Origin of the sequence: Marinobacterium sedimentorum, assembly GCF_024267675.1 — a bacterium.
GTDB lineage: Bacteria > Pseudomonadota > Gammaproteobacteria > Pseudomonadales > Balneatricaceae > Marinobacterium_A > Marinobacterium_A sedimentorum.
In genome coordinates this window covers 227447-284659 of the sequence record NZ_JALDYX010000001.1, presented here as the reverse complement: position 1 = coordinate 284659, position 57213 = coordinate 227447, and the positions used below count along the sequence as shown (strand labels likewise).

At 61.0% G+C, this 57213-nt stretch carries 49 protein-coding genes (2 of these 49 only partly in view); 23 read left to right on the top strand and 26 right to left on the bottom strand.

Annotated elements, in window-relative coordinates; all coding sequences use genetic code 11:
- From nuoJ to MRS74_RS01265, 11 genes are all read left to right on the top strand, one after another.
- On the top strand, positions 1 to 144 hold the final stretch of the coding sequence (nuoJ, locus tag MRS74_RS01315; RefSeq protein ID WP_254578465.1) for an NADH-quinone oxidoreductase subunit J. It extends 366 nt beyond the left edge of the window; only the last 144 of its 510 coding nucleotides appear in the window; the start codon falls outside the window, past its left edge; its stop codon occupies positions 142 to 144.
- Positions 145 to 465: an NADH-quinone oxidoreductase subunit NuoK gene (gene nuoK, locus MRS74_RS01310; protein ID WP_254578464.1), complete on the top strand. Its 321-nt coding sequence runs from the start codon at positions 145 to 147 to the stop codon at positions 463 to 465.
- Positions 466 to 531: 66 nt separating this feature from the next.
- Entirely contained in the window at positions 532 to 2343 is a 1812-nt protein-coding gene (gene nuoL / locus MRS74_RS01305) for an NADH-quinone oxidoreductase subunit L (RefSeq protein WP_254578463.1), read from the top strand.
- On the top strand, positions 2340 to 3860 hold the full coding sequence (locus MRS74_RS01300) for a complex I subunit 4 family protein (protein ID WP_254578462.1): 1521 nt from the start codon (positions 2340 to 2342) through the stop codon (positions 3858 to 3860). The genes nuoL and MRS74_RS01300 overlap by 4 nt, the downstream gene beginning before the upstream one ends.
- A complete protein-coding gene (locus MRS74_RS01295) occupies positions 3857 to 5323 on the top strand; it encodes an NADH-quinone oxidoreductase subunit N (protein WP_254578461.1) in 1467 nt (488 codons plus the stop codon). Before MRS74_RS01300 ends, MRS74_RS01295 begins: the two co-directional genes overlap by 4 nt.
- A gap of 66 nt (positions 5324 to 5389) precedes the next feature.
- Positions 5390 to 5851, top strand: a complete 462-nt coding sequence (locus tag MRS74_RS01290; protein WP_254578460.1) for a hypothetical protein — start codon at positions 5390 to 5392, stop codon at positions 5849 to 5851.
- A gap of 653 nt (positions 5852 to 6504) precedes the next feature.
- Complete coding sequence (gene eat / locus MRS74_RS01285; protein WP_254578459.1) at positions 6505 to 7938, top strand: ethanolamine permease; 1434 nt, start codon at positions 6505 to 6507, stop codon at positions 7936 to 7938.
- 90 nt (positions 7939 to 8028) lie between these two features.
- On the top strand, positions 8029 to 9408 hold the full coding sequence (locus MRS74_RS01280; protein WP_254578458.1) for a glutamine synthetase family protein: 1380 nt from the start codon (positions 8029 to 8031) through the stop codon (positions 9406 to 9408).
- 62 nt (positions 9409 to 9470) lie between these two features.
- Entirely contained in the window at positions 9471 to 10862 is a 1392-nt protein-coding gene (locus MRS74_RS01275; RefSeq protein ID WP_254578457.1) for an aldehyde dehydrogenase family protein, read from the top strand.
- A gap of 67 nt (positions 10863 to 10929) precedes the next feature.
- Positions 10930 to 12099: an iron-containing alcohol dehydrogenase gene (locus MRS74_RS01270; protein WP_254578456.1), complete on the top strand. Its 1170-nt coding sequence runs from the start codon at positions 10930 to 10932 to the stop codon at positions 12097 to 12099.
- Between the two features lie 200 nt (positions 12100 to 12299).
- The gene (locus tag MRS74_RS01265; RefSeq protein ID WP_254578455.1) at positions 12300 to 13004 is read left to right on the top strand and encodes a glutamine amidotransferase-related protein; all 705 of its coding nucleotides are present in this window, start codon (positions 12300 to 12302) and stop codon (positions 13002 to 13004) included.
- Positions 13005 to 13100: 96 nt separating this feature from the next.
- On the opposite strand, the gene MRS74_RS01260 is transcribed toward MRS74_RS01265, so the two are convergent.
- A complete protein-coding gene (locus MRS74_RS01260; RefSeq protein WP_254578454.1) occupies positions 13101 to 14048 on the bottom strand; it encodes a LysR family transcriptional regulator in 948 nt (315 codons plus the stop codon).
- A 664-nt stretch (positions 14049 to 14712) separates the two neighbouring features.
- Here MRS74_RS01260 and leuA point away from each other — a divergent pair.
- Complete coding sequence (leuA, locus tag MRS74_RS01255) at positions 14713 to 16395, top strand: 2-isopropylmalate synthase (protein WP_254578453.1); 1683 nt, start codon at positions 14713 to 14715, stop codon at positions 16393 to 16395.
- A gap of 88 nt (positions 16396 to 16483) precedes the next feature.
- Here leuA and MRS74_RS01250 read toward each other — a convergent pair whose 3' ends face one another.
- The 3 genes from MRS74_RS01250 to MRS74_RS01240 form a co-directional block, all read right to left on the bottom strand.
- Positions 16484 to 16999, bottom strand: a complete 516-nt coding sequence (locus MRS74_RS01250) for a disulfide bond formation protein B (protein ID WP_254578452.1) — start codon at positions 16997 to 16999, stop codon at positions 16484 to 16486.
- Positions 17000 to 17162: 163 nt separating this feature from the next.
- Positions 17163 to 18074, bottom strand: a complete 912-nt coding sequence (locus MRS74_RS01245) for a DMT family transporter (RefSeq protein WP_254578451.1) — start codon at positions 18072 to 18074, stop codon at positions 17163 to 17165.
- Between the two features lie 56 nt (positions 18075 to 18130).
- Complete coding sequence (locus MRS74_RS01240; RefSeq protein ID WP_254578450.1) at positions 18131 to 19018, bottom strand: DMT family transporter; 888 nt, start codon at positions 19016 to 19018, stop codon at positions 18131 to 18133.
- Positions 19019 to 19623: 605 nt separating this feature from the next.
- Between MRS74_RS01240 and MRS74_RS01235 the strand changes: the two genes are divergently transcribed.
- The 4 genes from MRS74_RS01235 to MRS74_RS01220 all read left to right on the top strand — a co-directional run bounded on the left by MRS74_RS01235 (position 19624) and on the right by MRS74_RS01220 (position 24323).
- Complete coding sequence (locus MRS74_RS01235) at positions 19624 to 20580, top strand: HlyD family secretion protein (RefSeq protein ID WP_254578449.1); 957 nt, start codon at positions 19624 to 19626, stop codon at positions 20578 to 20580.
- Between the two features lie 8 nt (positions 20581 to 20588).
- Positions 20589 to 21563, top strand: a complete 975-nt coding sequence (locus MRS74_RS01230; RefSeq protein ID WP_254578448.1) for an ABC transporter ATP-binding protein — start codon at positions 20589 to 20591, stop codon at positions 21561 to 21563.
- Positions 21563 to 22660 carry an ABC transporter permease gene (locus MRS74_RS01225; protein WP_254578447.1) on the top strand — a complete coding sequence of 366 codons (1098 nt, stop codon included), beginning with the start codon at positions 21563 to 21565 and terminating at the stop codon, positions 22658 to 22660. The genes MRS74_RS01230 and MRS74_RS01225 overlap by 1 nt, the downstream gene beginning before the upstream one ends.
- A gap of 118 nt (positions 22661 to 22778) precedes the next feature.
- Complete coding sequence (locus MRS74_RS01220) at positions 22779 to 24323, top strand: carbon-nitrogen hydrolase family protein (RefSeq protein ID WP_254578446.1); 1545 nt, start codon at positions 22779 to 22781, stop codon at positions 24321 to 24323.
- Between the two features lie 94 nt (positions 24324 to 24417).
- Here the strand turns inward: MRS74_RS01220 and MRS74_RS01215 are convergent, their stop codons facing one another.
- The 8 genes from MRS74_RS01215 to MRS74_RS01180 form a co-directional block, all read right to left on the bottom strand.
- Complete coding sequence (locus MRS74_RS01215) at positions 24418 to 25083, bottom strand: 2OG-Fe(II) oxygenase (RefSeq protein ID WP_254578445.1); 666 nt, start codon at positions 25081 to 25083, stop codon at positions 24418 to 24420.
- 127 nt (positions 25084 to 25210) lie between these two features.
- Positions 25211 to 26587 (bottom strand): ATP-dependent RNA helicase DbpA, encoded by a 1377-nt coding sequence (dbpA, locus tag MRS74_RS01210; RefSeq protein ID WP_254578444.1) that lies wholly within the window; start codon positions 26585 to 26587, stop codon positions 25211 to 25213.
- Between the two features lie 105 nt (positions 26588 to 26692).
- Positions 26693 to 27538, bottom strand: a complete 846-nt coding sequence (locus MRS74_RS01205; protein ID WP_254578443.1) for an NAD-dependent protein deacetylase — start codon at positions 27536 to 27538, stop codon at positions 26693 to 26695.
- Between the two features lie 98 nt (positions 27539 to 27636).
- Positions 27637 to 28131, bottom strand: coding sequence for a hypothetical protein (locus tag MRS74_RS01200; RefSeq protein ID WP_254578442.1), 495 nt, complete (start codon positions 28129 to 28131; stop codon positions 27637 to 27639).
- Between the two features lie 231 nt (positions 28132 to 28362).
- Positions 28363 to 30543, bottom strand: coding sequence for a malate synthase G (locus tag MRS74_RS01195; protein WP_254578441.1), 2181 nt, complete (start codon positions 30541 to 30543; stop codon positions 28363 to 28365).
- 194 nt (positions 30544 to 30737) lie between these two features.
- Positions 30738 to 31109, bottom strand: a complete 372-nt coding sequence (locus tag MRS74_RS01190; RefSeq protein ID WP_254578440.1) for a DUF4870 family protein — start codon at positions 31107 to 31109, stop codon at positions 30738 to 30740.
- Positions 31110 to 31153: 44 nt separating this feature from the next.
- Complete coding sequence (locus MRS74_RS01185; protein ID WP_254578439.1) at positions 31154 to 31558, bottom strand: acyl-CoA thioesterase; 405 nt, start codon at positions 31556 to 31558, stop codon at positions 31154 to 31156.
- Positions 31551 to 34853 carry a mechanosensitive ion channel domain-containing protein gene (locus tag MRS74_RS01180; protein WP_254578438.1) on the bottom strand — a complete coding sequence of 1101 codons (3303 nt, stop codon included), beginning with the start codon at positions 34851 to 34853 and terminating at the stop codon, positions 31551 to 31553. The genes MRS74_RS01185 and MRS74_RS01180 overlap by 8 nt, the downstream gene beginning before the upstream one ends.
- A gap of 65 nt (positions 34854 to 34918) precedes the next feature.
- On the opposite strand from MRS74_RS01180, the gene MRS74_RS01175 reads away from it, so the two are divergent.
- Positions 34919 to 35896 (top strand): alpha/beta hydrolase, encoded by a 978-nt coding sequence (locus MRS74_RS01175; RefSeq protein WP_254578437.1) that lies wholly within the window; start codon positions 34919 to 34921, stop codon positions 35894 to 35896.
- Between the two features lie 73 nt (positions 35897 to 35969).
- On the opposite strand, the gene serA is transcribed toward MRS74_RS01175, so the two are convergent.
- From serA to MRS74_RS01160, 3 genes are all read right to left on the bottom strand, one after another.
- The gene (serA, locus tag MRS74_RS01170; protein ID WP_254578436.1) at positions 35970 to 37202 is read right to left on the bottom strand and encodes a phosphoglycerate dehydrogenase; all 1233 of its coding nucleotides are present in this window, start codon (positions 37200 to 37202) and stop codon (positions 35970 to 35972) included.
- Positions 37203 to 37408: 206 nt separating this feature from the next.
- Positions 37409 to 37690: a pyrimidine/purine nucleoside phosphorylase gene (gene ppnP, locus MRS74_RS01165; RefSeq protein WP_254578435.1), complete on the bottom strand. Its 282-nt coding sequence runs from the start codon at positions 37688 to 37690 to the stop codon at positions 37409 to 37411.
- 110 nt (positions 37691 to 37800) lie between these two features.
- Positions 37801 to 38697: a LysR family transcriptional regulator gene (locus MRS74_RS01160; RefSeq protein ID WP_254578434.1), complete on the bottom strand. Its 897-nt coding sequence runs from the start codon at positions 38695 to 38697 to the stop codon at positions 37801 to 37803.
- Between the two features lie 99 nt (positions 38698 to 38796).
- On the opposite strand from MRS74_RS01160, the gene MRS74_RS01155 reads away from it, so the two are divergent.
- The 3 genes from MRS74_RS01155 to MRS74_RS01145 all read left to right on the top strand — a co-directional run bounded on the left by MRS74_RS01155 (position 38797) and on the right by MRS74_RS01145 (position 41638).
- Positions 38797 to 40005 carry an MFS transporter gene (locus MRS74_RS01155; RefSeq protein WP_254578433.1) on the top strand — a complete coding sequence of 403 codons (1209 nt, stop codon included), beginning with the start codon at positions 38797 to 38799 and terminating at the stop codon, positions 40003 to 40005.
- Positions 40006 to 40090: 85 nt separating this feature from the next.
- The gene (locus MRS74_RS01150) at positions 40091 to 40753 is read left to right on the top strand and encodes a fumarylacetoacetate hydrolase family protein (protein WP_254578432.1); all 663 of its coding nucleotides are present in this window, start codon (positions 40091 to 40093) and stop codon (positions 40751 to 40753) included.
- A gap of 141 nt (positions 40754 to 40894) precedes the next feature.
- Positions 40895 to 41638: an SDR family NAD(P)-dependent oxidoreductase gene (locus MRS74_RS01145; protein ID WP_254578431.1), complete on the top strand. Its 744-nt coding sequence runs from the start codon at positions 40895 to 40897 to the stop codon at positions 41636 to 41638.
- 137 nt (positions 41639 to 41775) lie between these two features.
- Here MRS74_RS01145 and MRS74_RS01140 read toward each other — a convergent pair whose 3' ends face one another.
- Complete coding sequence (locus MRS74_RS01140) at positions 41776 to 43653, bottom strand: di-heme-cytochrome C peroxidase (RefSeq protein WP_254578430.1); 1878 nt, start codon at positions 43651 to 43653, stop codon at positions 41776 to 41778.
- A gap of 157 nt (positions 43654 to 43810) precedes the next feature.
- Positions 43811 to 44644, bottom strand: a complete 834-nt coding sequence (locus MRS74_RS01135) for a pirin family protein (RefSeq protein ID WP_254578429.1) — start codon at positions 44642 to 44644, stop codon at positions 43811 to 43813.
- A gap of 144 nt (positions 44645 to 44788) precedes the next feature.
- On the opposite strand from MRS74_RS01135, the gene MRS74_RS01130 reads away from it, so the two are divergent.
- Positions 44789 to 45202, top strand: coding sequence for a CopD family protein (locus MRS74_RS01130; RefSeq protein ID WP_254578428.1), 414 nt, complete (start codon positions 44789 to 44791; stop codon positions 45200 to 45202).
- 51 nt (positions 45203 to 45253) lie between these two features.
- On the opposite strand, the gene MRS74_RS01125 is transcribed toward MRS74_RS01130, so the two are convergent.
- The 8 genes from MRS74_RS01125 to MRS74_RS01090 form a co-directional block, all read right to left on the bottom strand.
- Positions 45254 to 45889, bottom strand: a complete 636-nt coding sequence (locus tag MRS74_RS01125; protein ID WP_254578427.1) for a ubiquinone biosynthesis accessory factor UbiJ — start codon at positions 45887 to 45889, stop codon at positions 45254 to 45256.
- Positions 45890 to 46019: 130 nt separating this feature from the next.
- Complete coding sequence (gene ubiE, locus MRS74_RS01120) at positions 46020 to 46778, bottom strand: bifunctional demethylmenaquinone methyltransferase/2-methoxy-6-polyprenyl-1,4-benzoquinol methylase UbiE (protein ID WP_254578426.1); 759 nt, start codon at positions 46776 to 46778, stop codon at positions 46020 to 46022.
- Positions 46779 to 46878: 100 nt separating this feature from the next.
- Entirely contained in the window at positions 46879 to 47256 is a 378-nt protein-coding gene (locus MRS74_RS01115; RefSeq protein ID WP_254578425.1) for a gamma-butyrobetaine hydroxylase family protein, read from the bottom strand.
- Positions 47257 to 47337: 81 nt separating this feature from the next.
- Entirely contained in the window at positions 47338 to 48669 is a 1332-nt protein-coding gene (gene hslU / locus MRS74_RS01110) for an ATP-dependent protease ATPase subunit HslU (protein ID WP_254578424.1), read from the bottom strand.
- A gap of 22 nt (positions 48670 to 48691) precedes the next feature.
- Positions 48692 to 49222, bottom strand: a complete 531-nt coding sequence (hslV, locus tag MRS74_RS01105) for an ATP-dependent protease subunit HslV (protein WP_254578423.1) — start codon at positions 49220 to 49222, stop codon at positions 48692 to 48694.
- A gap of 297 nt (positions 49223 to 49519) precedes the next feature.
- Complete coding sequence (locus tag MRS74_RS01100) at positions 49520 to 50197, bottom strand: SPOR domain-containing protein (protein ID WP_254578422.1); 678 nt, start codon at positions 50195 to 50197, stop codon at positions 49520 to 49522.
- Positions 50198 to 50201: 4 nt separating this feature from the next.
- Positions 50202 to 51962: an arginine--tRNA ligase gene (argS, locus tag MRS74_RS01095; protein ID WP_254578421.1), complete on the bottom strand. Its 1761-nt coding sequence runs from the start codon at positions 51960 to 51962 to the stop codon at positions 50202 to 50204.
- A gap of 164 nt (positions 51963 to 52126) precedes the next feature.
- Positions 52127 to 54337: a primosomal protein N' gene (locus MRS74_RS01090; protein WP_254578420.1), complete on the bottom strand. Its 2211-nt coding sequence runs from the start codon at positions 54335 to 54337 to the stop codon at positions 52127 to 52129.
- Positions 54338 to 54782: 445 nt separating this feature from the next.
- Here MRS74_RS01090 and rpmE point away from each other — a divergent pair, with 445 nt between their 5' ends.
- A complete protein-coding gene (rpmE, locus tag MRS74_RS01085) occupies positions 54783 to 54998 on the top strand; it encodes a 50S ribosomal protein L31 (RefSeq protein WP_067377339.1) in 216 nt (71 codons plus the stop codon).
- Between the two features lie 516 nt (positions 54999 to 55514).
- A complete protein-coding gene (locus MRS74_RS01080) occupies positions 55515 to 56783 on the top strand; it encodes a malic enzyme-like NAD(P)-binding protein (protein WP_254578419.1) in 1269 nt (422 codons plus the stop codon).
- A 371-nt stretch (positions 56784 to 57154) separates the two neighbouring features.
- On the opposite strand, the gene MRS74_RS01075 is transcribed toward MRS74_RS01080, so the two are convergent.
- Positions 57155 to 57213 carry the end of a penicillin-binding protein 1A gene (locus tag MRS74_RS01075; RefSeq protein WP_254578418.1) on the bottom strand. It continues 2314 nt past the right edge of the window, so only the last 59 of its 2373 coding nucleotides appear in the window; its start codon lies beyond the right edge, outside the window — the gene reads right to left on this strand; the stop codon is at positions 57155 to 57157.

Here is a 57213-nt window from a genome sequence, read left to right as displayed (position 1 = left end):
GTCGACGCCGTGGCGGTGGGGCGCGCGCTCTACGGCCCTTATCTGTTGCTGGTGGAACTGGCATCCATGCTGTTGCTGGCCGCGCTCGTCGGTGCCTGGCACCTGACCCGCGTCCTGAAGCATCGACCAGGGGAGGAGGTATAAATGGAGAGCCAGGGACTGCTGATTCCCATTGAGCATGGCCTGCTGTTTGCGGCGGCGCTGTTCTGCATCGGGCTGGCCGGCGTGCTGACGCGGCGCAATCTGCTGTTCATGCTCATGTCGCTGGAGCTGATGCTTAACGCCGCGGCCTTTGTCTTCGTGCTGGCGGGTGCGGTGCATGGCAATGCCGATGGCCAGGTGATGTTCATCCTGATCCTGACGCTGGCGGCCGCCGAGGTGGCCCTTGCGCTGGCGCTGGTGGTACAGCTTTATCGGCGGCGCCGCAGCCTTGATATCGACAGTCTTGACGGCATGCGAGGCTAGCATGAAGCACCGGAGCGGGATCGAGCATGTCAGCGCTGACAGCCCTTTTCGGGGCAGGGAGTTAGCATGACGGCATGGCTGGGCTGGATACCTGCGTTGCCGCTGTTCAGCAGTCTGGTGCTGTTGCTGGTCGGCGGTCGCCTGGGTCAGCGGCTGGTGACCCTGCTGGGCGTGGGTTCGGTGTTGGGCTCGGCGCTGCTGTCCGGCCTGCTGATTGCAGACTTCCTGGCAGAGGGTGCGGCGGTGACGACCCGGCAGCTGCCCTGGCTCAGCAGCATGGGGCTGGAGGTCGCATTCGGGCTCTATTTCGATGGTCTCAGTGCGGTGATGCTGGGCGTGATCACCGGGGTTGGGCTGCTGATTCACCTGTATTCCGCTGCTTATATGGCCGGCGACGAGGGTTATGCCCGCTTCTTCGGCTATTTAAACCTCTTCGTGGGGGCCATGCTGCTGCTGGTGCTGGCGGACGATTTCCTGCTGCTGTACCTCGGCTGGGAGGGCGTGGGGCTGTGCAGTTTTCTGCTGATTGGCTTCTGGTACCGGGAGCCGGCCAATGGTTATGCCGCGCGCAAGGCATTCGTTGTGACGCGGGTGGGGGATATCGCCCTGGCCGTGGCCCTGCTGATCATGATCCAGCAGTTCGGTACCCTGCATATACAGACGGTCATTGAGCGTGCACAGCTGCAGTGGCTGGGGTCGGACTGGTCATTCTGGGTGGCATTGCTGCTGCTGGGCGGGGCGGTGGGAAAATCCGCCCAGCTGCCGCTGCAGACCTGGCTGCCCGATGCCATGGCCGGCCCGACGCCGGTCAGCGCGCTGATCCATGCCGCGACCATGGTGACCGCAGGCGTCTATCTGATCGCCAGGACCCAGGGCATCTTCCTGCTGGCGCCCAGGATTATGGAGCTGGTGGCGCTGGTCGGTGCCCTGACCCTGTTTCTGGCCGCCTGCAGTGCGCTGGTGCAGCATGACCTGAAGCGGGTGCTGGCCTATTCCACCATCAGCCAGATTGGTTACATGTTTTTTGCCCTTGGCGCTGGCGCTTTTTCGGCGGCGATCTTCCATCTGATGACCCATGCCTTCTTCAAGGCGCTGCTGTTCCTGGCCGCGGGCCAGGTGATCCTGAGCCTGCACCATGAGCAGGACCTGCGCCGCATGGGCGGACTGCTGCGCCGGCTGCCTTTCAGCGCGCTCTGTTTTGCCATCGGCTGTGCAGCGCTGGCCGCATTGCCGCTGACCTCCGGTTTTTACAGCAAGGATGCGATCCTGCTGCAGGCCTATGGGCTGCACGGGGGCAGTCTGGCCTGGTGGCTGGCGCTGGCCGGTGCCGCTGTCACGGCGCTCTACAGCCTGCGGCTGTTCCTGAAACTGTTCTTCGGCGAGGCGGTCACCGAGCCCAGCCCCGACATGCGGCCGACGCTGGTGGTTCCGCTGGCGCTGCTCTGCCTGCTGGCACTCTTTGGGGCGCTGATCCCGCAACCGCTGGGGGCTGTCTTTGCGCCGCTGGCCGCGACCGAGGTGCCGGCGGCCGTGCATGGCGCCATCCTGATCATGCCCTGGCTGGGGCTGGTGACGGGCGTTCTGCTGTGGCGCTATGGCCGTGGTTTTCGACAGCGCTGGAGCGACAGTGCGCTGGCGCGCAGCTGGCGTGCGGGCTGGGGCTTTGATGCCCTCTATGACGGACTGCTGGTCCAGCCGCTGTTGTTGCTGGCACGCCTCAATCGCAAGGATCTGGCTGATCGGCCGGTGCAGTTTGTGGCCTGGCTCAGCGCTCGCGGCCACGCCTGGCTCTCGGTCACCCAGAACGGGCGTCTGCGTCGCTATGCCGCCGGTATTGCCCTGGGGGCGGTGCTGGTGCTGACGGTGGTGACGCTATGAGCCTGGTGCTGCTGATCCTGATCCCGCTGCTGGGGGCGCTGCTGGTGTGGCTGGCAGAGCGCTGGCGTACCGGTTTCAGCCGGGTCTTGAGCCTTGCGGTGCTGGGGCTGGATGCACTGCTGCTGTTGCCGTTGCCCCATCAAGCCCCGGCGGGCGAACTCTGGTGGCTGCAGTTCCGGGCCGACTGGCTGCCGAACCTGGGTATTGGCTGGCATTTCGCCCTGGATGGTCTCAGTGCGCTGTTGCTGTGGCTGACCCTGTTTATCGGCGCCTTATCTGTACTGGTGTCCTGGCGCGAGATCGACCAGCGGGTCGGATTCTTCCACTGCAACCTGCTGTTGTCGGTGGCCGGGATCATCGGCGTGTTCACGGCCCTGGACCTGTTTGTATTCTTTGTGTTCTGGGAGCTGATGCTGATTCCCATGGTGTTGCTGATCGCCATCTGGGGCCATGAAAACCGTCGCTACGCCGCCATCAAGTTCTTCATCTTCACCCAGGCCAGCAGTCTGCTGATGCTGGTGGCCATCCTGGGCCTGGTGTTTATGCAGTATGGGCAGACCGGGGTCATGAGCTTTGACTACGAAGACCTGTTGCGGCTGCAGCTGGCACCAACGCCGGCCTTCTGGCTGATGCTGGGCTTTTTTGTCGCCTTCGCCGTCAAACTGCCCATGGTGCCGCTGCATACCTGGCTGCCGGACGCCCATACGGAAGCGCCGACGGCAGGCAGCGTGCTGCTGGCGGCGATCCTGCTGAAGACCGGCGCCTATGGTCTGCTGCGCTTTGCACTGCCGCTGTTCCCCGCCGCCAGCGCCGACTTTGCACCCCTGGCCATGGGGCTCGGAGCCCTGGGGGTGCTGTACGGCGCCAAGCTGGCCTTTGCCCAGCACGACATAAAGCGGCTGGTGGCCTATACCAGCGTCAGTCACATGGGGTTCGTGCTGCTGGGCATCTACGCGATGAACGACCTGGCACTGCAGGGCGCCCTGATGCAGATGCTGGCCCACGGTCTGAGCACGGCGGCGCTCTTTATTATCGTCGGCATGCTGTACGCGCGCTGGCATACCCGCGACCTGCGTCAGCTGGGCGGGCTCTGGTCGCTGTTGCCGCGCCTGTCTGGCTTTACCCTGCTGTTTGCGCTGGCGTCCCTGGGACTGCCGGGTCTGGCAAACTTCATGGCCGAGTTCCTGATCCTGGCCGGTGCCTTCCAGCGCGACTGGCCCATTACGCTGGTGGCCATGCTGGGGCTGGTGGGGGCCGCGCTCTATGCGCTGTTGCTGGTACAGCGCAGCCTCTGGGGTGCGACGGTGCCGGATGCCAAAGTGCATGACTGTTCGCCCCGGGAGTGGAGCGTACTGGCGAGTCTGGCGGTGCTGCTGCTGCTGTTCGGCCTGCATCCGCAACCGGTGCTGGATCTGGTGCAGCGGCCGGTCGCGGCCATTCTGGCCGAACCGCCGGCACCGAACCCTGGCGGCACTGAGCCGCTGTTGCAACGGGCATCGATGGAGCGGCTACCATGACCCTGCTCGAATTGCGGGCGCTGCTGCCGCTGCTGCTGGTGGCGCTGACCATCCTGGCAGCCATGCTGCTGGCGGCTTTCTGCCGGCATCGTCGCTTGCTGTTCTGGGTTTATCAGCTGGGCCTGCTGGCTGCACTGCTGTCGCTCGGTGGCAACCTGGGCATCCAGGCGCAGGGACTGGAGGTGACGCCGCTGTTGCGCGTTGATGCTTTCTTCGGTTTCTTTGCTGCACTCTTCATTCTGGTGGCCATGCTGGTCGGTCTGATGGCGGCACAGTATTTCGGGCGGCGCGAACACCTGGCGGTGCCGCTGGAGGAGTCCTATGTGCTGCTGGCGCTGTGTCTGCTGGGGGCGCTGGTGCTGGCGGCGGCGCAGCATCTGGCGGCCCTGTTTATCGGTCTGGAACTGATGAGTGTGGCGAGCTTTGCGCTGGTAGCCTATCCCTGCGGTGGCGCCCCGGCGTCGGACCGGCTGCAGCTGCCAAGCCTCGAGGCCGGGCTGAAATACCTGCTGCTCTCGTCGGTGGCGTCGGCCTTCCTGCTGTTCGGCATGGCCTGCCTGTATCTGCAAACGGGCACGCTGGCATTTGCGCGTTTGTCGCTGCCGCCGGACAGTACGGCATCGGGCTTGCTGCCACTGGCGGGACTGGCAATGCTGCTGATCGGTGTTGCCTTCAAGCTGGCGCTGGCGCCTTTTCACATGTGGTCACCGGATGTGTACCAGGGGGCGCCGACACCTTTCACGGCGCTGATTGCGACCCTGTCCAAAGGGGCACTGGTGGTGGTTCTGCTGCGCTATCTGCTGCTGAGCCAGGCGCTGCAGATTGAGCAGATCGCCACCCTGCTGATGGCGCTGGCGACCCTGTCCATCCTGGTGGGCAACCTGCTGGCGCTGCGCCAGGACGATATGAAGCGACTGCTGGCCTATTCCTCGATCGCCCATCTGGGCTACCTGCTGGTGGTGGTCCTGGCCGCCGGGCAGACCGTTTCCAGCGAGTTCGCGCTGCAGGCTGGTGCCTTCTATCTGCTGGCCTACAGCCTCACGACCCTGGCGGCGTTCGCCATGATCAGCGCGCTGTCCGGCGGTGGCGACGAAAACCGGGACTACCGGCTGCATTGCTACCGCGGCCTGTGCTGGCGGGCGCCCTGCCTGGGCGGCTGTTTCATGCTGATTCTGCTGTCGCTGGCGGGTATCCCGCTAACGGTTGGTTTTATCGGCAAGTTCTACATCTTTGCCGCCGGCGCCCAGGCCGGGCTCTGGTGGCTGCTGGGTGTGGTGGTATTGGGCAGTGCCCTGGGCCTCTACTATTATCTGCGCATCATTCTGATCCTGTTACAGCAGGACGATGAGGTCAGCGACCTGGTTTTTCACAACGGGCGCTGGCTGGTGTATGGCCTTACGCTGTTGCTGCTGCTGCTGGGCATTTATCCGCTGCCGGTGATGCAGTGGCTGCCACTGTTATAGGCAATACTGCTTATAGTTAAGATGTCCCTGGCCACTGCACCAGGCTATTTCCGAGGGGTATGCATTATGAAAAGTTTCGAAACCGTGGCTGATCTGGTCAATAACGCCATTAGCATGCATTGCGAGGCGGCGGGGTTGTACCGGGAACTCGATCAACGCAGCGAGAGTGCCCGGGCCAGGCTTGTGCTGGAGTACATGATCAAGCATGAGCAACAGATGGAAATCAGCCTGAAAAGCCGCCTCAAGGCTGGCACGACGGGCATTTTGGCGACCTATATTCAGTACACTTTCGAGGACGCGCCCGAATCTTTCCTGGCGGCGCTGGCGAAGGAGTATCCGAACCCGAATGCCGATCAGGTCTGTGAAATGGCCCTGCGCGTGGATGGGTATCTGGTAGATTTGTTTGAAGGGGCCTGCAAGGAAATCGAGGCGGCCCATGTGAACGAATACCTCAGCGACCTCATGCAGCTGGAAGCGCTGGAACGTCGCAAGTTCACCCAGACACTCAATTCGCTGCACGATATTTAGTCTGCCTTGTGCCTGCCAGCGCGATTCCCGTACCCCGAGCGCTTTGCTTTTCAACAGTCGGTGCAGCGGCATGGCATCGATGGACGCGGCACCGTCAGTCGGGTTTCCGGCTAAGGCCCCTGCCTGTGCGGGTGACGGACGCCAGCCGGTGTTCGTAAGCATGGCGGCATTAACCCGCAACAGCGAAGTCCTCTGGCTGCGTGCCAGTCTCTGTATCAGTTCCACCTAGGCCGCAAAACACCGATCGTCGTTGTCACAGGGATGTGCCGGGGCCCTTTCCTTTTCTCGCAAAGCTGCCGGAGCTACTCTGTGGCACGGCGTTATCATTCAGACAATACAGCTTGGGACGGGCATCTGCGAATCCGGACTCCCATCACATGATGGCACTGCCAAGGTGGCCTGCGTGCGGTCTTATCTGTCATTTATAACGCTATAATATTTGTTTAACTTATTGTTACTGTTAAATAAATTATCACCATTAAAAATAATGATACTGGTATATCGGGTACCTTTATTCTGTCTAGGTGCCTGGAGCCCGGCGGGCTAGAGTAGCTGTGTACCCGCTTTGCCGGGCTGGCCCCTGGCCTGCTCCGAGCGAATCAAACAATAACAACAGGCAGACCCGGATTCCGGGATCGCAGAGGGTTTTTCAGATGACCGAGATGACGACCACTTCGGTGGGGTACGAGTCCGTTTCCAGCGACTACCTGGACAAGCGCCAGCTTAAAAAGGGCGCCGCCGGCTGGATATTGCTGGCGAGCCTTGGGGTGTCCTATGTGATTTCCGGCGACTTTGCCGGCTGGAACTTCGGCCTGGGGCAGGGTGGCTTTGGCGGCATGCTGATCGCCACCATCCTGATGGCGCTGATGTACAGCTGCAAGGTGCTGGCACTGGCCGAGCTGTCGGCCTCGCTGCCCACCGCAGGGGGTGGCTACAGCTTTGCCCGCCGGGCCCTGGGCCCCTGGGGCGGCTACCTGACCGGCACCGCGATTCTGCTGGAATACGCCATAGCACCGGCCGCCATCGCGATCTTTATCGGCGGCTATGTGAATGAGCTGTTCGGACTCGACGGCCCGCTGGTCTATGCGGCCTTCTATACAGTCTTTATCGGTATTCACCTCTGGGGCGCCGGTGAGGCGCTGAAAATCATGATGGTGATTACCGGCCTGGCCGTGGCCGCCATTCTGGTGTTTATCATCGGCACCCTGCCGTATTTCAGCGTCGATAACCTGTTTGATGTCAGCGTTAATACGGCGGCGGCCGGTGCCAGCAGCTTTCTGCCCGAGGGCTATATCGGTATCTGGGCGGCACTGCCCTTTGCCATGTGGCTGTTCCTGGCGGTCGAGGGTGTGCCCCTGGCGGCGGAGGAATGCAAGAACCCGGCGAAGGATATGCCCCGCGGCATCATCACTGCCATGGCGGTGCTGCTGGTGTTCGGCATACTGGTGCTGTTTCTGGCGCCGGGTGTGGCCGGCGCGGATCTGATGAAGGATCACGGTGCCCCGCTGGTGGGCGCGCTCCAGGCGGTTTACGGTGAAAACTCAGGGGCGGCCACCTTCGTCAATGTGGTGGGTCTGTTTGGCCTGATCGCATCCTTCTTTTCCATTATCTATGCTTATTCGCGTCAGGTGTTCGCACTGTCCCGTGCCGGTTATCTGCCGCGCTGGCTGTCGGTGACCGGCAGGAACAAGGTGCCGACCATGGCGCTGGTGGTACCGGGGCTGATCGGTTTCGGACTGTCGCTGACCGGCGAGGGGGATCTGATGATCACCATGGCGGTGTTCGGCGCGACCATTTCCTATGCCCTGATGACGCTGTCGCACATGATTCTGCGTCGCAAGGAGCCGGATCTGGAACGCCCCTACCGGACGCCGGGCGGCTCAGTGACCTCAGGCATTGCCTTTGTGCTGTCTATCGCGGCCTTCGCCTCCACCTTCCTGGTGAGCACGGAAGCGGCCATCTGGAGCGGTGTCTTTTATGCGGTGATGGTGGCCTATTTCGCCTTTTACAGTCGTCATCGACTGGTGGCCCGGGCGCCGGAAGAAGAGTTCGAAGCCATTGCACGGGCTGAATCCGAACTGAGCTGAGCGGAACCGCCGCGCGGGCTGCACCGGCCTGCGGACATGACAATAACAAACGGGGGCCGATGCGGTCGGCCTTCCCCGAGGACAATCGAGATGATGAATCCCAGAGAAGTAAAAACGATCGCCGATGCCAAGCGAATCGTGGAAGAACGTGGTCTGCGCGACGTCAAGGTGGGTCTCTATGATGTTGATGGCATCATGCGCGGCAAGTACATGTGCAAGGACAAGTTCTTCAGTGCGCTGGAGGGCGGCTTTGCCTTCTGCGATGTGGTGCTGGGCTGGGACTCCAATGATCAGCTGTACGAGAATGTCGGCGTCAAATACACCGGCTGGCACACCGCCTACCCGGATGCACCGGTGCGGGTGCTGCCCCACACCTGCCGCGAGCTGCCGTTTGAAAAGGACATGCTGCTGTTCATCTGCGAGTTCGATACACCGGCCGACAGCATCTGCCCGCGTAACCTGCTGCAGCGGGTGCTCAAGCGGGCCGACAAGCTGGGTTTTGATGCTTATGCGGCCTTCGAGTACGAATTCTTTCTGTTCAACGAGACGCCGGACTCGATCCGCGAAAAAGGCTACCGCGACCTGAAACCCATTACGCCGGGCTTTCACGGTTACTCGATGCTGCGCAACTCCGTGCACGCCGAGCTGTATCATGACCTGCTGGAGTTTTCGCGGCAGATGGATTTCCCGATCGAGGGCCTGCATACCGAAACCGGCCCAGGGGTACTGGAAGCTGCACTGATAGTGGATAACGCCAGTGATGCGGCGGACAAGGCGGCGCTGTTCAAGACCTTCACCAAGGTCTGGGCGCAGCGCAATAACATGATGGCCACCTTCATGGCCAAGTGGTCCAACGATTACCCGGGGCAGTCGGGGCATATTCACATGTCGCTGCGACACAAGGACGGTTCGGGCTCGGTGTTCCATGATCCGAGTCAGGCGCACAACATCAGCCGGCAGCAGCGCCATTTTATCGGCGGGCAGCAGAAGCTGATGCCGCAACTGCTGGCCATGATGGCGCAGACGGTGAACGCCTACTCCCGCCTGATCCCCGGTTTCTGGGCGCCGACCGATGCCACCTGGGCGGTGGAAAACCGGACCACGGCGCTGCGGGTGATTCCGGGCTCCGAGAAGTCCCAGCGGGTGGAATTCCGCCTCGGCTCGGCCGATGCCAACCCTTATATCGCCCTGGCGGCGGCGCTGGGCGCCGGGCTCTGGGGTATCGAGAACGAGATCGAGCCCGAGCCCGAAGTGGTGGGCAATGCCTACACTCAGCCGCATCCCGACAGTCTGGCGCTGCCGCTGTCCCTGCATGAGGCCGCCGTGGCACTGCGCGGCTCCGAGGCGGCGAAGGAGCTGTTTGGCGAGGCCTTTGTCGAGCACTATGCCGCCACCCGTGTGTGGGAGTGCCAGGAGTTCCGCAAGCATGTGACCGACTGGGAACTGCAGCGTTACTTCGAAATTATCTAAGCCTGACATTATCCGATGAACCACCCTGCATGACGGGTGCATGAATTGAGACGAGTACTGCAATGAGCAAACAGCTGAAAACCCTGTCACCGATCGATGGCTCAGAATACCTGGTGCGCGACTACGCCACCGCAGCCGAGATAGCTGCGACGCTTGCCCGCGCCGCTGCGGCCCAGAAAGCCTGGAAGCGCACCCCGCTGGAAGAGCGCATGGCGCTGTGCAGCCGCATGGTGGATGCCTTCGTGGCCCGCAAGGACGAGATCGCGCTGGAACTGTGCTGGCAGATGGGCCGGCCCATCCGTTACGCCGCCGGCGAAGTGGGCGGCCTCGAGGAACGGGCCCGCTACATGATTTCGGTGGCAAGCGATGCGCTGCAGCCCATTCAGCTGCCGGAAAAGCCGGGCTTCAGCCGCTATATCACCCGTGAAGCTGTGGGCGTGGTATTCGTGATTGCGCCCTGGAACTTCCCCTACATGACGGCAGTGAATGCCATCATTCCGGCGATCCTGGCGGGCAACAGCGTGATCCTGAAACATTCCGCCCAGACACCGCTCTGTGCCGAGCGCTTTGCCGAAGCCTTTGCCGCCGCCGGCCTGCCGGAGGGCGTGTTCCAGTACCTGCACCTGGCCCATGCCGATACCGAAGGCCTGATCCGGGATGAGCGCGTCAATCATGTCTGCTTCACCGGTTCAGTGCCGGGTGGCGCCATGGTCGAGCGGGCCGCCGCCGGACGCTTTATCGGCGTCGGGCTGGAGCTCGGCGGCAAGGACCCCGCCTATGTACGGGCCGATGCGGATCTGGCTCATGCGGTGGAAACCACGGTCGATGGCGCTTTTTTCAACTCCGGCCAGTCCTGCTGCGGCATCGAACGCATCTATGTGCACGAGTCCGTCTATGACCGCTTCGTCGAGCAGGCCGTGGCGCTGGTAAAACAGTACAAACTGGGCCGCTCCGACGATCCAGACACCACCCTGGGGCCGGTGGTGCGCGCCAGTGCCGCCGACTTCATCCGCGCTCAGGTGGCCGAGGCGGTTGCCGCCGGCGCCCTGGCCCATATAGACCCGGCCGACTTCCCGCTGGATGCCCCCGGCAGCGCCTATCTGGCACCCCAGGTGCTGACCCAGGTGAATCACGGCATGCGGGTCATGACCGAAGAGACCTTCGGCCCGGTGGTCGGGATTCAGAAAGTCAGCTCCGACGAGGAGGCCATAGCGCTGATGAATGACTCCGAGTTCGGCCTTACCGCCGCGGTGTTTACCCGCGACATTGAAGCAGGTGTGGCCATCGGCGAGCAGCTCGATACCGGTACCTTCTTTATCAATCGCTGCGACTATCTGGATCCGGCCCTGGCCTGGACCGGTGTAAAGAACTCCGGCCGTGGCTGCACCCTGTCGAGTGTAGGTTTCGAACATCTGACAAGGCCCAAGTCGTTCCATCTCAAGACCGGGATCTGAACGCCAAGCGCATAATGATTACAGCTGAGCAGCCGCGGGGCCGCTCAGCGCAGCAGAGACTATGACCATGAACTACGAAAACCTGAGCGGTAACTGGAACTACCCCAACAGCATTCGTGCCGGCGCCGGCCGCATCAGCGAACTGGCCGACAGCTGCAAGGCACTGGGCATGCAGGCGCCGCTGCTGATCACCGATCCGGGTCTGGCGGCACTGCCGATGGTGGCCGAGGCCGAGGCGCTCTGCCGCAGGGCGGGACTGCGCATCGGCCTGTTCAGCGATATCAAGGGCAACCCTACCGGCAAGAATGTCAGTGATGGCCTGGCGGCCTACCGGGCTGGCGAGCACGATGGCGTGATTGCCTTTGGCGGCGGCTCGGCACTGGATGCTGCCAAGGCGGTTGCACTGATGGCCGGCCAGACGCTGCAACTCTGGGATTTCGAGGATGTCGGCGACAACTGGACCCGCGTCAACGCCGACGCCGTGGCGCCCATAGTCGCGGTGCCGACCACCGCCGGCACCGGCTCCGAAGTAGGCCGTGCCTCGGTGATTACCGATGACGAAGAGCACATCAAGAAGATCATCTTCCATCCCAAAATGCTGCCGGGCATTGTGATTCTGGACCCTGTGCTGACGGTCGGCCTGCCGCCCAAAGTGACCGCCGCCACCGGCATGGACGCGCTGTCCCATAATCTGGAGGCGCTCTGCTCGCCGTTCTGGCACCCCATGGCCGAGGGCATTGCCATCGAAGGCATCCGCCTGGTGCGTGAATATTTGCCCCGCGCCGTGGCGGATGGCCAGGACCTGGAAGCGCGCATGCAGATGATAGTTGCATCCTCCATGGGGGCGACAGCCTTCCAGAAAGGCCTGGGTGGCATGCACGCACTGGCGCATCCGCTGGGAGCCCTGTTCGATGCGCATCACGGCCTGCTCAACGCCATCCTGATGCCCTATGTACTCAAGGCCAACCGCGAAGTGATCAGCGAGCGCATCGAGCGCAGCGCGCGCTATATCGGCCTGGCCGATACGAGCTTCGACGGCTTCCTCAGCTGGGTGCTGGAGCTGCGCGCCCAGGTCGGCATTCCCCACAGCCTGGGCGAGATCGGCATCGATGAGAGTGCGCTTGAGAAAATCGGCCGTATGGCGGTTGCCGATCCGTCCGCCGGCGGCAACCCGATTCAGTTCAGCGCCGAGCAGTACAGCGCACTCTGTGGCCGTGCCGTTCGTGGCGAGCTCTGAATACCCTGATGTAGGAGCGCCCAAGCCAGCTATTAACCCGGCGGGTTAATACATGAAGCAGGGATGCTTCATCATTGGCCGCAGGCCAATGCGAACGCCATAAAAACCAGCATGTTTGCGTACCTGCGCTCGTTTTTATGGCGTGACGGACAAATAGGGAGGGAACCTATTTGTACAGATTAAACAAACAGGAGAGTGCAATGAAAATTGGCATTCTGCAGTGCGACGATGTGCAGGAGCAGCTGCAGCCGCAGTTTGGCAACTACCCGCAGATGTTCCGGGACCTGATGCTTAAGGTCGACCCGGATCTTGAGTTTGCGGTCTATGATGCCAGGCTCGGTGAGCTGCCGGCCGATATTGATGACTGTGATGCCTATATCACCTCCGGCAGTCGTCACGGCGTGCTTGATGGTCTGGCCTGGGTGGCGGAGCTGGAAGGTTTTATCCGCCGCCTGGATGCCGGCAAGAAGAAGTTCGCCGGCATCTGCTTTGGTCATCAGCTACTGGCCAGGGCGCTCGGCGGCGAGGTCGAAAAATCGGACCGGGGCTGGGGCGTGGGGGTGTCCTTCAATCAGATCGATGAACGCAAAGCCTGGATGGAGCCGTTCAAGCCCGCTATCGATTTGGTGGTCAGCCATCAGGATCAGGTGAGCGCACTGCCTGCGGGGTTTGAGGTGTTGGCCAGCAGTGCCTTCTGCCCCTATTACATGCTGCAGTATCAGAATCATCTGCTCAGTGTGCAGGGGCACCCGGAATTTTCCAGAGACTATTCCCGCGCACTTACCCTGAGCCGGCAGAACCGGATTCCACCCAGTCGGGTGCGTGAGGCGCTGCATTCACTCAGCGCCGAGGTCGACGATCTGCTGGTGATGCGCTGGATCATCAACTTTTTCTACGACCGCTAGCCTGACTCTTGTGGGAGCCCACTCTGTGGGCGAACATCGGCGGAGCCAACCCTGTTGGCCCGAAGACCAGGCTCCCACAAGCCTCCTTGTTTCGATTCACACTTTGATCTGCGGCAGCAGCCAGCCGTATTCGGCGCCGATTTCGGCCACAAAGCTGTCCTGCAGAATGCGGCGGCAGTCGCGGGCGATCATGCCGGGCAGGTCACCCAGCTCGCCCTTGCGGGTGGTGAGGGTGATTTCGCGGGCAAAACCGTGGCCCAGCGGCAGTAGCGTCACCTGATGCTGGCGGATGCCGCTCTGGAACAGGCACAAGGGTGTGGTGATGGTGCAGCCGATAGCGCTGGCCACGGCGGATACCACGGCGAAGGAGTTATCGAGCTGCAGGCGCAGTGGGGGTTCCTGGCGCGCCAGGCGCAGAAAACGCTCCACGTCCTGGCCGATCAGTGAGCTGGTGCTGTAGCGAATAAAGTCCAGTCGCTGCAGGACTTCGGCCAGGGTCTTGGGGCCTGTGTAGTCGTTGGGTACCGCCAGCACAAAGGGTTCCTTCAGAATGCGATGGCGATCCAGATCCGAGTGATCGGCCAGGGGATCATCGGAAATGATAATGTCCGCCTGGCGTGACAGCAGCATATGGGCGTGCAGGTGCGACTGGCCGGTGATGGCGGCCCAGCTCTGGGTACGCTGGCGCAGTACATCGATCAGGGGTTTGCCCACGGCGGTGATAATGGAATCCACCAGAGCAATTTTCACATGGCGCAGCAGCTTGTAGTCGGCCTTGCGCATTTTCTGGCTGGTGAGGCGCGCCTCCTGCAGCAGGCTCTGGGCGCGGTCGTACAGGTAGCGCCCGGCGGTGGTGATTTCCATGGGCCTGACACTGCGGTCCATCAGCTCGACGCGCATCTCGGCTTCCAGATTGGTGAGAATCTGCGACAGCGACGACTGGCTCATGCCCAGGCGCTGGCCGGCCAGGGTCAGGTTGCCGGTTTCGGCGATCTGAACGAAAGCCTCCAGAGTACGCAGGTCAAAACCGAAGGAAGACGACATGAAAGCCCTTGTGTGGTGAGGTCAGGCAACGGGATCAGGCTTTCATTATCGTTCTGTGCAAGCGTCTGGCAACCATTGGCAAAATACTTTCCTATTATTTTCAAACTATTGCATCGGGATGGAGCAGACTCCGGGCGCGCAGGGTACCGTGGGGATCTTCGCCTGCGGGAGATAGGTAAATGGCGATAAAAATCACTTTGTTGGTGATTAAAGTATGGTCTTTAATTTTTTGTCGCATTAAATATCTATAAATTAACGAATTGTTGGTTTTAAACATCAATATCATCGGTTATTGATGTTGCCTTTGCACACATTCACCCCCGGCCCCTCTATACAATGGCTCTACGAAATCGCTGATCCCCTCAGCGGTGCCGGCAACCGGAACTCATATCAGGAGAACCGGCCCCCGCAGCTCCCTACACGAGAGCCGGTCCTGCCCGCACCGCCTGGGTCCCACAAGGGCTTTAGGTTCAGGGCTAACAGGCCCGGTGTAGGTGTTCAGCGTTTCACTCCCATTTTTCCGTGATCGGGGCTATACCGTGCACTATTTCAGGATGCTATCGATACGACTTTGACGCGGTTGCCGGGCCAGGAATTTCTGTGGCGCCCGGTAGCCTGGCCTCTGCCACCTTCGCGACCTGTATCGATACCTGGAGAAAACCGCATGAGTTCGTTTGACCACCGCAAGTACCGCCCCTTTGCTCCCATTCGCAAGACCGACCGCCGCTGGCCGGACCAGATCATTGATCGCGCGCCCCGCTGGTGCAGCGTCGATCTGCGCGATGGCAACCAGGCCCTGATCGAGCCCATGAACGTGGTGCAGAAGCGTCGCATGTTCGAGTTGCTGGTGAAGCTGGGCTTCAAGGAAATCGAGGTCGGTTTCCCCGCGGCGTCCCAGCCGGATTTCGATTTTGTCCGCTCCCTGATCACCGATAATGTGATTCCCGAGGATGTCACTATTCAGGTGCTGACCCAGGCACGGGACGAGCTGATTGCGCGCACTTTCGAATCCCTGCGTGGCGCTCGCCGGGCCATAGTGCACCTGTACAATTCCACCTCCACAGTGCAGCGCGAACAGGTGTTCGGGCTGGATAGAGAGGGGATCAAGGCGATTGCCGTCAAGGGGGCCCGGACAGTGGCTCGGCTGGCGGCGGATAACCCCGAGACCCAGTGGGTGTTCCAGTATTCCCCCGAGAGCTTTACCGGTACCGAGATGGATTACGCGGTGGAAGTCTGCAATGCGGTCACCGCCGTGTGGCAGCCGACGCCGGACAACAAGGTCATTATCAATCTGCCGGCCACGGTGGAAATGTCGACGCCCAATGTCTTCGCCGACCAGATCGAGTGGGTCTGCGATCATATAGCCAGGCGCGATGCGCTGATTATCAGCCTGCACACCCATAACGATCGCGGCTGCGGTGTGGCGGCGGCGGAGCTGGGTGTCATGGCCGGGGCTGACCGGATCGAGGGCACGCTGCTGGGTAACGGCGAGCGTACCGGCAACATGGATATCGTCACCATGGCGCTGAACCTGTATAGCCAGGGGGTGGACCCACAGCTGGATCTGGTCAACATGGACGAGATCGTCGAGTGTGTGAAGGCCTGCACCCAGTTGCCGGTGCATCCGCGTCACCCCTATGCCGGCGAGCTGGTCTTTACGGCGTTTTCGGGCAGCCATCAGGACGCCATCCGCAAGTGCCTGGCCCGGCGCCAGGGCGATGAGCCCTGGGAGGTGGCCTACCTGCCGATCGACCCCGAAGATCTGGGGCGTGACTATCAGGCCGTGATACGCATCAACAGCCAGTCCGGCAAGGGCGGTGTGGCCTATGTGCTGGAGCGCGAGTACGGTATTCAGATGCCGCGCTGGCTGCAGATCGAATTCAGCGCCCGGGTACAGCAGGCCACCGAAGCCTCGGCCACGGAGCTGAATGGCGAGCAGATCTGGAACATTTTCAATGAGACCTACCTGCGCCCGGCCGACAGCGGCGCCCGTATTCTGGGCTACCAGCTCAGCCGTGATAACGGCCAGGACAGCCTGAGTGCCACTATCCACTGGCAGGGTGAGACCCGCTCGGTGACCGGCACCGGCACCGGCGTGGTCGGCGCCTTTGTCGATGCGCTGAACCGGGAAATGAGAGAATCCGTGGTGCTGGTGGAATACAGTGAACATGCCCTGGGCGACACCCACGGTGAAGGGGCCGAAGCGATCAGCTTCGTGCAGATGGGCATTAATGGCAGTCGTTACAGCGGCGTGGCAGTGAGCGAGGATATCGTGACCGCATCGCTGAATGCGATCCTCGATGCGCTGGCCCGGGGTGGCAGCGAGGCGCGGGTAGCCGCGGCCTGAGCCAGAGCCGCCAGCTGAGAACATCATCTGAAAAAAAATCCCATGCATCGCTGCACGGGATTTTTTATTTATGGCGTGTCGGTGGCTGTCAGAAAACGCTTCTGCGCCTGGCGCGGGAAATCAGTATCAAGCCGGTCAGCAGTACCATGGCCGCGGAAAAAACCAGCAGGACTTCGGCCATGGTGAAGCCAAAGGGCATCTCCGGCGTATAGCCGCAGGGTTCCCAGATTTCGAACACCTGGGGCAGCCATTTTTCCGGTGTCAGCCAGGCGGGCAGGCCCGACTCCATGCTGCAGCTGCCTTCTATCCAGCCGCGCTCAACGCCGAGCGTTGCCCAGCTGCGCTCCAGCATCCCCAGCATGCTGACAAAGCCCAGCAGCTGCGCCAGTTTGCGGGTAAAGGTCCAGCCGCAGCCGAGCAGGCCCAGTACGCAGGCCAGAATAAAGCCCGCCAGCCACAGCCTGATATGCACGCAAAGTACACAGGGACCGTAGCCCAGTTCGTACTGATAATAGAGCGCGATACCTTCGACGGTCAGGCCGATCAGAATCATCGCCAGCCAGTACCAGGCGCTGCGCCCGAGAGTCGATAGCTGGTTGAGCATGGGGACGTCCTTAAGCAAAGTGGTTGCGCTATCTGAACACAAAACTGCAGTAGGATTCCAGCGCTCTTGCCGTTGCAATGACGCCCATTGGCGACATCACCGGAAGCCTGTCGAATAGCCTCGCATCACTGTGCTCTGTAGCACGTTAAGTTGCTCAGATGTGTCAGGCCATCCGGGTCTTTTCCGGTGCTCTGCGTAATGCCAGCCAGGTGTTGACGCTGATGGCGCCAAGAATCGCAGTGCCGCCCAGCAGCGTATGTATCGAAGTGGTCTCGCCCAGCGCGAACCAGACCCAGACAGGCCCCAGCACCGTTTCCAGCAGCATGAAGAGGCTGACCTCGGTGGAGGGCAGATAGCGCGGTGCCGTCATGACCAGGATGGTCGCCAGCGGAATCTGCACCAGCCCCATCAATGCAAGCCAGCCGTAACTGACAGGTTCCAGTGTGAGCGGGGTCGCCAGCGGCCAGCTGATTAACGCGGCAATGGCACCGGCCAGGGCGATGATCGGCAGGCGCGGCAGGCCCTGAAAACGGCGCAGCAGGGTGAACATCGCGCCCATGCTGGCCGCCAGTACCAGGGCGGCAATATCGCCCAGCCCCTGGCTGTTGGCGCTGTCTGAACCGGCAAACACCACCATCACGCCGAGCACTGACACACCTATGGCGACCAGGGTACGGCGCAAAACCCGTTCGCCCAGCAGCAGGCGGGAAAAGAGCGCCGCGAACAGCGGCGAGCTCGCCAGAATTACCACCGTATTGGCGGTGCTGGTATGGCTGATGGAAAACACAAACAGCCAGGTATTCACGCCGTAGAGGCTGGCAATGGCGATGCCTGCGAGCCAGAGCGCGGGGCTTGAGGGCCAGCGCTGGCGCCAGACAATGCACAACAGGGCGGTGGTGAGGCAGGTCAGGGCACCGCGCCAGAAAGTCACGTTATAGGCTGTGCTGTCGGCCAGGCGGATCAGCAGGGCATCAAAGCTCAGCACCAGTACGCCACAGGCGGCAATCAGCATGCCCTTGGCATGATTATCGTAGTGTCCCAGCGGAGCACTGGCAGTTTTGCTTGTTACTGACATGGTAAAAACTCTCATCGGTCCGGGGCTGCAAGCGCAGCCCCGGGCGTTATTACGAACTATAAAATCAGCCGAGCAGGCCTGAGCCGGTGGCCCCAGAAGAAGATGGCCAGGCCTGCCATGATGACGGCGGTTCCACTCCAGACACTCAGGCCCACATTCTCGTGATTCAGCAGGCTGCCCAGCAGCAGCGCGAACACCGGTGTGATCAGGGTAACCAGCGCCACGGTGCTTGGCGGCAGCTTGCTGAGAATATGGTAATAACTGACAAAACCGATCAGCGAGCCGAACACCGCCAGATAAAGAATGGCCCAGGGCGAGTGGCTGCTGAAGTCGAATGTCGGTGCCGTGCCATCCAGTAGCAGCCACAGCAGGCCGTAGCAGGGCAGGCTCAGCAGCAGCGCACCCACGGTATGGGGCAGCGGATGAATCGTCAGCGCCTCGCGCTTTACCATCACCGCGCTGAGACTGAACAGCAGTACCGCCAGCAGTAAGAGCGCAATGCCAGGCCAGGTCTCAAGGCTCAGGGTGGCATCATCCATAAAGATCCAGCCCAGACCCGACAGCGCGATTACGCAGGCCAGCCAGCGGTGCGGCGCCATCGGGGCCTCGCGCAGCAGTGCCTGGGCGAGCAGGGCCGAGAGCACCGGCGACAGCCCGAAAATCACCGAAATAAGGCCTGAAGGCACGAAACGCACCGCCAGGTAGGTGGAACTCATGGCGCCGAATATCCCCAGGGTCGCGAAGGCGTAGGATCTGAGTGCGCGGCGGTGCCAGGGCATGTCCAGGCGCAGTGTTCGCACCAGCAGCCAGCCCAGCAGGGCGGCGATACCCATACGCAGCCAGGCGGCCATAAGGGGGTTGACGGTTTCGCTGCTCCAGGCAATCCCCAGCGGGGTGGTGGCCCAGATCGCCAGCACGGCCAGATAGGCGCTTGGCACGGACATCGTTTTTACTCCTTTTCAGTGATGGGCGGAAACGTCCTGTTTCCGGTGGCTCTGGATCCTGCATCAATCTGCAAGCCCTGCTCTCGCGCATCCATGCGCACGCAGGATAAGTACGTCCATGTACAAACCCTGCTCAAGCGCATCCATGCGCACGCAGGATAAGTACGTCCATGTACAAAAAAGGCCGCAGGCGTTGAGCGCTGCGGCCTTGGGAAAACCGAACCTTGCAGGACCGGCTAACGTTCGACCGCACCTGGCCACATCCAGCGGGCCGGGATGGCCTGTCGGTTGCGGTGCGCGTTGATGAGGGTCGGGACGTTCATGCTGCTGATCCGGCGGGGTGAGCCGACATCTTGCGCCATTTTTGATCATTCGGTCAACCCTGGAAACGCCTCTGTGCACCAAAGCTGTGCATCACTGTGTGGCGCCAGCATAGCGCACGAATGTCGTGCCCGGTGATGCCCTGCACGACACTGGCGAAGGTGTTCGCGCCTGTTGATCGCCTGTGCTCCACCGGGCGCTGTGGCAAAGGAGGCGCTTAACGCCCATGCTTGAGTGCAGTGGGGCGGAGTAGCCGCCTGTTGGCGACGTCGAAGGAGGTCTGGATGTTGCGTGTTGTCTTCAGCCTGGCGCTGTTGGCTCTGGCCGGATGTCAGTGGTCGCAGGACGCTGATATCAATGGTGTGCTGGCCTGGGATCGGGTGGAATTGATAGCCGAGCTGAACGAACCCATCCTGCATATCGATGCCCGGGAAGGCCAGCGTCTGAGCGCGGGGGATCTGATTCTGCAGCAGGATGATCGGCTGATGCGCGCGCGCCTGTCCGAATCAGAGGCCGTGCTGAAGGCGGCGGTCGCACGGCTGGCAGAGCTGCGCCGGGGGCCCAGAGCCGAACGTATAGTGGCGGCAAGGGCTGGCCTGGCGGGGGCTGACGCCGAGGCGGACAACGCGGTGGCGGAGTTACAGCGTCTGGAAAAACTGCAGCGCCAGCGTCTGGCCAGTGTCGAGGCGCTCGATCTGGCCCGAACCCGGGCCAGCAGCAGCCAGGCGCGTTCCCGGATGAACCGTGCAGAACTGGATGAGCTGTTACACGGCAGCACGGAGCAGGAACTGCTGCAGGGTGAAGCCCAGGTACAGCAGGCCGAGGCGCGCCTGGCGCAGGTCGAAATCCAGCTGCAGCGACTGCAGCTACGTGCGCCCCGCGACGGTCTGCTGGACGAGCTGCCGTTTGAGCTGGGCGAACGTCCGCCCGCGGGCAAGGTGGTGGCGGTGCTGCTGGCAGGAGGCGGGCCCCATGCCAGGGTCTATGTGCCCGAACCGCTGCGGGCGCGGCTGCAGCAGGGCAGTCGCGCCCAGGTGCGGGTGGATGGTATCGATCGAGTGTTCGATGGCGAGATTCGCTACATTAGCGCGGATGCCAGCTTTACGCCCTTTGATTCCCTCACCGAGCGGGACCGCTCGCGGCTGAGTTTTCTGGCGGAGGTGCAGCTCAGTGGTGCCGGTGTTGAAACCCTGCCAGGGGGGCTGCCGGTACAGGTCAGTTTCGATGGCTTGAACCTGTGACCGGCGCTGTGCAAACGTCCGCCGAGGCCGGCGATCTGGCCATCGAGGCGCGGGGCCTAAGCCGGCGCTTTGGTGATCTGGTGGCGGTCAGCGGGCTTGATCTGCAGGTGCCCAGGGGTATGGTGTATGGCTTCCTTGGGCCCAATGGCTCCGGCAAGTCCACCACCATTCGCCTGCTCTGTGGGCTGCTGCTGCCCAGCGCTGGCAGCGCCCGGGTACTGGGTCACGAGGTGCCCGGGGATGCCGAGCGGCTTAGGCACAAGATCGGCTACATGACCCAGCGCTTCTCCCTCTATGAAGACATGACGGTGCTGGAAAATCTCGACTTCATCGCCCGCATCTATGGGCTCTCCCGCGTCCTGCGCCAGCAGCGTATCCAGGAGGCATTGCAGCAGTATCATCTCGGCGAACTGGCCCGGCAATTTGCCGGGCGTCTCAGTGGCGGCCAGCGCCAGCGCTTGTCCCTGGCGGCGGCGACACTGCACCGGCCGCAGTTGCTGCTGCTGGATGAGCCGACCAGTGCGGTGGATCCCCAGAGCCGCCGCGATTTCTGGGAAGTACTTTTTGCGCTGGTGGAGCAGGGCACCACCATTCTGGTATCGACCCATTACATGGACGAGGCCGAACGCTGTCACCGGCTGGCGATTCTGGATCATGGCGTGCTGGTGGCCGATGGCACACCGCTGCAGCTGATGGCCGACATCGACTGCGCGGTGGTGCTGGTGGAATCCGCCGTGCCACGGGCGGTACAACGGGCCCTGAGTGGCCTGGACAGCGTGCGCAGTATTACCCAGCTGGGCATGCGCCAGCGAGTTTTGCTGCCCCGCAGTGTTGGCCAGCCCTCCGAGCAGGTGCGCGGCCTGTTGCAGGCGGCCGGCATTGAGGCGCAGTGTCACGACACCACGCCGAGTCTGGAGGATGTGTTTGTGGCGGTGACCCGGAAGGGGCGCTCCAGTGCCAGCGGATCTGAGGTAATGCCCTGATGTCGCTGCAGCGGCTCTGGGCGATTCTGGCCAAGGAGATCCGCCAGCTCAGGCGTGATCGCCTGACCTTCGGCATGATTTTTGGCATTCCGATGCTGCAGATCATTATGTTCGGCTACGCCATCAACACCGATGTACGCCAGCTCAGTGCTGCGGTGGCGGATCAGGCGGGCAGCGCGCTATCCGCCCAGCTGCAATCGCAGCTGGAAGCCTCTCAGGTGCTGCGCATCGTGGCGCGGGTCGACAGCGGAGCTTCGTTGCAGCAACTGCTGGATCGCGGTCAGGTGCATGTGGGGGTGCTGATTCCGCCGGACTTCGAGCGCCGGCTGCAGCAGTCGGTGCGCCCGGCGGTGCAGCTGCTGGTGGATGGCAGCGACCCTATCATACTGGCGTCGGTGCAGCGGCTGGGCAACATGCGACTGGGAATGGATACGGCCGCGCAGGTGGAGCCGGCTGTGCAATTATTCGAGGTGCGCAATTTTTACAATCCTGAGCGTCGCTCGGCGGTGTTCGTGGTGCCGGGGCTGATAGGCGTGATTCTGACCATGACCATGGTGATGTTTACCGCCGTGGCCATAGTGCGCGAGCGCGAGCGCGGTAATCTTGAGCTGCTGATCAATACGCCGGTCAGCTCGCTGGAGCTGATGCTGGGCAAGGTGCTGCCCTACATCCTGATTGGCCTGGTGCAGGTCACGGTGATCCTGTTGCTGGGCGCGCAGCTGTTCGATGTGCCCCTGAATGGCTCGCTGCTGGAGGTGTATGTGGCGGCCTTGCTGTTTATTGCCGCCAATCTTGGCCTGGGGCTGCTGATCTCGACCCTGGTGGGGACCCAGTTTCAGGCCATTCAGATGGCGTTTTTCTTCTTTTTGCCGTCTATTCTGTTGTCGGGATTCATGTTCCCGTTTGACGGCATGCCCCGCGCAGCAAGGCTGATAGCTGAGCTGCTGCCGCTAACCCATTTTATCCGGCTGATCCGTGGCCTGATGCTGCGCGGTGTCGAGCTGATTCAGCTCTGGCCGGATGTGCTGGTGCTGCTGGGCTTTTTTCTGCTTAGCATGACGCTGGCGGTACTGCGTTTTCGCAAGCGGCTGGATTAGAATCAAAGCCCGGTCGCGGGTTTCTCTGCGGGTTTACGCGTGACGGCAATTCCCTGCAGGGTTGCAACTTCAGGTGCAGTCGTTAGTCTGAGTGCTGGTCGAATCGAATGGAGTCCGTATGAGTCTTGAAGATCTCAAGCTAGGTTTGCGCAATATCACCCACAGTGACTACCCGCAGATTCAGGAATTAATGGATCGGGTCTATCCGGATATTGGCGGCGCCTGGCCCGAAGCCACCATCCACAAGCTGGTGGATGAATTCCCCGAAGGTCAGATTTGCGTGGTGGATAATGAACAGGTGGTGGGCATCGCCCTGACCGCACTGGTCAATTACGAGAAGTTCAGCAATCCCCATACCTATGATGATCTGATCGGGCGTGGCCAGGAAATCCATGTCGACCCCGACGGCGATGCGCTCTACGGGCTGGATGTGCTGATCAATCCCGAATACCGCGGCTATCGCCTCGGCCGGCGACTGTACGATGCACGCAAGGAGCTGTGTCGCCAGTTCAATCTGCGCAGCATTCTGGCGGGCGGCCGTATTCCCAAGTACCACGAGTACAGCGACGAGCTATCGGCCAAGGAATATATCGGCAAGGTGGCGCGCAAGGAAATTTACGATCCGATTCTCAGCTTCCAGCTGGCCAACGACTTTACCGTCAAGCGCCTGCTGCGGCGCTATCTGCCCGAGGATGAAAAATCGGCCGGTTATGCCACCCTGCTGGAGTGGGACAACATCCTCTACGAGCCCGAGGCGCGGCCCATCAGTGTGCGCAAGACCCAGGTGCGGGTCGGTGTGGTGCAGTGGCAGATGCGTACCATCGAGTCGGTGGAAGACATCCTGCAGCAGGTGGAGTACTTCGTCGATACGGTATCGGAGTACGAAAGCGACTTTGTGCTCTTCCCGGAGTTTTTCAACGGTGCCCTGATGGGGCTGACCAATCAGTCCCAGCGCACCGAGGCCATCCGTTATCTGGCCGGCTATACCGAGCAGTTCCGCGAAGCCATGCTGCAGATGGCGGTGAGCTACAACATCAATATCATCACCGGTTCTATGCCGCTGATTGAAAATGACCGGCTCTACAACGTGGCTTACCTGTGTCACCGCGACGGCACCTGCGAGGAGCAGCGCAAGCTGCACATCACGCCCCATGAAAGGCGCGACTGGGTCATCGAGGGGGGGGAGGGTTTGCAGGTGTTCGACACCGATGCCGGCAAGATCGGCATTCTGATCTGCTACGACGTCGAATTTCCGGAGCTGGGGCGTCTGCTGGCCGAGGAGGGCATGGAGATCCTGTTCGTTCCCTTCTGGACCGATACCAAGAACAGCTATCTGCGCGTGCGCCACTGCGCCCAGGCCCGGGCGATCGAGAACGAGTGCTATGTCTGCATCGCGGGCAGCGTCGGCAACCTGCCGAGTGTGGATAACCTGGACGTGCAATACGCCCAGTCGGCGGTGTTTTCGCCGTCGGACTTCATGTTTCCCCACGATGCGGTGCTGTCCGAAACTACGCCAAATACCGAGATGATCATGTTCTCGGACCTGGACCTGGACAAACTCAAGGTAGTGCGCGCCGAAGGTTCGGTTACCAACCTGCGCGATCGCCGGCATGACCTGTATCAGGTGACGATGCGCAACAAGGGTGGCATGGCCGACAGCTGAGTTGCCGAAAGGCCGGCTCTTTGCCGGTGCGGCTAATAACGGAATTAAGGCGTGGCGCTGGCGCCACGCCTTTTTTGCTGTAGCCGCTGCGCTGTCAGCGCGGCGGGTCGACGATACCGCCCAGACTGTTGTTAACCCGGTACCAGCCGGCCAGGCTGAGACGTTCGCGCTGTGCCGGCAGGACTTCATGGGGAAAGCGGTCGCTAAGGAACACCACCAGGGTGCCGTAGCAGGGTTCAACCCGCTCGATGGCTGTCTGCGCCTCTTCATCGGCATAGATCAGCAGTTCACCGCCGTTGCCGGGCTGCCAGTCGGGATTCAGGTAGCAGACCGTCGAGAGCACGCGGTTGGTGCGTCCCTGGAAGGCATCCAGATGGCGGCGGTAAAAGGCCCCTTGCGGATAACGCGAAAAGTGACACTCGTAGTCAAACAGCCCCATCATCAGGCGTCGGTTGATACCGATGCGCAGCTCTTCCATCCAGGCCAGATAGGCGGATTCCTCGGGCTTCGAGGTCGATAACCAGTGAATCTGGTCGCCACGTACCTGGCGGTTGAGCTGGTGTTCCTGATCCCGGCCGATGCCGGCACGTCTAAATGCCTCCTGCTCCAGATCCTGCATGTACTGGTACATGCGGTCGGTCAACGAGCCTGGCAGTGCCTGTGGATAAATGCAGTAGCCGGTGGTCGCCAGGTCGTCGGCGATTCGATCAAGCAGCAGGCTGTTGTCGGGCAGGACTATGGCGTTCAAGTAGGTGCTCAATGTTTGACCAAAGCGCACTATTTACGCCTGAAAAGGGCGTTTGTCCATCAATATTGCTAGCCGGATGCGCTTTTGGGCGCCCCGCGGATAATCCGCAGGGCGCCGGCGCTTAGTGGCGGCTGCCGGCTCAGAGCTTGCGGATGCGGTACTTGCGGCCCTTGATGGTGCCGTTTTGCAGCTGTCCCAGCGCCTTGGACGCTACAGCGCGTTCGACGGCGACATAGGAGACAAAGTCGAAGATGAAGATCTTGCCCACGCTGCTGCCGGCGATACCTGAGGTGCCGGTGAGGGCGCCGAGGATGTCGCCGGGGCGCACCTTGTTCTTGCGCCCGCCATTGATCGCCAGGGTCACCATGACCGCCGGGGCCGGACGCTCGCTGCTGAGTTCGGGCAGCGGCAGAAAGTCCGGATCCGCCGCCTGCTGGGCTTCCATGATCGCATTGACCTTGTAGCCTTCGGACGGAATGACCAGGTTAAGTGCCAGACCTTCGCGCCCGGCACGGCCGGTACGGCCGATGCGGTGGGTGTGGGTGTCCGCGTCACGGGTCAGCTCGTAGTTGATAACGCAGGGCAGGTCATCGATATCCAGGCCCCGTGCCGCCACGTCTGTGGCGATCAGAATCGGGCAGCTGCGGTTGGAAAACAGCACCAGTACCTGGTCGCGGTCGCGCTGATCCAGCTCGCCGTGCAGCACCGCGGCGCTGAAGCCTTCATTGTTGAGGTAGCTGCCCAGTTCGTTGCAGCTTTGCCGTGTATTACAGAAGATCACCGCCGCTTCCGGACGGTAGTGCAGCAGAAGCCGCTGCAGCGACTGCATGCGGGATTCGCGGTCGGTTTCGAAGAAGTGCTGGCTAATCTTCAGCGGGCTCTCGGTTTCTTCGAGGGAAATCATCTGCGGGTCGCGCTGGAACTCGCTGCTCAGAGACTGGATGCCGTCCGGGTAGGTGGCAGAGAACAGCAACGTCTGGCGGCTGGAGGGTGTGGTCTGGGCGATCTGCTTGATTTCGTCGCGAAAGCCCATATCCAGCATGCGGTCGGCTTCGTCCAGCACCAGTGTCTTGATGCGATCGAGCTTGAGGGTGCCCTTGCTCAGGTGATCCCGAATGCGCCCGGGGGTACCGACGATTACGTGGGCGCCATGCTCCAGCGAGCCGATCTGCGGGCCTATGGAAATACCGCCCGACAGGGTGATGATCTTGATGTTGGCCTGAAAGCGGGCCAGACGTCGCAGCTCATTGGCCACCTGGGTTGCGAGTTCCCGCGTCGGGCACAGTACCAGTGCCTGGGGGCTGAAGCTGGTGGGCTCCAGCTTGAGCAGCAGGCCGATACCGAAGGCTGCCGTCTTGCCGCTGCCGGTTTTGGCGCGGGCAATCAGGTCGCGGTTTTGCAGCAGCAGGGGCAGGGTCTGCTGCTGGATGGGCGTCATCTCGTGATAGCCAATAGCGCTCAGGTTATCGAGCATGGCCTGGGGCAATGGCAGGTCGGTAAAGGGGAGTGACGTCAACGGGGAGCCTCGGTAGCCGGTCAGAAAGCGGCCATTATAACGGAATCGGATCACCAATGCTGTGTGGCGAAGAGGCGTTGCCCTGGGCTTCGACAGGCCTGTCGGCTATTCGCCGAGACAGGCCTGCAACAGCGGCCCCGCAGGGGCTTCGAGCTTAAGACTGAGCAGGTCATCGGCCCGGGTGCGCCCCAGGTTGACCGCAGCGATGGGTTTGCCCAGTGCTGCCGCCTGGCGGCAAAAACGAAAGCCCGAATAGACCATCAGCGAGGAGCCGACCACCAGCATGGCATCGGCCTGTGCCAGCGCGTCCATGGCCGTGCTGACGCGGTCCTTGGGCACCTGGTCGCCGAAGAAGACGACGTCGGGCTTGAGGATGCCACCACAGTGGTCGCAGTCATGCAGGCGAAAGCGGCTGAAATCCAGCTCCAGATCGGCGTCGCCGTCCGGTGCGGCCGGCGCCTGCAGGGTGGCGAAGTCCGGGTTGTCGTCGGCCAGACGCTGCTGCACCTGGGCGCGGCTGTAACGCAGCTTGCAGCCCAGGCAGAGCACGCTGTCGGAGCGGCCATGCAGATCCAGTACCCGGGTGCTGCCGGCACGCTGATGCAGCCCGTCCACATTCTGCGTGACCAGCAATTCGATCTGCTGGCGCCGCTCCAGCTCGGCCAGGCCCAGGTGAGCTGCATTGGGTCTGGCCCGGGCCATCAGGGGCCAGCCCACCAGGCTGCGTGCCCAGAAGCGCTGGCGACAGCTGAGCCGGGTGACGAAGTCACGGTGGTCCACCGGGGGTGAGCGTTTCCAGTTGCCCTGGTGGTCGCGGTAGTCGGGAATGCCGGAGTCGGCACTGATACCGGCGCCGGACAGCACGAACAGTCGTGGGTGGCGGGTCAAAAAGGCGTTGAGCTCGTCGCTGAGCTGTTGCAGGGTACTGTGGTGCGGCGTCGTATCTGGCATGGGAAAGGCGTTTGTCCGCTGTCTGTTCCAGAGTTTTGCCCAGAGTACGTGCATGTCTGCCTATCGGCCAGCGTTTTGATGGGGTCTGTTCGCAAGGCTCAGAGCGGTTCTATATCGTAGAGCTGCAGTGCTTCCAGTGGGCGAAACAGCAGTATGTGGCGGTAATGGTTGCCGCCTTCCAGTGCCAGGGTGGCAAAGCCATCCAGTCCGCATGAAGGACAATAGCCCTCCAGTGCCGCGCACAGGCGCAAAAGCCCTGGCCCGATATCCTCCATTCGGGCGGGTTTGGCCGTCGGCGGCGCAGGTGCCCCCGGTGCTTCAGGCGCTAGCGATGTTCGTAGCAGCGGGATTAGGGCCTGGGTCGGCAGAATGGCCAGGCGCAGCGCGGCCATGGGCGTTGCCGTGATCAGGTAGCCTTGATCCTGATGCTCCAGCAAGGAGGGGGAGTGGCTCCACAGGCTGGTGCGGTTGCTGTAGTAACCGCGGTGATAAAAGTGGCTGCGTTGGCCATAGACTTCAACCTGGCTGGTCTCAATGGCCTGCTGCAACTGCTGATCCAGTTGCAGCAGCAAGTCCTGTTCCGATGCTGGCATGTCGGCCTCGACGGTATCTGTCGGTTGTGGTGCGCAGCACAGACCTTGATGGCCTTGTCCGGGCTGGTACGCCCTCTAACTTTAGTTCAGCGCCTCTGTAGCGGTGAGTCTGCTTTTGCAGGAAAGCAGCAAGCTGCCGGCCAGGTGGCGGGACTGGCAGTGAGCAGGCACAAAAAAGGGCCCGCCAGTATGACTGGCGGGCCCTTTTTATACGGCCTCAGCTGTGCTTGATCAGCCGGCGGCCTTGGCCTTGGCTTCGATGCGACGACGGTGCAGTACCGGCTCGGTGTAGCCGTTGGGCTGCTCGCGGCCTTCCAGCACCAGTTCACAGGCTGCCTGGAAAGCGACGCTGTCGGCAAAGTTGCCGGCCATGGGCTGATACAGCGGATCAGTGCTGTTCTGGCCATCCACCACGCCAGCCATGCGCTCCAGGGTTTCGACAACCTGCTCGCGGCTGCAGATACCGTGGTGCAGCCAGTTGGCAATGTGCTGGGCGGAGATGCGCAGGGTCGCGCGGTCTTCCATCAGGCCCACATCATTGATATCCGGTACCTTGGAGCACCCCACGCCCTGGTCGACCCAGCGTACAACGTAGCCGAGGATGCCCTGGGCGTTGTTGTCGAGTTCCTGCTGAATCTCTTCTGCGGACCAGTTGGGGTTCTGCGCCACCGGGATGGTAAGGATGTCGTCGACGCTGGCGCGCGGACGGCCCTTGAGTTCGTCCTGACGGGCGAACACATCCACCTGGTGATAATGCATGGCGTGCAGGGTTGCTGCCGTGGGGGACGGAACCCAGGCGGTGTTGGCGCCGGCCAGCGGATGGCCGATCTTGGTCTTGAGCATATTGGCCATCTGATCGGGAATGGCCCACATGCCCTTGCCGATCTGGGCGCGGCCCTGGAGCCCACAGGCCAGGCCGATGTCGACGTTGGAGTCTTCATAGGCCTGTATCCAGGAGGCACCCTTCATGTCGCCCTTGCGGATGACAGGACCTGCTTCCATGGAGGTGTGGATTTCATCGCCGGTGCGATCCAGGAAGCCGGTGTTGATAAACACTACGCGATCCCTGGCGGCGCGGATGCATTCCTTCAGGTTCACCGTGGTGCGGCGTTCCTCATCCATAATGCCCATTTTCAGGGTGAAGGGTGCCAGGCCCAGGGCCTGCTCCAGGCGGCCGAACAGCTCGTTGGCGAACGCCACTTCCTCGGGGCCATGCATCTTCGGCTTGACGATATACATGGAACCGGTGGTGGTATTGCGCAGCGGGCTGTTGCCCTTGAGGTCGTGGATGGAGATCAGGGTAGTGATCATGCCGTCCATGATGCCTTCAGGCACTTCGTTGCCGTCCTTGTCGAGGATGGCCGCGTTGGTCATCAGATGGCCGACATTGCGCACGAACATCAGGCTGCGGCCTTTCAGGCTCAGGCTGCTGCCATCCAGGGCGCTATAGTCGCGATCCGGGTTCAGGCTGCGGGTAACGGTGCTGTCGCCCTTCTTGACCGATTCGGTCAGGTTGCCCTTCATCAGACCCAGCCAGTTGCGATAGACCAGCACCTTGTCATCGGCATCGACGGCGGCGACGGAGTCTTCGCAGTCCATGATGGTGGTGAGGGCGGATTCGAGCAGCAGATCCTTGATCCCGGCGGGATCGTCCTTGCCAACCAGGCTGGTGGCATCAATCTGGATTTCGAAGTGCAGACCGTTGTTCAGCAGCAGAATAGCGCTGGGCGCCGCTGCGTCTTCGCCACGGAAACCACGCAGTTGTTCCGGCTGCTGCAGGGCACTGGTGCTGCCATTGTTCAGGCTGACAACCAGCTGAGCGTTCTGAATGCTGTAGCCGACGGCGTCCTTGTGGGAGCCAGTGGCCAGGGGAACTGCCTGATCGAGGAAGTTGCGGGCAAAGGCGATAACTCTGGCGCCGCGGGTGGGGTTGTAGCCCTTGCCAGCCTCGGCACCGCCGTCGCTGGGAATGGCGTCTGTGCCGTAGAGGGCATCGTACAGACTTCCCCAGCGGGCATTGGCAGCATTCAGCGCATAGCGGGCATTCATGACCGGAACCACGAGCTGGGGGCCTGCCATGGTAGCCATTTCCGGGTCAACATTGCTGGTGGTGACGCTGAAGGTATCGCCTTCAGGCAGCAGGTAGCCGATGTCGGTCAGGAAAGCCTTGTAGTCGGAAAAATTGAAAGCCTGTCCCTTGCGATCCCGGTGCCAGGTGTCAATCTGCGCCTGCAACTGGTCTCGTTTGGTCAGGAGCTCACGATTGCGCGGTGCAAGATCGTGCACAATCGAATCGAACGCCGTCCAGAATTGCTCGGTCGTTACACCGGTGCCTGGCAGCGCTTCGTTATTGATAAAGTCATAAAGACTTGGAGTAACCTGGAGGTTACCGCTCTGTACCCTGTTGCTCATTATGTACTGCCTCTTGCTTATCTCAGTCCCGAACGGGGCGAGGCACCCGAAACCGGGCAGTATTGGTTTAGTTTTAGTCATTTTGTGCGACGCGGTAATTTACCCGATTTTTGGCAAACTGTCGCCCCCTGCGCCTCTAAAGTATAAGAAACCCGCGTAACTTCGCGGTTTGTGCAGCCCAAATGGGCGACGAATCAGAACAGCCAGCTGCCCGGATTGGCCGGAGGCTCACGGCGTTCAAGGCATTGCAGCCCCTTTACACAGCGGACGATGAACCAGATGACCGCAAACAGAAAAATCAGAAATCCGACACCGATTCCGGTCAACAAAAACCCTAAAAGTGTATACAGAAGGCCGATCCAGAAAGTTCTGATCTGCCAGCGGTAGTGCGCCTGAATGTAGTCTGTTGCATCGGATCTGTATACATAGGCCATGACCAGCCCCACCAGTGAGGTGATGCCCACCACCAGGCTGACGAGGTAAAGAATATAGATGATCCTGGCGTTGCCGCCGTCCTGCTGCCTAGCCGAGTTGTCGCCGGGGCCAGGTGATAGATCCTGTGTCATGTGCATTCCCTTGTGCTGTCGGGTTCGGTTGCGGTGGAAGCTGATTACAGCTGGGCCCGGATCGCGTCCGGCAGTGGCACTGAGCGGCCGCTGGCATGGTCCATCCACACCACCTTGGAGTAGCCCTCGCCAACCCGTACCTCGGGGCTGGAGTCGGCGTAGGCATGGTAGTAAATCATGAAGCTTGAGCGTCCGGGGTCGGCGACGAAGCAGTCGATGCGCAGACTGTCTGGATAGACCAGCGGGCGCAGGAAGGTGTAGCCGACATTGATGATCACCGGGGCCTGGGCGGCGCCTTCGAGGGCGGCGCCAAGCCTGATCAGCAGTTGTACCCGAGCCTCTTCCAGGTAGCGGATATATTGCACATTGTTGATGTGGCCATAGGCGTCCATATCGCCCCAGCGCAGGGGCAGGTTGCAGCTGTGCAGCAGTGCTCCGGTGTCAGCCATTGCGGGTGTCTCCAGCGGTGGGTTCCTGAGTGCCGGCCCCTGGGTGCAGATGCACATCGAGTTGCGGGAAGGCAATTTCCAGACCGGCATGCTTGAATTTTCGATCGATGGTGGTGTTGACGTTGTGGGTCACCACCATGCGGTCGGACATGGCGCTAACAAACAGGCGCAGCTCCAGATCCAGGGTGCTGGCGCCAAAGCCGGTGAAGAAAGCCTCGGGCAAGGGGTCACTCAGCACGCGCTCGGTTTCCCGTGCCGCTTCCACCAGCAGTCCCCGGGCCTGTTCGGTATCGGAGCCGTAGGCCACACCCACCCGAATCACCACCCGGGTGGTCGGGTCGGTGAGCGACCAGTTGATCAGCTGGTCGGTGATAAAGGTCTTGTTGGGGATGATCACTTCCTTGCGATCCCAGTCGACAATGGTGGTGCCGCGTATGTGAATGCGCGTCACGGTGCCACTGACGCCGCCAATGGTGACGGTATCACCGATACGCATGGGTTTCTCGAACAGGATGATCAGGCCGGAAACAAAGTTGGCGACGATTTCCTGCAGGCCAAAGCCCAGCCCCACGCTGAGTGCCGCTACCAGCCACTGCAGCTTGGACCATTGCAGTCCCAGTTCGCCGACGCAGACAAAGATGCCGATCACCACCAGGGCGTACTTGATGAGGGTGGTGATGGCATAGCCTGTGCCGGGGCTCAGGGTCATGTGGCGCAGTATCAGCAGTTCCAGCAGCCCCGGCAGGTTGGAGGCGGCAAAAATGCTCAGCCCCAAAAGCAGGGCGGCGAACAGCAGGTTCTTGAAGGTCACGCTGGTCAGGACGTCGCCTTCGTTGGTACTGCTGATATTGGACCAGAGCACCAGCTTGTCGAACACATCCAGCGCCGGCAGAAAGTCACGCAGCACCAGCCACAGCAGGCCCAGCAGCAGAATCAGACTGGTGGTCGCCAGCAGCTTGCGTGATTGTTCGGTGATGTCCTGCATGTTGAGGTAGTCGGTACTCAGGGAGGGTTCATCCTCGTTTTTCTCCCGCGCTGCGGTGATTTCGGCCTGGCGTGCCTGGGCGCGGTCGAAGGCCAGCTTGCGCTCTGCGATCAGCAGCCAGCGCAGCCCAAGACCGTAGGCCACGAATACCGACAGGCAGACCACCATGACCAGCAGCAGCAGGATCATGAATATCTGGCTGGTAAAGACATAACCTACCAGCATCATGACCAGCAGGATAAAGTTGAATCCTACCAGGCAGCCCAGCCATACCTCTGCCTTGAACCACCAGCGGCTGCTTTGGGTCAGTCGGTTGAGCTGCGGTGCGACGGTCAGCAGGCTGCCCCACAGCAGGGTGATAACGCCGGTGAGTGACAGCATCAGCAGGCGTTCAAGGCCGGATTTCATCACCTCGGAGTCGAGTGTAGTGGTGTAGACATAGAGAATGCCCAGCAGCAGCGGACCGCAGCTCAGACCGAGTAGAAGCAGGCGCTGGCGCAGGACGCGGGCGAGCTCAGGTGCAACGCCGAAGTGGCCGACGAACAGACCATGGGGCATGTGCAGCCAGATGCGCAGGAAATGGATTACCCAGACCATGAGCGCAGCTATGTGCAGCATGAACGCCAGTACATCGAAGTCGGGGTGGCCGGGGTTGAGCGCGTAACGTGCGGTGATCAGCAGCAGTAACGGCAGTGGCAGGGCTATGACCGGCGCCAGCACCAGCGGCAGTGCGGTATGGACGAAACGGTCCTGCAGCACATTGCCGATGTCCTGGTGCCAGAGTTGCTGCCGGGCGCGCTGGTAGCGCAGCAGTAGCAGCGCCAGGGCGCACAGCAGAACCAGCCCCAGCAGTGGCAGGGCGAGTCTGGACGAATAGCGCAGCAGCGGTTGAGCGGCATTCTTCTGCCAGCGCTTGAGCAGCAGCCGGCGGCTGTCGGCCAGCTCGCCAAACCAGTTGAGCTGTATCGGCGTGACGCTGGGCAGCCAGAGTAACTGTTCGCTGATCAGGGTGCGGGCCTGGGTGATGCGTTCATTGATGTTTTCCTGCACCGACAGCAGCGAAGACAGTTCGGCCACGAGGCTGAGGCGGGCATCGCGCAGTTTGCCGAACAGGCTCAGGCGGTCGGTGAGCAGCTGACGATACTGGCTGCGGGCTTCCTGCGGCAGTTGCAGGCCGGCGGAGGTTTCATAGCCGCCCAGTTCCTGCTCGGTACCGAGCAGGTCGCGATTAAGGCGAATATTCTGCAGCCGCAGCTGGTTGATGCGCGCCCGGGTGCTGGCGGTATTGAGTGGCCGCGTCAGGCCTGCCTGCAGTCGGTGAAGCTCGGTGCCGACGTACTGGATTTCCAGTTCCAGCTGCTGGGATATGGTGCGGTAGGCCTCATCGACGCGGGCCAGGTGCGCGCCCTGTTGCCGGCGCAGATCACTGGTCTGTTCAATGCCGGCCAGGGTATCGCGCAGCTCAAGGCTGAGGTTGCGGTTCTGCTCGCCGGCGGCCTGCAGCACCGGGTCGAGCCCGCTGAGGCTGCTCTGCTGCAGTTCGCTAAGGGTCTTTTCGGTCTGGCTGCGCAGGCGCCACTGAATCAGTTCTTCGAGTTGCTGCAGCTGCTGGGTGCTGGCGCTGATATCACGGTTGAGCTGCTGCAGTTGCAGCTCATTCAGTTCGGCGCGCCCGGGCAGGGTCAGCAGTTCCAGCTCGAGGCTCTGAATCTGGGCGCTGCGTGCGCGCAGGCGGGCGTTTTGCAGCAGCTGACTGGCTTCGCTGTTGCTGTTCAGATCGGCGGCAGGCTCGCTGGTCTGCTTGAGCTGGGCCAGCTGGTCACGCAGACTGAGCCGTTTGCTCTCATTGAGGCTGATCTCCTGTTGCAGCTGATCGCGGGCCTTCTGCTGATCCAGCATGCTGGCCTTGAGCAGCGTCTGGCGCTGTTGCAATTGCTCCAGTGTCAGCGCATCCGTGGCCGAGAGCTGCGGGTTGGACGCCTCGCTCGGGGGCTGTCGCAGGCGGCGGATATCCTCCGGCAGGGTTTCCAGTTCCTGGCGCAGCTGTGTGGCACTGGCGTCGTACTGTTTCAGATCCTGCAGCGCATCCAGCGCCTGTTGATAGCGGTCCTTTTCGCCCTGTTCATCGGGGCTCGGTGTTTTGCCTTCGTACTGCGCCAGACGCTCGGTAATCAGCGCTATGTCTTCATCGGGCCCGGCCCAGACGTTGTTGCCCAGCAGCAGGACGAGTATCAGCAGGGCGGGTATGCTCGCCTGGATGCCGCGGTAGACTCGCGCTAACGGATTGATATCCAATATAGACTTCAACATGTGACAGACAGGACTCAGGGGCAGATTCTCGCTACAGTGTGTTTGTACCCTGGCCTGGAGATGCCATGAAGGTCATTGATCCTCGACAAATCCGCGACGGGCTTGGTGTGTTCGAGCCCAACGATATCACGCTTTGTACACCGCATCTGCAGGCGTATCTGGAACATTATGGCCTGATCGAGCTGATGCCACGCTCTGAGTACAGTATCGGGCTGGAAACTGTTGATGGGCTGGATCTGGTGGTGCAGCAATTTCGTCCCAAAGGGGTGATCTGTGGCACGGCAGTAGTGCTCCATGGCTACACCGATCATGCCGGGCTTTACCGTTATCTGATCGACTTTCTGCTGCAGCGGGGCTGGAATGTGCTCATCTATGATCTGCCGGGTCATGGCCTGTCCTGTGGCTCAGCCCTGGGTATCGATCATTTCTCGACCTATGCACGGCAGCTGTCGGTACTGCTGCAGCGCCATCAAGACAGCTTGCCGGGCCCCTGGGTTCTGATGGGCCAGAGCACCGGGGCGGCCATCGTGATGGAACAGCAGCGCGGCGCTGATCCCATCGCCGAACGGGTGGCGGGGCGGGTTTATCTGGCGCCGCTGATACGGCCAGTGATGATGGATGTGATCGCGCGCAAGTACCGCTGGTTCGGCCGCTTTCTAAAGCAGGTCAAGCGCATCTATTCCGACAACTCCGGCGATGCCTCCTTTGTTCGCTTTGTGCGCCAGTACGATCCACTGCAACATTCCCGCGTGGCGGTCAGCTGGGTCAGGGCCATGCTGGAATGGGTCAAGCTGATCGAGGCCAGCGAGCCCTTAACGGGCACGCCGCTGCTGTTGCAGGGACAGGAGGATGGCACTGTGGACTGGCGGCATAACATGGCGGTGCTGCAGCGGCTGTATCCATCTCTGCAACCGGTGCTGATTCCAGGTGCAAGGCACCACCTGGTGAACGAAACGCCGCAGCTGCGACGCCAGCTCTTCGGCCACATTGGCGCTTATCTGGACAGCATCGACCAGGCGGTTGCCGTGGAGCCACGCATGTAAAAACGCCCGCGGATCTGGCGATCAGCGGGCGCAGCCATTGCCTGCAGTGCAGGCAATGGTTTCAGCGGTACTATCAGAACAGGCGACGTGCGCGAATGGTGCCTTCGATCTCGAGAATCTTTTCCAGCGCCATTTCCGAGTAGTCGGCGTCCACATCCACCACCACATAACCGACCTTGTCGTTGGTTTGCAGGTACTGACCCGAGATGTTGACATTGTTCTCGGAGAACACGGTGTTGATGGCGCTGAGGATACCTGGGATGTTGCGGTGTACGTGCAGCAGACGGTGTACCTTGGCGTGGGCCGGCAGGGCCACTTCCGGGAAGTTGACGGAGGTGATGGTCGAGCCGTTGTCGCTGTACTTCGCCAGTTTTTCCGCCACTTCGTAGCCGATGTTTTCCTGCGCTTCCATGGTGGAACCACCGACGTGCGGCGTCAGGATCACATTGTCGAATTCGCGCAGCGGCGAAATGAATTCGTCGTTGTTGCTGCGCGGCTCAACCGGGAATACATCCACGGCGGCGCCCAGCACTCGGCCGCTTTGCAGAGCGCCACAGAGCGCCTCTATATCGACCACGGTACCGCGGGCGGCGTTGATGAAGATCGAGCCCTGCTTGATCTTCTCAAACTGGGCCGCACCCATCATGTCCTTGGTGGAGTGGGTTTCCGGCACGTGCAACGATATCACGTCGCAGGTGGCCAGCAGTTCGTCCAGGGAGGAAATCTGACTGGCGTTGCCCAGCGGCAGTTTGGTCACGACATCGTAAAAGTGGACGATCATGCCGAGGGATTCGGCCAGCACGCTCAGCTGTGAACCTATGCTGCCGTAACCGACGATACCCAGTTTCTTGCCACGGATTTCGTAGGAGTCGGTGGCCGACTTCAGCCACACGCCGCGGTGAGCCTTGGCGTTTTTCTCCGCCACGCCGCGCAGCAGGATAATGGCTTCAGCCAGTACCAGCTCCGCCACGGAGCGGGTGTTGGAGTAAGGCGCGTTGAATACCACGATGCCAAGCTCGGTGGCGGCCTTGAGGTCAACCTGATTGGTGCCGATACAGAAGCAACCGACGGCGATCAGCTTCTCCGCAGCGCTCAGAACCTTCGCGGTCAGCTGCGTACGGGAGCGAATGCCGATGAAGTGTACGTCCTTGACCTTTTCGATCAATTCTTCTTCCGGCAGGGAGCCGGTGACGTACTCGATGCTGTTGTAACCTTGTGCATTCAGGGTATCGACCGCCGACTGGTGGACGCCTTCCAGCAGCAAAATCTTGATCTTGCTTTTTTCCAGAGAAGTGGTCTTGCTCATACTGTACGACTCGTTTGGTGGTTAGCGGGCGGGTATTTCAGGGCGGCTATGTTAGCACAAAGTTACATGAATGAGTTTGATGGCTGAGTGTCATACGCCGGATTTATATTCAACTTTAGATGAGCAGATTTGCGCAACAGACGGCGCGCATGGATGCTGCGTCGTCTGTCGTGGTTGCCGACAACGGAGGCTGTCGGCAGACGATATCAGCCGTAGAAGCAGAGGTAGGCGGTGGCCTGTTCGACCTGCAGCTGGAATTTCTGGTTGGCGTCGATGTTGAACTCGGTGCCGGCCGGATAGCTGACAAAAGCGTCGCTGTCCGGCAGTTTGACGAGCAGCTCGCCGCTGGTCACGACCATGCGCTCTTTTTCGCTGGTGCCGAACTCGTATTCGCCGGCGGCCATAACGCCGGCGGTGACGCGGCCTTCGGTGTTTTCGAAACCGATGGATGTGACCTTGCCTTCAAAGTATTCATTAACGTGGAACATGCAGAGATCCTCTGTGCTTTAAGCCGGAAAGAGAGTTGTCGATCAGTTGGAAACAGGCAAGGCAGCATCATAGTGGCCGCGCATGGTCTTGGCTATATGCAGTCGCATCTTCAACCTTGTTCCCGGCCTTGGTCCACGGCTGAATGGGCCAGTACAAAATCAACAAAAGCCCGGTTGGCACGGGACAGGTAGCCCTGGCGGCGCCAGGCAATCGACAGGTCGAGCCAGACTGGCTCTTCGAACGGGATCGCCACAAGATCCGGGTCATCCCGCAGTACCATGGCCAGCAGCGTGGAGATGCCAAAGCCCTGTTTGACGATCGACTTGATCAAGGGCAGCAGGTTGGTTTCAAAGCCGATATTGGGGGTGCAGTTGCCGCGTTTGGCGATCTGGTCAACCGCCTTGCGGTGAAAATAGCCCTGCTGGAACAGTACCAGTTCCTCTTTGAAAAAAGCCTCGTAGCTGATAGTGGGCTGCTGCGCCAGGGCGTGATCCAGCGGCAGTATGACCATCATCTGCTGGCGCAGGAAGACGCTGGCCTCCAGCTCGTCGGGCACGGCATCGGCAACGATGATGGCCAGATCCAGCAAGCCCTCCTGCAGCATCTCCTGCAGCCGGCCAGTACCGGCCTCTACTACCGACAGCCTTAGGTTGGGGTGCTGGTGGCGAAACGCCATCAGGATGGGGGGAAAGTAATAGGAGCCCAGCATGCCGGGAATGCCGACCCGCACTTCACCGCGGGTCAGACCGCGCAACTCCTGCATTTCGAGCTGGGCATCGTCCACCATCTGCAGAATGCGGCTGGCATGCTCCAGCAGCCGCTGGCCTTCATCCGTGAGCACGACCTTGCGGTCATTGCGATGGAACAGCGTCAGCTCCAGCTCTGCTTCGAGCTTGCGGATGGCCATGCTGACGGCGGGTTGGGCCACATGCAGCACCTCGGCTGCCCGGGTAAAGCTGGCATGGCGCGCCACCTCAACGAAATAGCGCAGCGGTTTGATATCCATTGGATAAGCACTCGTTATCAGTCCGATAACAACTATATATTTTAATGATGGGAATGGCAGCGCTATGCTGCAGGCTGTTACTGGCAGGCGGGTACAAAAATGATTGAAGCGGGTAGCAGGGCATTCTGGCGGGCGACTCTGGCACTCTGTCTGGGGTCGCTGATGATTTTTGCCAATGTGTACGTCACTCAGCCGCTGTTGCCGATGATCGCGGAGTCCTTCGGCATTTCGCCGTTGCAGGCGGGCTGGAGCTTTACCGTGACCACCCTGACCCTGGGGCTGTCGCTGCTGTTCTACGGCCCGCTGTCCGATGCCCTCGGGCGGCGCGGCATTATCCTGCTGAGCATGGGGGGAGCGGCCCTGACCACCCTGGCGCTGTCCCAGGCCGACAGCTATGCCATGCTGCTGGGGCTGCGCGCCCTGCAGGGGCTGTTTCTCGGCGGACTGCCGGCGATCGCGATTGCCTATATGGGGGACGAGTTCGACCGCAAGGCGCTGATGCTGGCGGTGGGTTTTTACATCAGCGGCAATACCCTGGGAGGCGTTGGCGGGCGCCTGGTGGGTGGCTTTGTCGGTGACAGCTACGGCTGGTCCCAAGCCTTTCTGGTGATGGCCATTATCAGCGTGCTGTTGCTGGGGCTGGTGATCTGGTTGCTGCCGGCGTCCAGCGGTTTCAGTCCGCGGGCGCTGCGCCCGCGTATCATGCTGCGGGATCTGCTGGGGCATCTGCGCAACCCGCTGCTGCTGGGAGCCTACCTGGTGGGTGGGCTTAATTTCTTTATTTTCATCAATCAGTACAGCTATGCCACCTTTATGCTGGCGGACGCGCCCTATGGCCTGTCGGCGAAATTCCTCGGCATGCTGTTCCTGACCTACCTCAGCGGTACCCTGGGCTCGGCGCTGTCGGGGCGCGCGGCGCAGAAATTGCCGCAGCCGGTCTGTCTGATGGTCGGTATTGTGCTGCTGATGCTCGGCTCTACTGTGACCCTGATACCGACGCTGCCGGCCATAGTGGCGGGTTTTCTGATCAACAGTTTTGGCTTCTTCTTTGCGCACTCGACCGCCAGCAGCTGGGTGAGCCGCCATGCCCAGCAGGCAAGAGCCAGCGCATCGTCGCTCTATCTGCTGTTCTATTACCTGGGGGCCAGCGCGGGTGGCTTCTATCTGGCGCCTTTCTGGCACGCCTATGGCTGGCCGGGTGTCATTGCGGCGTCTCTGGCGGTGTTCTGTCTGACGCTGTGGATAAGTTTTCTGCTGTTGCGGGCCGAGCGTCGCCGGCCTGATGCGACCGTGCACGCGACTGGATAGCCCCGCGAGCCGGGGTTATGATTTGCGCTCTGTAATCTGCATCTGTGCGGCCTGCGGGGCCGTGATCAACCAAGGGGAAAGGGCGATGAACTACCAGCACCGTTTTATGGATGGCACGGCGACGGATCTGCCGCTGGGCAAGATCGTCTGCGTCGGGCGTAACTATGCCGACCACGCCGCCGAGCTGAACAACCCGATTCCCACGGTCCCCATGCTGTTTATCAAGCCCGCCAGTTCAGTGGTGCCCATGGCTGAGCCCTTTTCCATTCCGGCGGACGAGGGGCGGGTGCACTTTGAAACCGAGATGTCGATTCTGATCGGCAGTCGCCTCAGAAAGGCCAGCGAGAGTGAAGCCGCCCAGGCGATTGCCGGTATTGGCCTGGCGCTGGATCTGACGCTGCGTGACCTGCAGGATGACCTCAAGCGTCAGGGGCACCCCTGGGAAAAGGCCAAGGGGTTTGATGGTGCCTGTCCGCTGTCGGATTTCGTTGCGCCGGACGCTGTCAGCAGTCTGCAGGATGTGCAGATCCGGCTGCGCGTCAACGGTGAAACCCGTCAGGACGGCAACAGCCGCTTTATGCTGAATCCCGTGCTGCCGCTGCTCAGCTATATCTCGCAGTACTTCACCCTGGAACCCGGCGATGTGGTGCTGACCGGTACGCCGGCGGGTGTCGGGCCTATCCAGTCCGGTGATCAGCTCGAGGTGGAGCTGGTGGGCCTGTTGCAGGTGACCTGCGCGGTGCTCTGAAACTGAACCAGGGCGCTGCCGCTAAAGAGCCGTGTCTGAGTCGCGGCTCCGATTGCTTTTGCCCGATGCGCTCGGCGGGCCTTGCGTCCTGCGTATAGACTGCATGGTGGGATAGCGGCAGTTTTCACGGGGTAATGCACTATGGCGACAGCGTTGGTGGTGGGGGCGACCCGGGGGATCGGGCAGGGATTTGTGCGGGCACTGCTGCAGCGCGACTGGAACGTTTATGCCAGCTACCGGGATTTCGCCGGCGCCGGCACCCTGAGTGCGCTGACGGCAGCCTTCCCGGGCCAGCTGCATCTGTTGCAGCTCGACCTGGCGGATGAGTCGAGCATTGTCGCGGCCACCGGCATACTGCAACAGCATCTCGACGAGCCACTGGCGCTGGTGCTCTGTTGTGCCGGCCTCTTGCACGAAGGGGAACGCCTGCCCGAGAAAAGCCTGTCCCAGCTGTCGGGCGACTGGCTGCAACGCTCCATGACGGTGAATGCGCTGGGTCCGCTGTTGCTGCTAAAGCATCTGCATCCGTTGCTGGTTCAGCATGGCGCCAGCCAGTTCGCGGTTATTTCGGCGCGGGTCGGCAGTATCAGCGAGAATCAGCTCGGGGGCTGGTACAGCTACCGTGCCTCCAAGGCAGCACTGAACATGCTGATGAAAACCGCCGCCATCGAGATGACGCGTCGCTTTCCGCATCTGCAGTTACTGTGTCTGCATCCAGGAACTACTTCTACCGATCTGTCGCAGCCCTTCAGCAAAAGGGTCGCGCCCGAAAAACTCTTTACAGTGGAACGCTCGGTGCGCCAGCTCCTTAAGGTGCTGGACGATGCCCGCAATGGCCCCAGCGGCCGCTTCCTGAGTTGGGATGGCAGCGAGGTGCCCTGGTAGCTATTGGCGCTTTGCGTTAAGTCGCAGGCCAGGGGATCTGAATCGACAAACACATAAAAAGGGCGCCGGTGACTGCTGGCGCCCTTTTTATTTGTGCCTGCTATGCATGGCGCATCAAGCGCCATTGCCGCTGTCGGTTAAAGCGTCTTGAGGTACTCAATCAGTGCCAGGCGCTGGGCCTCGTTAAGATAGGGGCCTATGGTGCCGGCGGCTTTGGTGTTATTGAACTCGTGCCCGGCGTTGGAATTGCCCGCAAGGCGGGTGTCGAGCATTGAAACGCTGGCGTTGGGCTGGCTCCGGTAGCCGACCTTGACGGGATCGAATTCGCGCTGGCCCAGGGAAAACTGTACCGGGCGTTCGGCGACCGGGGACAGCAGTGCATAAAGATTGGGCACAGATCCATTGTGCAGGAAGGGGGCTGTCGCCCATATTCCGTTCAGTGGGCGGGCCTTGTAGCCGGCGCCGGCCTGCAAACAGTTGGGCCTGTTGCCGTTGAGGTTTTGCTGTTCGGCGTCCCCTATGCCGTGCTGGCGATACCAGTAGTCGGTGGTTTCCTGCACCAGGGCACCGAGGGAATAGGCGAATGAGGCATCCGGTGCTTCGGTAACGCGCAGTGGCGCGCAGCTCTTGCCCTGGTAGACCTGGGTATCTATTCCCAGGCCCCGGGTGTCGACGGTGCGCTCGGCCAATACTCTGGACTGCATGGGGTCGGTGCCTATTTTCTCCAGCGGGATGATGTTGAGGCGCAGCAGCCGCTCGCCGGCACTGTTTTTGGTGGCCCAGTAGCGCTCGCTCCAGAAGGCGTCGGACTGCACCGGCGGCAGATGGCAGCCCTGGCACAGTTGCTGGTAGAGCCCGGCGCCTTCGCTTGCCAGGGGGGCGTCAATCGCAGGCAGTATGTTCTCCGGCCATTTTGGGGCACGCAGGCCGCTGAATGACCTGTGCTCGAACGGGGCCTGGGTGCCGGCCAGTTGCTGTTCGATGCGGTGCAGCGTCTTTACGCGCACACTGGACTCGAAGCGTGTCGGGCCTTCTTCCAGATTCACCAGCGCGGCAACCCCCAGGGCTTCGCCGGCGTTGCGTACCATGGGCTGCATGATGGAGCCGTCGTATTGCACCCATTCAAACCAGGATGAGGTCCAGATGTGGGGGTAGTTTACCGGTGCATTCACCGGCACGAAGTTCTGTGGCCGGTTGGCGTCCAGGGCGAATACCTGGTTGCCGATACGATTCAGAGCGTCGAGGCGGGTAAACCCCTCCACATTCTTGAGGTTGGCTTTGACGGTGCGGGCGATGTCCTTCAGGGTGCGGCTTTCGGTACCGGCTTCGATATCGCGCACTATGATCTGCTGTTTCTGCGCCTCGATGGTCGCCAGTTGCTGGTCGATCAGCTCCATCAGGGTTTTCGAAAAATCCTTTTTCAGCTGACGGCGATTGCTGGCGCTGTTGCGCTCGCCCAGGACGCGGGCGGCGAAGCGGTTGAAACGCAGCTTGCTGTAGTTGTTCTCGAACATGGCCAGGAAGAGCACGTTGGTCAGGCGTGTGATGTCTGTCATGGCCGGGCCTCCATCGTAGCGAATGGCGGTGCCCTGGTAGGTCATCTGGCCGGTATGGCAGGCGGCACAGGTAAAGCCGATGGCGTTGTAGCGGCGTCCGTCTACCGGGCTGGTGACACCGTAATCGACGGCAAAGCCCACCGGCAGGCCGCTCTGGTTGAAGCGGCTGATATCGCTCTGGATAAATCCAACCCGGCCCAGATAGTCGGGGTCGGTGATCAGTTTGCCTTCGCCGAAGGGGTTGATGCCGGGCTGTTCCAGCGCCATGAACCATTCGAACGGAATTGGCAGTGTGGAGGTGCCTTGGCTGGCATGGTGATACCAGTCACGGCTTTCGCTGTTCCAGGCCGGCCCCTGATCGAGCCAGACAACGCGGTCTACCGGTTCGAAGGGCGGCAGGGCGCTGCAGGCGCCAAACAGAATGGTGGAGCAGATGAGCGTGATTCGCAGGGCAGGCATACAGTTCCCTCTGTTACGGCAGTGGCGGGCGGTCTGGCGCCGTGCTTGAGTCCGGGTCAAAGCCATTGCTATGGCCAGAAAAACAGCATGGCTAAAACAAGCGTTTTAACAGGCTAGAGTGTAGCCCAATTGGCGTCCCTGCCAAGGCCGGTTTCTGTCAGGCGGTAAGGCGGTTGTCGCGATAATCGCGCAGTGCCTGCTCTATTTCCTCCTGGCTGTTCATGACAAAGGGCCCGTACTGCACTATGGGCTCGCCGATGGGGCGGGCAGCCAGCAGCATCAGGGCGCTGTCTTCCTGTGCCCGCAGCTGCACGGCGTCGCCATCGCGCAGGACGCCCAGTTCGCCCGCGCCAAGGGTGTCGTCACCCAGCTGAATCTGACCGCGATAGACATAGACGAAGGCGCGGTGTCCGATTTTTACCGGGTGAGTCAGACTGCTGTCGGCGGGCATGCGGATGTCCACCATCAGCGGGTCCACACCGATGCCGCTAACCGGCCCCAGGGTGCCCAGGGAATCGCCGGCGATAACGCGGCGCAGGATGCCCTGGTCGTCGGTGGCCTCCCGGATGTCTTCTGGCAGCAGGTCCTGGTAGCGCGCCGGGCACATTTTCTCGGCCGCCGGCAGATTTATCCACAGCTGGAAACCCCACATCAGACCTTCTTCCTGTTGCGGCATTTCGGAGTGGATAATGCCCCGTCCGGCCGTCATCCACTGGGCGCCGCCGGATTGCAGCAGGCCGACGTTGTCCAGGTGATCGCGATGCTCCATGCGCCCCGCCAGCATATAGGTGACGGTTTCAAAGCCCCGGTGCGGGTGGGACGGAAAGCCGGCGATGTAGTCGTCGGCACTGTCGGACTTGAATTCGTCGAGCATCAGGAACGGATCAAGATTGCGCAGGTTCGGCGTACCTATGACGCGGTTCAGGCGTACGCCTGCGCCATCGGATGTCGGCATGGCACGGGCACGGCGTTCAAGCGTACGTAGGGTCATGGAAAGCTCCTGTGAATTGAGAGTTCATGCTGTCATCCTAAAGCGTTGTGGCGGGGGCTAATAGCGGAAATATTTGTCCGAACCCTTCAGTTTTTCCGCATGCTTTTTCGTATCATGAAGCCCAACCGGATCAGGGAGAGCGCTATGTTGTGGGTCAAAACCTTTCATATTCTGGCGATGACCAGCTGGATGGCGGGGATTTTCTATCTGCCGCGCATCTTCGTGCATTTTGTCGAGGGGCGTGCGGCGGGGCAGGATGTCACCCGGCTGCAGATCATGGCGCGCAAACTCTATGGCTTCATGAGCGTAATGGCGGTCTTTACCCTGGGCCTGGGACTCTGGCTCTGGCTGGGCTATGGCGTTAGCGGCGCCTGGCTGCATGCCAAGCTTGTGTTCGTGGCGTTGCTGATCGGTTATCACGGCTGGTGCCGAGTCTATCTCAAGCGCATGGCGGGGGGCATGCTGAGTCAGAGCGGGCTTTATTTCAGGCTCTTCAATGAACTGCCGCTGCTGATTTTCGTCCCTATCCTGATTCTGGTGGTGGTCAAGCCGTTCTGATGCGAGCCTGATCGCCACACCTCAGCGCCTCTTCACGAGAGCCGAGGCCTGTCAGTTGGACTCAGGGTGAAGGCGGTTGAGCAGGCGCTGCAACCGTGCGTCGATGCGGTCAGTACGCTGGCGCAGCTGATCCACATCGGCCATAAAGCCTTCGAGTTCGGCTCTGGGGGGCAGCAGGCGGGCTTCTTCCTGCAGATATTCACCCAGGTTGTGGCTCAGGCTGCTGCCGGTCTGGCGCCAATAGCTGCTCTGCTGGCGCACAAGGCGCGCCGCCTGGTGGGCGGGAATATCACCGACCTGGTCGGCCAGCAGACCTTCCCAGTCGATATCGGCGTCGGCCAGTATGCTTTGCAGCCGGTTGGCCAGGGCACTGTCGCCGCTGATGGTCACGCCCTTGCCAAAGAGTGCAGCGGCCTTGTCATCGCTGCTCACCAGGCGCAAGAGTGCGCTGGCGCTGCCGGCAATAACAGCGTCGGCTTCGGCGCCGTAATGCTGCTGTAGCTGCAGGCCTTCGTTATTGGGAATCAGGAACAGCGTCATGGCCACCGGTGAGCTGATTTCCAGCGCCACCACGCGACCGCTGAGCTGACCCAGCGCCCGCAGGGTGACCGGGTCACGGCTGAGCAGGCTGTTAAGGCCCTGCTCGGCCAGGGTGATCAGGGCGGCATTGAACATGTTCAGAGGCATGGCGTGATTCCCGTGGATCGCTTCAGGACTTGATACCCGTGTGCAGCGCCACGACACCGCCGGTCATGTTCCGCTTGCTGGTATAAGCGCAGTGCACCGAGCCTGGGTGTATCGGCGGCCTGGCTAGTCTTCAGGGTTTGATACCGGTGTGCAGGGCTACCACGCCCCCGGTCATGTTCTGGTACTTGCATTGCACCAGGCCTGCGGCTTGCATCATGCCTTTGAGGGTTTCCTGATCCGGGTGCATGCGAATGGACTCGGCCAGGTAGCGGTAGCTTTCGGCGTCGCCCGCAATCGCCTGACCCATTCTGGGCAGGATATTGAAGGAGTAGAAGTCGTAAAGCTTGGTCAGTGCCGGGTTATCGGTTTTGGAAAATTCCAGCACCATGACCTTGCCGCCGGGTTTGAGTACCCGGGTCATGGAGCGCAGGGCCGCGTCCTTGTCGGTGACATTGCGCAGGCCGAAAGCGATGGTAATGACATCGAAGTAGTTATCCGGAAACGGCAGGGCCTCGGCGTTGGCCTGAACGAATTCGATATTGCCGGCTGCGCCGCGATCCAGCAGCTTGTCGCGGCCGACCTTGAGCATGGAGTCGTTGATATCCGCCAGTACGACCTTGCCCTGGGCCCCGACCAGGCGGGAGAAACGCAGCGTCAGGTCACCGGTACCGCCAGCGATATCCAGCACCCGGTGGCCGGCGCGCACGCCGCTCTGTTCAATGGTCAGGCGCTTCCACAGCCGGTGTACGCCGCCGGACATCAGATCGTTCATGATGTCGTACTTGGTGGCGACCGAGTGAAACACGTCGGCCACGCGTTTGGCCTTGTCTTCAACCGGTACCTGCTGATAACCGAAATCCGTGGTGTTGTCTTGCTTGTGGTCGCTCATGGTCACAGTTCACTAAGCCTTTGCGGAATCTGAGCGCATTGTAGCGCGCCACCCGGGGACTTGTCTGTCCCGGGTGTCGCGCTGTTGCACAGGGACTCTGTCAGCCCCTGGCGATCAGGCCACCATCACGGGAGGCACCGGCGGCTTCGAGTTGGCGCAGGTAGTCGTTCCAGTAACGGTCGCAGTCGTGGGCCAGGTCGTAGAGATATTCCCAGGTATAAAGGCCGCTGTCGTGGCCGTCATCAAACACGATCTTGAGGGCATAGTTGCCGGCCGGCACCACCTGCTTGAGCCCCACCAGTTTCTTGCCGGTTTGCAGCACGCCCTGGCCTATGCCATGTCCGCGCACCTCGGCCGAAGGGGAATGGACGCGCAGGTATTCGGCCGTCAGTTCGAAACTGCCGTCGGGGTAAACCAGCTCCAGGGTGCGGGACTTGAGATGCAAACGGATGTCGGACGGAAGCGGTACTTCGTTCATCACATAACCTGTGGCGTTGGGGCGGGACTGCGCCCGCCACTGCAGTTTACTGGAGCAGCGCCCGCGGGCGCTGCGACCGGATCAGAGGATGTAGTGGCTCAGATCCTGATCCTGGCTCAGTTCCGCCAGGTATTTGTCGACGTAGGCGGCATCGATGAGCAGCTTTTCACCCCCCAGGTCTGAGGCCGTGAATGACAGCTCTTCCAGCAGTCGCTCCATCATGGTGTGCAGACGACGGGCGCCGATGTTCTCGGTCTGCTCGTTGACCTGGAACGCCAGCTCCGCGATGCGGGCGATGGCATCTTCCGCGAATTCGATCTCGACGCCTTCCGTCTTCATCAGCTCGCGGTACTGCTCGGTGATGCTGGCGTTCGGCTCGGTGAGAATACGACGGAAATCACCGGGGGTCAGGGCATGGAGCTCGACGCGAATCGGCAGACGGCCCTGCAGCTCTGGAATCAGGTCGGACGGGCGCGCCAGATGGAAGGCGCCTGAGGCGATAAACAGAATATGGTCGGTGTTGACCATGCCGTGCTTGGTGCTCACGGTGCAGCCTTCGATCAGCGGCAGCAGATCGCGTTGTACGCCTTCGCGGGAGACATCGCCGCCGGTGCTATCTGAGCGCTTGCAGACCTTGTCTATCTCGTCGAGAAAGACGATGCCGTTCTGTTCAACACGCTCAATGGCGCTTTGCTTGATATCTTCATCCTTCACCATCTTGGCGGCTTCTTCATCCACCAGCAGCTTGAAAGCTTCCTTCACCGGCAGACGGCGCTGCTGCTTGCGATCACCACCGAAGTTGGCAAACATGCTCTGCAGCTGGCTGGTCATTTCCTCCATGCCGGGTGGTGACATGATTTCAACGCCCGCCCTGGGCTGGGCGAGGTCGAGCTCGATTTCCTTGTCATCCAGCTGGTGTTCGCGCAGCTTCTTGCGAAATACCTGCCGGGTGGCACTGTCGGTCCTGCTGGGCGCCGGCTCATTGCCCGTGGCGCGGGCCGGGGGCAGCAGGGCATCGAGAATACGTTCTTCAGCCGCTTCCTCGGCCCGAAAGCGCACCTTGTCCATTTCCTGCTCGCGCACCATCTTGATCGCCATATCAACCAGATCGCGCACGATGGTTTCCACATCGCGACCAACGTAGCCCACTTCAGTGAACTTGGTCGCTTCTACCTTGATAAAGGGAGCATTGGCAAGCTTGGCCAGGCGACGGGCGATTTCGGTCTTGCCGACCCCGGTGGGGCCTATCATCAGGATGTTCTTGGGGGACACTTCGGCCCGCAGTTCTTCGTTCAGCTGCATGCGGCGCCAGCGGTTGCGCAGCGCCACGGCGACCGAGCGCTTGGCGGCATCCTGGCCGATGATATGGCGGTCCAGCTCGTGGACGATTTCACGCGGTGTCATGTTGGACATGTCTATTTCCTCGGGTCGCCCGTCAGGCCACGGAATTCAGTTCTTCGATGGTCAGGTTGTCGTTGGTGAAGACGCAGATGCCGGCGGCAATCTGCAGGCTCTTCTCAACAATGTCACGGGCCGGGAGTTCGCTGTTGTCGACCAGGGCGCGGGCGGCTGCCAGGGCATAGTTGCCGCCGGAGCCAATGGCGATGACGCCGTCTTCGGGATCGATAATGTCGCCGCTGCCGGAAATCAGGAAGGTGCGCTCCTTGTTGGCGACCAGCATCAGCGCTTCGAGCTTGCGCAGGGCACGGTCACTGCGCCATTCGCGGGCCAGTTGGGTGACCGCGGTAACAATGTTGCCCTGGTGCTTGTCGAGCTGCTGCTCGAACAGGTCGCGCAGGGTGATGGCATCGGCGGTGGAACCGGCGAATCCGGTGATGACCTGATGCTTGGGCAACAGGCTGACTTTTCTGGCAGTGCCTTTCATTACGGTGTTGCCCAGCGATACCTGGCCGTCGCCACCGACCACTACCTTGTCGCCCCGGCGTACGGATACGATCGTTGTCATGTGTTGCTCCTGAGTAAGCCTATCCCGCAAAGATGGTGCCGCAGCCGTGAAATTCAAGCGTAGCGGGCAAATTATACCCAGCTGCCTGTAACCAGCGCGGTAATGCACAGCACAATCGGGCTGCGAAAAGGCTGCATTCAGAGGCTGGAAAGGGCGTAAAGCACAGAATAATGCTGCATCGGGAACAGCAGTGGTGGCTGAGGCGGGGCGCTTGGCGAGGCGTTAGCGGCCAAGAATAGGGCAAAGGGAAGCGCCCGGGGCGACGATACGCTGTTGCGTGCCGTGGCCCCGGGAGTCTTACTGCTGGATTTCCATGGCCTGGATGCGCATCTTGGCCATCTTGTTCTGCGCCTTGTTGATAGCGGCGCGGTTGTCAAAAGGTCCGGTGCGAACCCGGTACCAGGTGCCATTGCTGCCTTCGCTTTTGCTGGTGCGCACATTGGGCAGTCCGGCCAGCAACAGCTGGGCGCGCATGCGCTCTGCATCGGCCGGATCCCGAAAGGACCCGGCCTGCAGCAGATAGCTTTGCTCCAGCTTGGCGTTGCGCGGTGTCGACTTGTAGGCCTCCACCGTGGGCGTCTGGACCTCGCTCTTGGGCAGCATTTCGTAGAAATCGAAACGTGTCTGCGGCTCGGGCGCGGGCTCGCTGCTGTTGGCGGAGATCTCCTTTACGGCGGACTTGGGTACCGGGGCTGTATCCGGCGCCGCTGCCTTTGGCCTGGGCTCAGGCTTTGCCGCCACGGGCGCTGGCACCGGAACTATGTTCCTGGTCTGTGGTTTGGCCGGTGCAGACTGAAAGCTGTTCAGCTGCATCAGGCCATAGGCCAGGCCTCCGATCGCCAGAACCACGACCAGCGCCAGCGGCCAGGCGCTTTTCTTTTGTCGCGGCGCGGGCTTGGAGGGCGCGCTGCTGCGGCTGCGGCTGGCGCCGCTGCTACGGTTGTTCTTCTGGGCAAAGTCCTTGCGTGACGCCATGGGATTACATCTGTTCCGGTGCCGATACGCCCAGCAGCTGCAGGCCGTTGGCCAGAATCTGGCGTACCGCCGTGCTCAGGGTCACACGGGCGTTACGCAGATCGGCGTCGTCGATCAGCATCTTGTGGGCGTTGTAGTAGGAATGGAAGTCGTTGGCCAGTTCGCGCAGGTAGTTGGCCAGCACATGGGGCTCGTAATTGAGCGCCGAACCCTGCAGTACTTCCGGGTATTTACCCAGCTTGGTGATCAGGTCCTTCTCGTGTTCGGTATCCAGCAGCCCGAGGTTGGCGAGGCCTGCGGCCTGATCCCAGGACCAGCCGGCTTCATCCAGCTTGCGCAACACCGAGCAGACGCGGGCATGGGCGTACTGTATGTAGTAGATGGGGTTGTCCTTGGATTCGGACTTGGCCAGCTCCAGATCGAAGTCCATGTGCTGTTCGGACTTGCGCGTGACATAGAAGAAACGGCAGGCATCGTTGCCCACTTCTTCACGCAGTTCACGCAGGGTGACGAAGGAGCCCGAGCGGGTCGACATCTGCACCCGTTCCTGGCCGCGGTAAAGAATGGCGAACTGCACCAGTCGCACCACCAGCCGCTCGGGATCATAGCCCATGGCTTCCAGTGCCGCCTTGACGCGGGTGATATAGCCGTGGTGATCGGCACCCCAGATATTGATGACCTTGTCGAAACCGCGCTCGAACTTGTTCATGTGGTAGGCGATATCGGAGGCGAAGTAGGTCGTCTGGCCATTGGCGCGGCGCACCACACGGTCCTTGTCGTCACCGAAGGCGGTGGAACGGAACCAGAGGTTGCCGTCCTCTTCGAAGAGGTAGCCTTTTTCCTGCAGTTTGTTCAGGGCGCTGTCGACATCGCCGGTATGGGTCAGGGAGCGCTCGCTGAACCACTGCTGATACTGCACGCCGAAACCGCCGAGGTCATCGCGGATGTCGCTGAGGATGGAATCCAGGCCGGCACTGAAAACCTGCTCGTAGCCGTCATCGCCCAGCAGCGCGCGGCAGCGTTCGATCAGGGCGTCGATGTGCAGTTCCTTGTCACCGCCTGCGGGCTCATCGGCGGGGATGTCACTGAACACGGCGGCACTGCTGTGGTGCAGCGTATCGCCCAGGCGCGCGCGCAGGTCGGTGGCGATGTCGTGAATGTATTCGCCCTTGTAGCCGTTGCTCGGGAAGGCGAAGCTTTCGCCGCAGCTTTCGAGGTAGCGCAGCCAGACGCTGGTGGCGAGGATGTTCATCTGCCGCCCGGCATCGTTGACGTAGTATTCGCGCTCGACCTGTACACCGGCGGCCTCCAGCAGGTCCGATACAGTCGCGCCATAGGCGGCGCCGCGGCCATGACCCACATGCAGCGGCCCTGTGGGGTTGGCGGAGACGAACTCAACCTGCACGCGGCCGGCGCTGTTGGCAGGCTGGCGGCCATATTCATGACCGGCGCTGAGGATATCCGCGACCACCTGATTGGCAACATCAGTCTTCATGTAGAAATTGATGAACCCGGGGCCGGCAATTTCGGTCTTGGCAAGCTGCGCCGAGGCGGGCAGTGCATCGAGGAGCGCCTGGGCCAGCTGTCGCGGATTTTGTCGGGCAGGCTTGGCCAGCGTCAGGGCAATGTTGGATGCGAAATCGCCGTGAGTCTTATCGCGGGTGTTTTCCACCATGACATTGGTCTGGATATCGGCAGGCAAGGTGCCGTTTGCAATCAGTGTGGCGAGCGCAGAATCGATCAGATCCGCAATATGTTGTTTCATCAGACGTGAGTTACCGGTTCGGATTGGACAAAAATCGACCGCGCATTATCGCCTGTTGGCGCCTTCTTGTTAAGGGGCACGTAAACGGACCGGGCGGTCAATTTTTTGCAACCAGGGCTATATTTGACCGTTCTGGCGATTTCAGGCGGCGCGCCGCCGGGCAATTAGTGATTATCGACGGGGTCCACATCCAGGCTCCAGCGTACCTGACGTGCCAGTGGTGACTGCTCCAGCAAGGGCGTGATGCTGCTCAGCAACTGCTGCAGGGCGCGCCTGTCGTGACTTTGCAGCAGCAGCTGGGCGCGAAAGAAGCCGGCGCGTTTTTCCATGGAAGCAGGGAAGGGGCCAAGCCAGCTGACACCGGGCACATTCAGCTCGCCGGATGCGAGTGCACTGCACAGGGTGCTGAGAAAGGCTTCGGCCCGGCCGCGACGGTTGGCTTCGGCTCGCAGCAGTGCGTGGTGTATAAAAGGAGGCAGGCCGCTGTTCTGGCGCAGGTTCAGCTCCGCCGTGGCGAAGGCCTCATAGCCCTGGTTCACCAGCTGTATCAGCGTCGGATGATCGGCATGGTGTGTCTGCATCAATACCTGCCCCGGACGCTCGGCCCGGCCGGCTCGGCCGGCGACCTGCAGAATGAGCTGGGCGGTGCGTTCCATGCCGCGAAAATCCGCGCTGAACAGGCCTGCATCGGCATCCAGGATCACCACCAGGGTCACGGCGGGAAAGTGATGGCCCTTGGCCAGCATCTGGGTGCCGACCAGAATGCAGGGGCGGCCATCGTGCACACGCTCCATGATGTCCTGCATGGCGTTGCGTCGCTGCGTGCTATCGCGGTCAACGCGGATCACATCGGTGTCGGGGAACAGCTGTTGCAGCACGCCTTCGGTGCGTTCAGTACCGGCGCCCTGGGGTTTGAAGTCCGAGGTATGGCAGGACGGGCAGCGGTGCGGGATGGGGCGCTGATGGTCGCAATGGTGACAGTGCAGGTGCGGCGGTGTGCGGTGCAGCGTCATGCGGGCGTCGCAACGGTCGCACTCGATCAGGGTGCCGCATTGATGACACATCAGGGCCGGTGAAAAGCCGCGTCTGTTCAGAAACAGCAGCACCTGATTGCCCTGGTGCAGCTCAATGCCGATGCGGCGTATAACCTCGTCCGACAGGCCGCTGTTGAGAGGTTGCTGGCGAATGTCGTAGAGCTCGAATTTGGGGGGGCGGGCGTTGCCGGCGCGTTCGTTCAGGCGCACATGGCGGTAACGCCCGCTGTGGGCGTTGTGCAGGGTTTCGAGCGACGGCGTGGCCGTGCCCAGTACCAGTGGAATGTTTTCAGCGCGGGCGCGCATGACGGCAAGGTCACGGGCCGAGTAGCGAAAGCCATCCTGCTGCTTGAACGAGGTGTCGTGCTCTTCATCGACGATGATGATGCCGGGGGTCTTCAGGGGGGTGAACAGGGCGGAGCGGGTGCCAATCACCACCCGCGCCTGGCCCGAGCGGGCCTGCAACCAGGCGTCGAGACGCTGGCGGTCGGTCATGTTGGAGTGCAGCACCTGGACTTCCACGGCGAAGCGGGAGCGAAAGCGGCTCACGGTTTGTGGTGTCAGGCCAATTTCCGGTACCAGTATCAGCGCCTGGGCACCCTGGTGCAGAATGCGTTCGATCGCCTGCAGGTAAACCTCTGTCTTGCCGGAGCCGGTGATGCCCTGCAGCAATACGGGGTTGAAGCCATCGCGCTCGAAGACCGCATCCAGCGCCTGCTGCTGCTCGGCGTTCAGCGGGAGTACGGGCTGACGCAGTAGTTCTGTATCCGCCGGCGTTTCCGGCACTTGCATGGCGACGGCTTCGCGTTCTTCTATCAGACCTCTGTCACTGAGCAGTTTCTGCTGCGCACTGCTGTAACCGGCATTGCGAATGCTCGGATTATCGAGACCCTCGGGGTGCTGCAACAGCAGCTCAAGCAGGGCGCGCTGCTTTTTGGCACGCGGTGCTACGGCGTCGCTGCTGATGCCTGGCGTCGCATGCCAGCGCAGTAGCGGGCTGGGTTGGTCACTCTCGCCCTTGCGCAGCAGTACCGGCAGCGCCTGGTGCAGGGCATCGCCCACCGGGTGCTGATAATAGTCCGCCGCCCAGCAGGCCAGCTCCAGCAGGTGGAGCGGCAAGGGCGGCGTCTGATCAAGGATTTGCAGTGCCGGCTTGAGCTTCGCCAGTGGGAACTCGGAACTTTGCGCGACTTCTATCAGTACGCCGGTGAGCTCACGGCGGCCAAAGGGCACCCGAATACGCACGCCTATAGCGGGTATGCTGTCCAGCCCGCTGGCCGGAGGCAGGTAGTCAAACAGGCGACGCAGAGGTGTCGGCAGGGCGAGGCGAAGAATTGTCATGGCGTCGGTGCTGGCTCAGAGGCTCCCTAGTTTAGGAGGCTGTCCGACAATACTCAACCTACTGCGAACCACCTGAGTTTGGCTGTTTTTTTGTGCTGTTTGGCGTTAAATAGAACCACTATGCACAAGCTAGATCCCTGTAGCTTGCCCGGTGGGGAGCTAAGGCTGTGTAAATCGGCAATCCTGCCGATTTATCGTCTTAAAACACCGCAAAAACCAGCTCAAATCAGCCGGCTCTCGCTACGGCCAGCATTCTCGGGCAGCCTCCTGGCGAAATGCGGATTCTATTGGCGGGGAGGGGTAATTGCTTGCGACAGCGCTGGGCTGCGCGTATAATCCCGCGCCTGGTTGCGGTCATAAAACCGTGGCATTATTCTATGGAACGAAAGTGCGGTGCCCGGCAGACATGCTGATCGGGTAGCGGCACAGATTATCGAGGCTTGTTATGAAAACTGGAATCCATCCTAAGTACGAAGACGTTACCGTAACCTGCTCCTGCGGCAACGAAATGCACACGCGTTCTACCATGTGCCAGAACATGCACGTCGACGTATGCAGCCAGTGCCACCCGTTCTACACGGGCAAGCAGAAAGACGCCACTACCGGTGGTCGTATCGATCGCTTCAACAAGCGTTTCGGTGGTCTCAAGCTGGCGAAGTAATTCGGCAGAAATTGCCAAGAATTTTGCAAAAGGCACTCCTCCGGAGTGCCTTTTTCGTTTGGGCTCATGGCAGAGATCAGCGGAGTCAGAGGCAGCCTAAGGTGCGTTGCTATCGGTCAAGGCACTGTGCGCAGCCATGGCTGCTGTCGGACTCTGGCGTGGATGGATTCTTCGCCGGGCAGGGCACGTAGCTTGGCTTGAACTTGATGAAAGGCTTTTTTATTGCGGGATCCCGCAGTCATGGAGGCGCTGTCCGGTGCCGAGTCGGAGGGCATGATGGGGTCTGGTGTAGCAGTCAGGCGCTGGGGTATGGCTCGGTGTGTATAATTTAACTTATTGATATTAATAAATAAATTATGATTACTGAGGGTGATGGCCAGTCATCATCTGCGGCTTTTTTGCGGGTTCCGAAAACGTCGTTTTCATGCTATCTGGGGGTTATTGTGGGTATAAGGTGTTTTCTATATCATTCATAACCCCTCTCATCTAATAAATCAGCCTATTGAGCCTGCAACCATGTCTGAGCAATTTAAGAAAGCCGCACTCGATTACCACGAGTTCCCCCGTCCGGGCAAGATCAGCGTAGAACTGACAACCCCCGCCGAATCCGCCCGTGATCTGGCGCTCGCCTACAGCCCGGGTGTTGCCGAGCCGGTACGTGAGATCGCCAGGGATCCGGACAATGCTTACCGTTACACTGCCAAGGGCAACCTGGTGGCGGTTATTTCGAACGGTAGCGCGATTCTGGGTCTGGGCAACCTGGGGCCGCTGGCCTCCAAGCCGGTTATGGAAGGCAAAGCGCTGCTGTTCAAGCGTTTTGCGGGCATTGACTCCGTTGATATCGAAGTCGATGCCGAGAGCCCGCAGGCCTTTATCGATACCGTGGCCCGCATTGCCGAAACTTTTGGCGGAATCAACCTCGAAGACATCAAGGCACCAGAGTGCTTTGAAATTGAGCGTACCCTGATCGAACGCTGCAATATCCCCGTCTTCCATGATGACCAGCACGGCACCGCCATTGTTACCGCTGCCGGCATGATCAACGCACTGGAAATTGCCGGCAAGAAGCTGGATGAAGTCCGCATCGTTTGCCTGGGCGCCGGTGCTGCCGCGTCTGCCTGCATGAAGCTGCTGATCAATATGGGTGCCAAGGTTGAAAACATTTTCATGCTCGACCGCAAGGGTGTGATCCACTCTGGTCGTGATGACCTGAGCCCTGAAAAGGCGGTGTTCGCGACTGAAACCGACCTGCGCACCCTGGATGATGCCATTGATGGTGCCGATGTGTTCGTCGGTCTGTCCGGTCCGGACCTGTTCAAGCCCGAGCAGCTGGCCAAGATGGCTCCTACGCCGATCGTATTTGCCTGCTCCAACCCGGACCCTGAAATTCATCCGGAACTGGCTCATGCCACTCGCAGCGATGTGATCATGGCGACCGGACGTTCCGACTTCCCGAACCAGGTGAATAACGTACTGGGCTTCCCGTTCATTTTCCGTGGCGCGCTGGATGTGCGTGCGACTGAAATCAACGAAGCCATGAAGGAAGCGGCGGTCAAGGCCCTTGCTGAGCTGGCAAAACAGGAGGTTCCGCAGGAAGTGCTGTCCGCCTACGAGCTGGATGCACTGGAGTTTGGGCCGCAGTACATTATTCCCAAGCCGATCGACAACCGCCTGTTCGGTGCTGTATCCATGGCGGTCGCTCAGGCTGCAATCGATAGCGGCGTTGCTCGTCTGCCGCTGCCAGCGCATTACCCGCTGACAAGTGTTGCTGATCTGCTGAAGTAATCGCTTTGCGGTAATCCCGTTAACCCGGCGCAAGCCTGTGCCCGGTTGATGGGATGTCGCAGATGGGTGCTTTATAGGGATGGTTCTCTGAATTCCAGGCTCAGATGCTGGAGTGATTGCAGCGGAACCATCCCTGTTTTATATCCAGGCCCTGGGCGTTGGTTTCAGGCAAACTCTTTCCCTGTTTTGATATTCCAGCTGTGACGGCCTGTGTCAGGCGGCGCGGTTATTCCTGCTGACGACGCCTTCCACTGTGTTTTTCCTTCGCGTAGACATCGATCCGCAGTGCCTGAGTTGGTTCTCGAGCTTGTTGCGTCCGGTCGTGCCTGAGCCTTTGTGGGCGCTGTGTGCAGGGCGGTTAAAAGCCTGGCTTAGAAGATGTCGTCCGTGGAGACCTGGCCGCTGTCTGCGGAGTTTTGGGCGGATATGG

Excerpts from the sequence above, each read along its gene's own strand:
- nuoK (WP_254578464.1), top strand. The coding sequence starts at position 145 with ATGGAGAGCCAGGGACTGCTGATTCCCATTGAGCATGGCCTGCTGTTT.
- nuoL (WP_254578463.1), top strand. The coding sequence starts at position 532 with ATGACGGCATGGCTGGGCTGGATACCTGCGTTGCCGCTGTTCAGCAGT.
- MRS74_RS01300 (WP_254578462.1), top strand. The coding sequence starts at position 2,340 with ATGAGCCTGGTGCTGCTGATCCTGATCCCGCTGCTGGGGGCGCTGCTG.
- MRS74_RS01295 (WP_254578461.1), top strand. The coding sequence starts at position 3,857 with ATGACCCTGCTCGAATTGCGGGCGCTGCTGCCGCTGCTGCTGGTGGCG.
- MRS74_RS01290 (WP_254578460.1), top strand. The coding sequence starts at position 5,390 with ATGAAAAGTTTCGAAACCGTGGCTGATCTGGTCAATAACGCCATTAGC.
- eat (WP_254578459.1), top strand. The coding sequence starts at position 6,505 with ATGACCGAGATGACGACCACTTCGGTGGGGTACGAGTCCGTTTCCAGC.
- MRS74_RS01280 (WP_254578458.1), top strand. The coding sequence starts at position 8,029 with ATGATGAATCCCAGAGAAGTAAAAACGATCGCCGATGCCAAGCGAATC.
- MRS74_RS01275 (WP_254578457.1), top strand. The coding sequence starts at position 9,471 with ATGAGCAAACAGCTGAAAACCCTGTCACCGATCGATGGCTCAGAATAC.
- MRS74_RS01270 (WP_254578456.1), top strand. The coding sequence starts at position 10,930 with ATGAACTACGAAAACCTGAGCGGTAACTGGAACTACCCCAACAGCATT.
- MRS74_RS01265 (WP_254578455.1), top strand. The coding sequence starts at position 12,300 with ATGAAAATTGGCATTCTGCAGTGCGACGATGTGCAGGAGCAGCTGCAG.
- MRS74_RS01260 (WP_254578454.1), bottom strand. The coding sequence starts at position 14,048 with ATGTCGTCTTCCTTCGGTTTTGACCTGCGTACTCTGGAGGCTTTCGTT.
- leuA (WP_254578453.1), top strand. The coding sequence starts at position 14,713 with ATGAGTTCGTTTGACCACCGCAAGTACCGCCCCTTTGCTCCCATTCGC.
- MRS74_RS01250 (WP_254578452.1), bottom strand. The coding sequence starts at position 16,999 with ATGCTCAACCAGCTATCGACTCTCGGGCGCAGCGCCTGGTACTGGCTG.
- MRS74_RS01245 (WP_254578451.1), bottom strand. The coding sequence starts at position 18,074 with ATGTCAGTAACAAGCAAAACTGCCAGTGCTCCGCTGGGACACTACGAT.
- MRS74_RS01240 (WP_254578450.1), bottom strand. The coding sequence starts at position 19,018 with ATGTCCGTGCCAAGCGCCTATCTGGCCGTGCTGGCGATCTGGGCCACC.
- MRS74_RS01235 (WP_254578449.1), top strand. The coding sequence starts at position 19,624 with ATGTTGCGTGTTGTCTTCAGCCTGGCGCTGTTGGCTCTGGCCGGATGT.
- MRS74_RS01225 (WP_254578447.1), top strand. The coding sequence starts at position 21,563 with ATGTCGCTGCAGCGGCTCTGGGCGATTCTGGCCAAGGAGATCCGCCAG.
- MRS74_RS01220 (WP_254578446.1), top strand. The coding sequence starts at position 22,779 with ATGAGTCTTGAAGATCTCAAGCTAGGTTTGCGCAATATCACCCACAGT.
- MRS74_RS01205 (WP_254578443.1), bottom strand. The coding sequence starts at position 27,538 with ATGCCAGATACGACGCCGCACCACAGTACCCTGCAACAGCTCAGCGAC.
- MRS74_RS01200 (WP_254578442.1), bottom strand. The coding sequence starts at position 28,131 with ATGCCAGCATCGGAACAGGACTTGCTGCTGCAACTGGATCAGCAGTTG.
- MRS74_RS01195 (WP_254578441.1), bottom strand. The coding sequence starts at position 30,543 with ATGAGCAACAGGGTACAGAGCGGTAACCTCCAGGTTACTCCAAGTCTT.
- MRS74_RS01190 (WP_254578440.1), bottom strand. The coding sequence starts at position 31,109 with ATGACACAGGATCTATCACCTGGCCCCGGCGACAACTCGGCTAGGCAG.
- MRS74_RS01185 (WP_254578439.1), bottom strand. The coding sequence starts at position 31,558 with ATGGCTGACACCGGAGCACTGCTGCACAGCTGCAACCTGCCCCTGCGC.
- MRS74_RS01180 (WP_254578438.1), bottom strand. The coding sequence starts at position 34,853 with ATGTTGAAGTCTATATTGGATATCAATCCGTTAGCGCGAGTCTACCGC.
- MRS74_RS01175 (WP_254578437.1), top strand. The coding sequence starts at position 34,919 with ATGAAGGTCATTGATCCTCGACAAATCCGCGACGGGCTTGGTGTGTTC.
- serA (WP_254578436.1), bottom strand. The coding sequence starts at position 37,202 with ATGAGCAAGACCACTTCTCTGGAAAAAAGCAAGATCAAGATTTTGCTG.
- ppnP (WP_254578435.1), bottom strand. The coding sequence starts at position 37,690 with ATGTTCCACGTTAATGAATACTTTGAAGGCAAGGTCACATCCATCGGT.
- MRS74_RS01160 (WP_254578434.1), bottom strand. The coding sequence starts at position 38,697 with ATGGATATCAAACCGCTGCGCTATTTCGTTGAGGTGGCGCGCCATGCC.
- MRS74_RS01155 (WP_254578433.1), top strand. The coding sequence starts at position 38,797 with ATGATTGAAGCGGGTAGCAGGGCATTCTGGCGGGCGACTCTGGCACTC.
- MRS74_RS01150 (WP_254578432.1), top strand. The coding sequence starts at position 40,091 with ATGAACTACCAGCACCGTTTTATGGATGGCACGGCGACGGATCTGCCG.
- MRS74_RS01145 (WP_254578431.1), top strand. The coding sequence starts at position 40,895 with ATGGCGACAGCGTTGGTGGTGGGGGCGACCCGGGGGATCGGGCAGGGA.
- MRS74_RS01140 (WP_254578430.1), bottom strand. The coding sequence starts at position 43,653 with ATGCCTGCCCTGCGAATCACGCTCATCTGCTCCACCATTCTGTTTGGC.
- MRS74_RS01135 (WP_254578429.1), bottom strand. The coding sequence starts at position 44,644 with ATGACCCTACGTACGCTTGAACGCCGTGCCCGTGCCATGCCGACATCC.
- MRS74_RS01130 (WP_254578428.1), top strand. The coding sequence starts at position 44,789 with ATGTTGTGGGTCAAAACCTTTCATATTCTGGCGATGACCAGCTGGATG.
- MRS74_RS01125 (WP_254578427.1), bottom strand. The coding sequence starts at position 45,889 with ATGCCTCTGAACATGTTCAATGCCGCCCTGATCACCCTGGCCGAGCAG.
- ubiE (WP_254578426.1), bottom strand. The coding sequence starts at position 46,778 with ATGAGCGACCACAAGCAAGACAACACCACGGATTTCGGTTATCAGCAG.
- MRS74_RS01115 (WP_254578425.1), bottom strand. The coding sequence starts at position 47,256 with ATGAACGAAGTACCGCTTCCGTCCGACATCCGTTTGCATCTCAAGTCC.
- hslU (WP_254578424.1), bottom strand. The coding sequence starts at position 48,669 with ATGTCCAACATGACACCGCGTGAAATCGTCCACGAGCTGGACCGCCAT.
- hslV (WP_254578423.1), bottom strand. The coding sequence starts at position 49,222 with ATGACAACGATCGTATCCGTACGCCGGGGCGACAAGGTAGTGGTCGGT.
- MRS74_RS01100 (WP_254578422.1), bottom strand. The coding sequence starts at position 50,197 with ATGGCGTCACGCAAGGACTTTGCCCAGAAGAACAACCGTAGCAGCGGC.
- argS (WP_254578421.1), bottom strand. The coding sequence starts at position 51,962 with ATGAAACAACATATTGCGGATCTGATCGATTCTGCGCTCGCCACACTG.
- MRS74_RS01090 (WP_254578420.1), bottom strand. The coding sequence starts at position 54,337 with ATGACAATTCTTCGCCTCGCCCTGCCGACACCTCTGCGTCGCCTGTTT.
- rpmE (WP_067377339.1), top strand. The coding sequence starts at position 54,783 with ATGAAAACTGGAATCCATCCTAAGTACGAAGACGTTACCGTAACCTGC.
- MRS74_RS01080 (WP_254578419.1), top strand. The coding sequence starts at position 55,515 with ATGTCTGAGCAATTTAAGAAAGCCGCACTCGATTACCACGAGTTCCCC.